The organism is Streptomyces sp. ISL-100 (assembly GCF_018614615.1).
Classification (GTDB): domain Bacteria; phylum Actinomycetota; class Actinomycetes; order Streptomycetales; family Streptomycetaceae; genus Streptomyces.
The window spans coordinates 1-56,449 of record NZ_JAGGOK010000069.1 but is presented as its reverse complement, the minus strand read 5'-3'; the positions used below and the strand labels follow the sequence as shown (position 1 = coordinate 56,449).

At 70.0% G+C, this 56,449-nt stretch carries 56 protein-coding genes (1 of these 56 cut by a window edge); 38 read left to right on the top strand and 18 right to left on the bottom strand.

Translation table 11 applies throughout. The features are described 5' to 3' along the window. From ftsZ to J7E89_RS29155, 6 genes are all read left to right on the top strand, one after another. Nucleotides 1–154 carry the end of a cell division protein FtsZ gene (ftsZ, locus tag J7E89_RS29180; protein WP_214977452.1) on the top strand. It extends 1,079 nt beyond the left edge of the window, so 154 of the gene's 1,233 nt are visible here — the last part of the coding sequence; its start codon lies off the left edge, out of view; it ends in the stop codon at nt 152–154. 23 nt (nt 155–177) lie between these two features. Continuing rightward, entirely contained in the window at nt 178–888 is a 711-nt protein-coding gene (gene pgeF / locus J7E89_RS29175; protein WP_214977590.1) for a peptidoglycan editing factor PgeF, read from the top strand. A 3-nt stretch (nt 889–891) separates the two neighbouring features. Next, on the top strand, nt 892–1,611 hold the full coding sequence (locus J7E89_RS29170; RefSeq protein WP_214977451.1) for a YggS family pyridoxal phosphate-dependent enzyme: 720 nt from the start codon (nt 892–894) through the stop codon (nt 1,609–1,611). A gap of 140 nt (nt 1,612–1,751) precedes the next feature. After that, complete coding sequence (locus tag J7E89_RS29165) at nt 1,752–2,369, top strand: cell division protein SepF (RefSeq protein ID WP_214977450.1); 618 nt, start codon at nt 1,752–1,754, stop codon at nt 2,367–2,369. A 70-nt stretch (nt 2,370–2,439) separates the two neighbouring features. Then, a complete protein-coding gene (locus J7E89_RS29160) occupies nt 2,440–2,724 on the top strand; it encodes a YggT family protein (protein ID WP_214977449.1) in 285 nt (94 codons plus the stop codon). 49 nt (nt 2,725–2,773) lie between these two features. Continuing rightward, the gene (locus J7E89_RS29155; protein WP_214977448.1) at nt 2,774–3,994 is read left to right on the top strand and encodes a DivIVA domain-containing protein; all 1,221 of its coding nucleotides are present in this window, start codon (nt 2,774–2,776) and stop codon (nt 3,992–3,994) included. Between the two features lie 300 nt (nt 3,995–4,294). Here J7E89_RS29155 and ileS read toward each other — a convergent pair whose 3' ends face one another. Further along, nucleotides 4,295–7,432 (bottom strand): isoleucine--tRNA ligase, encoded by a 3,138-nt coding sequence (gene ileS, locus J7E89_RS29150; protein ID WP_214977447.1) that lies wholly within the window; start codon nt 7,430–7,432, stop codon nt 4,295–4,297. Nucleotides 7,433–8,000: 568 nt separating this feature from the next. Between ileS and J7E89_RS29145 the strand changes: the two genes are divergently transcribed. The 6 genes from J7E89_RS29145 (at nt 8,001) to J7E89_RS29120 (ending at nt 13,705) form a co-directional block, all read left to right on the top strand. After that, a complete protein-coding gene (locus J7E89_RS29145; protein WP_214977446.1) occupies nt 8,001–8,765 on the top strand; it encodes a TraR/DksA C4-type zinc finger protein in 765 nt (254 codons plus the stop codon). Between the two features lie 71 nt (nt 8,766–8,836). Continuing rightward, nucleotides 8,837–9,448 (top strand): signal peptidase II, encoded by a 612-nt coding sequence (gene lspA, locus J7E89_RS29140; protein ID WP_214977445.1) that lies wholly within the window; start codon nt 8,837–8,839, stop codon nt 9,446–9,448. Nucleotides 9,449–9,465: 17 nt separating this feature from the next. Further along, a complete protein-coding gene (locus J7E89_RS29135; RefSeq protein ID WP_214977444.1) occupies nt 9,466–10,407 on the top strand; it encodes an RluA family pseudouridine synthase in 942 nt (313 codons plus the stop codon). A 10-nt stretch (nt 10,408–10,417) separates the two neighbouring features. Beyond that, nucleotides 10,418–10,891 carry a GNAT family N-acetyltransferase gene (locus J7E89_RS29130; protein WP_214977443.1) on the top strand — a complete coding sequence of 158 codons (474 nt, stop codon included), beginning with the start codon at nt 10,418–10,420 and terminating at the stop codon, nt 10,889–10,891. A 208-nt stretch (nt 10,892–11,099) separates the two neighbouring features. Beyond that, on the top strand, nt 11,100–12,065 hold the full coding sequence (locus J7E89_RS29125) for a glycoside hydrolase family 5 protein (RefSeq protein ID WP_251061255.1): 966 nt from the start codon (nt 11,100–11,102) through the stop codon (nt 12,063–12,065). Between the two features lie 53 nt (nt 12,066–12,118). Then, the gene (locus J7E89_RS29120; RefSeq protein WP_214977441.1) at nt 12,119–13,705 is read left to right on the top strand and encodes a Na+/H+ antiporter; all 1,587 of its coding nucleotides are present in this window, start codon (nt 12,119–12,121) and stop codon (nt 13,703–13,705) included. A gap of 15 nt (nt 13,706–13,720) precedes the next feature. Here the strand turns inward: J7E89_RS29120 and J7E89_RS29115 are convergent, their stop codons facing one another. Further along, a complete protein-coding gene (locus tag J7E89_RS29115; protein ID WP_214977440.1) occupies nt 13,721–14,848 on the bottom strand; it encodes a mechanosensitive ion channel family protein in 1,128 nt (375 codons plus the stop codon). A gap of 30 nt (nt 14,849–14,878) precedes the next feature. Here J7E89_RS29115 and J7E89_RS29110 point away from each other — a divergent pair, with 30 nt between their 5' ends. Continuing rightward, nucleotides 14,879–15,448, top strand: a complete 570-nt coding sequence (locus J7E89_RS29110) for a dienelactone hydrolase family protein (protein ID WP_214977439.1) — start codon at nt 14,879–14,881, stop codon at nt 15,446–15,448. A 67-nt stretch (nt 15,449–15,515) separates the two neighbouring features. Here J7E89_RS29110 and J7E89_RS29105 read toward each other — a convergent pair whose 3' ends face one another. From J7E89_RS29105 to J7E89_RS29085, 5 genes are all read right to left on the bottom strand, one after another. Then, entirely contained in the window at nt 15,516–16,517 is a 1,002-nt protein-coding gene (locus J7E89_RS29105) for a zinc metalloprotease (protein WP_308315638.1), read from the bottom strand. Nucleotides 16,518–16,804: 287 nt separating this feature from the next. Continuing rightward, a complete protein-coding gene (locus J7E89_RS29100; RefSeq protein WP_214977438.1) occupies nt 16,805–18,457 on the bottom strand; it encodes an alkaline phosphatase in 1,653 nt (550 codons plus the stop codon). Nucleotides 18,458–18,542: 85 nt separating this feature from the next. After that, nucleotides 18,543–19,349: a DsbA family protein gene (locus tag J7E89_RS29095; protein WP_214977437.1), complete on the bottom strand. Its 807-nt coding sequence runs from the start codon at nt 19,347–19,349 to the stop codon at nt 18,543–18,545. A 49-nt stretch (nt 19,350–19,398) separates the two neighbouring features. Then, on the bottom strand, nt 19,399–20,097 hold the full coding sequence (locus tag J7E89_RS29090) for a hypothetical protein (RefSeq protein WP_214977436.1): 699 nt from the start codon (nt 20,095–20,097) through the stop codon (nt 19,399–19,401). 60 nt (nt 20,098–20,157) lie between these two features. Beyond that, nucleotides 20,158–21,483 carry a DUF2252 domain-containing protein gene (locus J7E89_RS29085; RefSeq protein ID WP_214977435.1) on the bottom strand — a complete coding sequence of 442 codons (1,326 nt, stop codon included), beginning with the start codon at nt 21,481–21,483 and terminating at the stop codon, nt 20,158–20,160. Between the two features lie 168 nt (nt 21,484–21,651). Between J7E89_RS29085 and dnaE the strand changes: the two genes are divergently transcribed. Then, the gene (gene dnaE / locus J7E89_RS29080; RefSeq protein WP_214977434.1) at nt 21,652–25,191 is read left to right on the top strand and encodes a DNA polymerase III subunit alpha; all 3,540 of its coding nucleotides are present in this window, start codon (nt 21,652–21,654) and stop codon (nt 25,189–25,191) included. 91 nt (nt 25,192–25,282) lie between these two features. Here dnaE and J7E89_RS29075 read toward each other — a convergent pair whose 3' ends face one another. Next, entirely contained in the window at nt 25,283–25,462 is a 180-nt protein-coding gene (locus J7E89_RS29075; protein WP_214977433.1) for a hypothetical protein, read from the bottom strand. A gap of 273 nt (nt 25,463–25,735) precedes the next feature. Between J7E89_RS29075 and J7E89_RS29070 the strand changes: the two genes are divergently transcribed. The 4 genes from J7E89_RS29070 to J7E89_RS29055 all read left to right on the top strand — a co-directional run bounded on the left by J7E89_RS29070 (nt 25,736) and on the right by J7E89_RS29055 (nt 29,986). Beyond that, nucleotides 25,736–27,115 (top strand): NYN domain-containing protein, encoded by a 1,380-nt coding sequence (locus tag J7E89_RS29070; RefSeq protein ID WP_214977432.1) that lies wholly within the window; start codon nt 25,736–25,738, stop codon nt 27,113–27,115. Between the two features lie 248 nt (nt 27,116–27,363). After that, the gene (locus tag J7E89_RS29065) at nt 27,364–28,344 is read left to right on the top strand and encodes an ABC transporter ATP-binding protein (RefSeq protein WP_308315641.1); all 981 of its coding nucleotides are present in this window, start codon (nt 27,364–27,366) and stop codon (nt 28,342–28,344) included. Between the two features lie 47 nt (nt 28,345–28,391). After that, nucleotides 28,392–29,198 (top strand): ABC transporter permease, encoded by an 807-nt coding sequence (locus J7E89_RS29060; protein WP_308315640.1) that lies wholly within the window; start codon nt 28,392–28,394, stop codon nt 29,196–29,198. A gap of 59 nt (nt 29,199–29,257) precedes the next feature. Continuing rightward, the gene (locus J7E89_RS29055) at nt 29,258–29,986 is read left to right on the top strand and encodes an ABC transporter permease (protein WP_214977429.1); all 729 of its coding nucleotides are present in this window, start codon (nt 29,258–29,260) and stop codon (nt 29,984–29,986) included. 185 nt (nt 29,987–30,171) lie between these two features. Here J7E89_RS29055 and ybaK read toward each other — a convergent pair whose 3' ends face one another. The 4 genes from ybaK to J7E89_RS29035 form a co-directional block, all read right to left on the bottom strand. Then, nucleotides 30,172–30,669, bottom strand: coding sequence for a Cys-tRNA(Pro) deacylase (gene ybaK, locus J7E89_RS29050; protein WP_214977428.1), 498 nt, complete (start codon nt 30,667–30,669; stop codon nt 30,172–30,174). 24 nt (nt 30,670–30,693) lie between these two features. Further along, nucleotides 30,694–31,497: an LON peptidase substrate-binding domain-containing protein gene (locus J7E89_RS29045; protein WP_214977427.1), complete on the bottom strand. Its 804-nt coding sequence runs from the start codon at nt 31,495–31,497 to the stop codon at nt 30,694–30,696. A 5-nt stretch (nt 31,498–31,502) separates the two neighbouring features. After that, complete coding sequence (locus J7E89_RS29040) at nt 31,503–32,534, bottom strand: hypothetical protein (protein WP_214977426.1); 1,032 nt, start codon at nt 32,532–32,534, stop codon at nt 31,503–31,505. Between the two features lie 210 nt (nt 32,535–32,744). Beyond that, the gene (locus J7E89_RS29035; RefSeq protein WP_214977588.1) at nt 32,745–34,352 is read right to left on the bottom strand and encodes an oxidoreductase; all 1,608 of its coding nucleotides are present in this window, start codon (nt 34,350–34,352) and stop codon (nt 32,745–32,747) included. Nucleotides 34,353–34,497: 145 nt separating this feature from the next. On the opposite strand from J7E89_RS29035, the gene hisD reads away from it, so the two are divergent. Genes hisD through hisF form a run of 8 tightly spaced genes read left to right on the top strand, consistent with a single transcriptional unit; the run spans nt 34,498 to nt 40,235 of the window. Next, complete coding sequence (hisD, locus tag J7E89_RS29030) at nt 34,498–35,820, top strand: histidinol dehydrogenase (RefSeq protein ID WP_214977425.1); 1,323 nt, start codon at nt 34,498–34,500, stop codon at nt 35,818–35,820. Beyond that, nucleotides 35,817–36,941: a histidinol-phosphate transaminase gene (locus J7E89_RS29025; RefSeq protein ID WP_214977424.1), complete on the top strand. Its 1,125-nt coding sequence runs from the start codon at nt 35,817–35,819 to the stop codon at nt 36,939–36,941. The genes hisD and J7E89_RS29025 overlap by 4 nt, the downstream gene beginning before the upstream one ends. Continuing rightward, nucleotides 36,938–37,531: an imidazoleglycerol-phosphate dehydratase HisB gene (gene hisB, locus J7E89_RS29020; RefSeq protein WP_214977423.1), complete on the top strand. Its 594-nt coding sequence runs from the start codon at nt 36,938–36,940 to the stop codon at nt 37,529–37,531. Before J7E89_RS29025 ends, hisB begins: the two co-directional genes overlap by 4 nt. Then, complete coding sequence (locus tag J7E89_RS29015; RefSeq protein WP_214977422.1) at nt 37,528–37,695, top strand: hypothetical protein; 168 nt, start codon at nt 37,528–37,530, stop codon at nt 37,693–37,695. The genes hisB and J7E89_RS29015 overlap by 4 nt, the downstream gene beginning before the upstream one ends. Then, entirely contained in the window at nt 37,692–38,336 is a 645-nt protein-coding gene (gene hisH / locus J7E89_RS29010; protein ID WP_214977421.1) for an imidazole glycerol phosphate synthase subunit HisH, read from the top strand. The genes J7E89_RS29015 and hisH overlap by 4 nt, the downstream gene beginning before the upstream one ends. After that, nucleotides 38,336–39,064 (top strand): bifunctional 1-(5-phosphoribosyl)-5-((5-phosphoribosylamino)methylideneamino)imidazole-4-carboxamide isomerase/phosphoribosylanthranilate isomerase PriA, encoded by a 729-nt coding sequence (gene priA, locus J7E89_RS29005; RefSeq protein WP_214977420.1) that lies wholly within the window; start codon nt 38,336–38,338, stop codon nt 39,062–39,064. Before hisH ends, priA begins: the two co-directional genes overlap by 1 nt. After that, nucleotides 39,061–39,483, top strand: a complete 423-nt coding sequence (locus J7E89_RS29000; RefSeq protein ID WP_214977419.1) for a RidA family protein — start codon at nt 39,061–39,063, stop codon at nt 39,481–39,483. Before priA ends, J7E89_RS29000 begins: the two co-directional genes overlap by 4 nt. After that, on the top strand, nt 39,480–40,235 hold the full coding sequence (gene hisF / locus J7E89_RS28995; protein ID WP_214977418.1) for an imidazole glycerol phosphate synthase subunit HisF: 756 nt from the start codon (nt 39,480–39,482) through the stop codon (nt 40,233–40,235). Before J7E89_RS29000 ends, hisF begins: the two co-directional genes overlap by 4 nt. A 373-nt stretch (nt 40,236–40,608) precedes the next feature. Here the strand turns inward: hisF and J7E89_RS28990 are convergent, their stop codons facing one another. Beyond that, nucleotides 40,609–41,247 (bottom strand): TIGR03085 family metal-binding protein, encoded by a 639-nt coding sequence (locus J7E89_RS28990; protein ID WP_214977417.1) that lies wholly within the window; start codon nt 41,245–41,247, stop codon nt 40,609–40,611. A gap of 105 nt (nt 41,248–41,352) precedes the next feature. On the opposite strand from J7E89_RS28990, the gene hisI reads away from it, so the two are divergent. From hisI to lgt, 11 genes are all read left to right on the top strand, one after another. Beyond that, a complete protein-coding gene (hisI, locus tag J7E89_RS28985; RefSeq protein ID WP_214977416.1) occupies nt 41,353–41,721 on the top strand; it encodes a phosphoribosyl-AMP cyclohydrolase in 369 nt (122 codons plus the stop codon). 11 nt (nt 41,722–41,732) lie between these two features. Then, complete coding sequence (locus tag J7E89_RS28980; protein ID WP_214977415.1) at nt 41,733–43,211, top strand: anthranilate synthase component I; 1,479 nt, start codon at nt 41,733–41,735, stop codon at nt 43,209–43,211. 23 nt (nt 43,212–43,234) lie between these two features. Further along, nucleotides 43,235–43,900 carry a TIGR02234 family membrane protein gene (locus J7E89_RS28975; RefSeq protein ID WP_214977414.1) on the top strand — a complete coding sequence of 222 codons (666 nt, stop codon included), beginning with the start codon at nt 43,235–43,237 and terminating at the stop codon, nt 43,898–43,900. A 137-nt stretch (nt 43,901–44,037) separates the two neighbouring features. Continuing rightward, the gene (locus J7E89_RS28970) at nt 44,038–44,304 is read left to right on the top strand and encodes an HGxxPAAW family protein (protein ID WP_214977413.1); all 267 of its coding nucleotides are present in this window, start codon (nt 44,038–44,040) and stop codon (nt 44,302–44,304) included. Between the two features lie 58 nt (nt 44,305–44,362). Continuing rightward, nucleotides 44,363–44,854 carry a DUF2752 domain-containing protein gene (locus tag J7E89_RS28965; protein WP_214977412.1) on the top strand — a complete coding sequence of 164 codons (492 nt, stop codon included), beginning with the start codon at nt 44,363–44,365 and terminating at the stop codon, nt 44,852–44,854. Between the two features lie 115 nt (nt 44,855–44,969). After that, entirely contained in the window at nt 44,970–45,779 is an 810-nt protein-coding gene (gene trpC / locus J7E89_RS28960; RefSeq protein ID WP_214977411.1) for an indole-3-glycerol phosphate synthase TrpC, read from the top strand. An 11-nt stretch (nt 45,780–45,790) separates the two neighbouring features. Next, entirely contained in the window at nt 45,791–46,018 is a 228-nt protein-coding gene (gene trpM / locus J7E89_RS28955; RefSeq protein ID WP_214977410.1) for a tryptophan biosynthesis modulator TrpM, read from the top strand. 144 nt (nt 46,019–46,162) lie between these two features. Then, the gene (gene trpB, locus J7E89_RS28950; protein WP_214977409.1) at nt 46,163–47,461 is read left to right on the top strand and encodes a tryptophan synthase subunit beta; all 1,299 of its coding nucleotides are present in this window, start codon (nt 46,163–46,165) and stop codon (nt 47,459–47,461) included. Further along, on the top strand, nt 47,458–48,282 hold the full coding sequence (trpA, locus tag J7E89_RS28945; protein WP_214977408.1) for a tryptophan synthase subunit alpha: 825 nt from the start codon (nt 47,458–47,460) through the stop codon (nt 48,280–48,282). Before trpB ends, trpA begins: the two co-directional genes overlap by 4 nt. Before the next feature lie 98 nt (nt 48,283–48,380). Continuing rightward, nucleotides 48,381–49,376 carry a thioredoxin domain-containing protein gene (locus tag J7E89_RS28940; RefSeq protein WP_214977407.1) on the top strand — a complete coding sequence of 332 codons (996 nt, stop codon included), beginning with the start codon at nt 48,381–48,383 and terminating at the stop codon, nt 49,374–49,376. A gap of 100 nt (nt 49,377–49,476) precedes the next feature. Beyond that, nucleotides 49,477–50,394, top strand: a complete 918-nt coding sequence (lgt, locus tag J7E89_RS28935; RefSeq protein ID WP_214977406.1) for a prolipoprotein diacylglyceryl transferase — start codon at nt 49,477–49,479, stop codon at nt 50,392–50,394. A gap of 99 nt (nt 50,395–50,493) precedes the next feature. On the opposite strand, the gene J7E89_RS28930 is transcribed toward lgt, so the two are convergent. Continuing rightward, nucleotides 50,494–51,498 carry a MerR family transcriptional regulator gene (locus tag J7E89_RS28930; protein WP_214977405.1) on the bottom strand — a complete coding sequence of 335 codons (1,005 nt, stop codon included), beginning with the start codon at nt 51,496–51,498 and terminating at the stop codon, nt 50,494–50,496. A gap of 3 nt (nt 51,499–51,501) precedes the next feature. Further along, complete coding sequence (locus tag J7E89_RS28925; protein ID WP_214977404.1) at nt 51,502–52,173, bottom strand: HEAT repeat domain-containing protein; 672 nt, start codon at nt 52,171–52,173, stop codon at nt 51,502–51,504. A gap of 388 nt (nt 52,174–52,561) precedes the next feature. Here J7E89_RS28925 and J7E89_RS28920 point away from each other — a divergent pair, with 388 nt between their 5' ends. Next, nucleotides 52,562–53,110 carry a DUF1062 domain-containing protein gene (locus J7E89_RS28920; protein ID WP_214977403.1) on the top strand — a complete coding sequence of 183 codons (549 nt, stop codon included), beginning with the start codon at nt 52,562–52,564 and terminating at the stop codon, nt 53,108–53,110. 65 nt (nt 53,111–53,175) lie between these two features. On the opposite strand, the gene J7E89_RS28915 is transcribed toward J7E89_RS28920, so the two are convergent. The 3 genes from J7E89_RS28915 to J7E89_RS28905 form a co-directional block, all read right to left on the bottom strand. Then, nucleotides 53,176–54,006 (bottom strand): CoA ester lyase, encoded by an 831-nt coding sequence (locus J7E89_RS28915; RefSeq protein ID WP_214977402.1) that lies wholly within the window; start codon nt 54,004–54,006, stop codon nt 53,176–53,178. Next, the gene (locus tag J7E89_RS28910; RefSeq protein ID WP_251061233.1) at nt 54,003–55,229 is read right to left on the bottom strand and encodes a CaiB/BaiF CoA-transferase family protein; all 1,227 of its coding nucleotides are present in this window, start codon (nt 55,227–55,229) and stop codon (nt 54,003–54,005) included. The genes J7E89_RS28915 and J7E89_RS28910 overlap by 4 nt, the downstream gene beginning before the upstream one ends. Next, the coding region (locus J7E89_RS28905) for an ADP-ribosylglycohydrolase family protein (RefSeq protein WP_214977401.1) at nt 55,226–56,449 on the bottom strand (1,224 nt) is incomplete at its 5' end. The genes J7E89_RS28910 and J7E89_RS28905, both read right to left, overlap by 4 nt.

The window sequence follows — 56,449 nt, the reverse complement described above, 5'->3', positions numbered from 1 at the left end:
GCGCGAGGAGCCGGCCCCGGCCCAGGCCGAGGCCGCCCCGGCGCACGAGCTGCCGAGCACGCCGGTCCCGTCGGCGACGCACGTGCCGCCGGCACGTCCGTACCACCAGGACAGCCAGGCCGAAGAGCTGGATGTCCCGGACTTCTTGAAGTGACAGTGCGGCAAGACGCGATACACGTGGGCGGCGCCCACTTCGCCTTCACCGACAGGTGGGGCGGGGTGAGCGCCGTTCCGTACGAGGAGCTCAATCTCGGCGGCGCGGTCGGCGACGACCCCGCCGCCGTGCTCGGCAACCGGGAACTCGCGGCCAAGTCGCTCGGTCTCGACCCGGACCTGGTCGTCTGGATGAATCAGGTGCACGGGCGGGACGTGGCCGTGGTCGAAGGGCCGTGGGGCGACGCGGGAATTCCTCCCGTCGACGCCGTCGTGACCGCCCGGCGCGGACTCGCGCTCGCCGTACTCACCGCGGACTGCACGCCCGTTCTGCTGGCCGACCCGGTCGCCGGTGTCGCGGCCGCCGCACACGCGGGACGCCCCGGCATGGTCGCGGGGGTCGTTCCCGCCGCAGTCGAGGCGATGATCACACTGGGCGCCGATCCTTCCCGTATCACCGCGCGTACGGGGCCCGCCGTCTGCGGGCGCTGCTACGAAGTACCGGAGCGGATGCGAGCCGAGGTCGCGGAAGTCGTGCCCGCGGCCTGGTCGGAGACCAGTTGGGGAAGACCGGCCGTCGATGTGAGCGCCGGAGTGCACGCCCAGCTCGAAGCGCTCGGCGTACGCGACCGGTGGCAGTCGCCGGTCTGCACGCTGGAGTCGCGCGACCACTTCTCGTACCGCCGGGACCGCACCACGGGGCGGCTCGCCGGATATGTCTGGCTGGATGGGTAGGACATGACGGACCGTAAGACTCAACTCGCCGCAAATCTGGCGCAGGTGGAGGAACGTATCTCCGCCGCGTGCGCCGCCGCGGGGCGGGCGCGTGAGGAGGTGACCCTGATCGTGGTCACCAAGACGTACCCGGCGAGCGATGTGCGCCTGCTCGCCGAGCTCGGCGTACGCCATGTCGCGGAGAACAAGGACCAGGAGGCGGCCCCCAAGGCGGCCGAGTCGGCGGACCTGCCGGTCAGCTGGCACTTCGTCGGACAGCTTCAGACCAATAAGGTCCGTTCTGTTGCGAGTTATGCCGATGTTGTTCAGTCCGTCGACCGCGCGAAGCTCGTTACTGCGCTGTCTACGGCGGCGGTACGGGCCGGGCGCGAGCTGGACTGCCTCATTCAGGTCGCACTCGACGCGGAGTCGGGCGAGCGGGGGGAGCGCGGCGGCGTCGCGCCCGACGGTATCGAGGAGTTGGCCGCGAAGGTGGCCGACGCACCGGGCCTGAGGCTCGGCGGGCTGATGACGGTCGTGCCGCTCGCCGGACCGTACGCGGGGCGCGAACAGGCGGCGTTCGAGCGGCTGATGGAATTCTCATCCAGCCTGCGCGCCGCCCATCCGGCTGCGAACATGGTCTCCGCGGGGATGAGTGCGGACCTTGAGCAGGCCGTGGCCGCCGGAGCGACACATGTACGCGTCGGTACTGCGGTGCTCGGAGTCCGCCCCAGGCTCGGGTAACGTCGCGAAGCAAGTCGGACCACAGCAGAAAATATGGTCATTCCCACTGATAGTGGGCGGGCCGAGTGGATCGCGGGCACTTGGTGACGCTGCGAGATTGGCAGCAAGGGCGATCCACCACAGAGCGGAGGACTCAGAGAATGGCCGGCGCGATGCGCAAGATGGCGGTCTACCTCGGCCTCGTGGAGGACGATGGGTACGACGGCCGGGGTTTCGATCCCGATGACGATTTCGAGCCCGAGCCGGAGCCCGAGCGGGAGCACCGCCGGCACCAGCCCCCGCACCAGGAGCGGCACGAAGAACCGGTCCGCGTGGTGCAGCCGCCCGCGCAGCGCGAGCCTGCGCCCCACGTCGCTCCGCTTTCCGCGGAAATCGGACGACCCGCACGTATTGCCCCCGTGGCATCCATCACACCTGAACGTCCGAACCTGGAGAAGAACGCACCGGTGATCATGCCCAAGGTTGTGTCCGAGCGGGAGCCCTACCGCATCACCACGCTGCACCCCCGGACCTACAACGAGGCCCGTACCATCGGGGAACACTTCCGCGAGGGCACGCCGGTGATCATGAACCTGACCGAGATGGACGACACGGACGCGAAGCGACTTGTCGACTTTGCGGCGGGACTCGTCTTCGGCCTGCATGGCAGCATTGAGCGAGTGACGCAGAAGGTGTTCCTGTTGTCGCCTGCTAACGTCGATGTCACGGCGGAGGACAAGGCCCGTATCGCAGAGGGCGGTTTCTTCAACCAGAGCTGAGACATGACAACGGGAACGAACCCGGCCGGCAGGCCGGAGTTGTGAGAGCACGGGGAGAGGGAAGCACGAGATGAGTGTGGCACTGGACGTGATCTACATCGCGCTGATGTGTTTCCTCATCGTGCTGATCTTCCGGCTGGTCATGGATTACGTCTTCCAGTTCGCGCGCTCATGGGAACCCGGCAAGGCGATGGTGGTCGTTCTGGAGGCCACCTACACTGTCACCGATCCACCGCTCAAGCTCCTGCGGCGGTTCATTCCGCCGCTGCGTCTCGGGGGCGTGGCACTCGACCTGTCCTTCTTCGTTCTGATGATCATCGTCTACATCTTGATCACCATCGTGGTCAGGGTGTGAGCGATACGGTCTTGCCGACTGCCGACGACTACGTAGAGGTGAAGAAGAGATGCCGTTGACCCCCGAGGACGTGCGGAACAAGCAGTTCACGACCGTCCGCCTCCGAGAAGGCTATGACGAGGACGAGGTCGATGCCTTCCTCGATGAGGTCGAAGCCGAACTGACGCGCCTGCTGCGCGAGAACGAGGACCTGCGCGCCAAGCTGGCCGCCGCGACGCGTGCCGCCGCGCAGAACCAGCAGCAGCAGGGTATGCGCAAGCCGCCGGAGCAGCAGGATCGTCCCGGCGCGCCCGTGCCTGCGGCCATATCCGGCCCGCCGGTCCAGCAGCAACCGCCGCAGATGGGTCCGCCCCAGCTGCCCGGTGGTGCGCCGCAGCTGCCCGCCGGACCCAGTGGTCACCAGCAGCAGGGCCAGCACGGTCAGGGTCAGATGGGTCAGGGCCAGCTCGGTCCCGGTCAGCACGGTCAGGGCCAGCACGGTCAGGGCCAGCACGGTCCCGGCCCGATGGGGCAGGGCCCGATGGGTCAGGGCCAGATGCAGGGCCAGATGGGCCAGCAGATGGGTCAGGGCCAGATGGGCCAGGGCATGGGTGGCCCGATGGGCGGCCCCATGGGCGGTCACGGTCCGCAGCTCCCGCAGCCCGGTCAGGGCCCCGGCGGCGACAGCGCCGCACGTGTGCTCTCGCTGGCGCAGCAGACCGCCGACCAGGCGATCGCCGAGGCCCGTTCCGAGGCCAACAAGATCGTCGGTGAGGCACGCAGCCGCGCCGAGGGTCTGGAGCGGGACGCCCGTGCGAAGGCGGACGCGCTGGAGCGGGACGCGCAGGAGAAGCACCGCGTGGCGATGGGCTCGCTGGAGTCGGCCCGCGCGACGCTGGAGCGCAAGGTCGAGGACCTGCGTGGCTTCGAGCGCGAGTACCGTACCCGGCTGAAGTCCTACCTGGAGAGCCAGCTGCGTCAGCTGGAGACCCAGTCGGACGACTCGCTGGCTCCGCCGCGGACTCCGGCGACCGCGTCGCTGCCGCCGGCTCCGCAGATGAGCGGTTCCATGGCGCAGGCCGGTGCGGGTTCGATGGGGCACTCCATGGGTGGCAACCCGTCGATGGGCGGCCACGGCCAGTCCTCGAACGGTCCGTCGTACGGTGGCCAGCAGCAGATGTCACCGGCGATGACTCAGCCGATGGCTCCGGTTCGGCCGCAGGCGCCGCAGCCGATGCAGCAGGCGCCCTCGCCGATGCGTGGGTTCCTGATCGACGAGGACGACAACTGACGGGCGCTTGCGCGCGCTGAGCGCGTAGCCGTCGGCAGGCTGAGGGCCGGGCCCCGGGGATTTATCCCCGGGGCCCGGCCCTTTTGCGTACGCACGCAGGGGTGGGTGCGGGTGGGTGGCGCCTGCGGCGGGCTCGGGGGCTCCGCCCCGGACCCGCCCCTCAGACGCCGGAAAGGCTGGAGGGGTGCGGCAGCAGGGGTCTGGGGGCTTGCCCCCGGTTCGGTAAGGGGCGGGTAGGGGCGAGTAGGGGAAACACGAAAGGGCCCGGCCGACTCAGTCGGCCGGGCCCTTCCCCCGGCGTTACGCCTCGGTCTTGCGGAGGCGGAAGGTCAGGGACAGGCCCTCGTCTGTGAAGGGAGTGCCGTACGTGGCGTCCGCTTCCGAGGACGCGAAGTCCAGGGCCAGGACCTCGTCCGCGATCAGGGCCGCGTGTTCGGACAGGGCAGCCGCCGTCTCCTCGGACGTGGTGGTCCAGCGGACCGCGATGCGGTCCGCCACGTCCAGGCCGCTGTTCTTGCGGGCCTCCTGGATCAACCGGATCGCGTCACGGGCCAGGCCCGCCCGCCGCAGCTCCGGGGTGATCTCCAGGTCCAGCGCGACCGTCGCGCCCGAGTCCGAGGCCACCGACCAGCCCTCGCGCGGGGTCTCGGTGATGATCACTTCGTCGGGGGAGAGTGTGACCGATTCGCCCTCCACCGGCACCGTTGCCGTGCCCTCGCGCAGGGCAAGGGAGAGGGCTGCCGCGTCCGCCTCCGCCACCGCCTTGGCCACTGCTTGGACGCCCTTGCCGAAGCGCTTGCCGAGGGCGCGGAAGTTCGCCTTGGCGGTCGTGTCGACGAGGGAGCCGCCGACCTCCGAGAGGGACGCGAGCGAGGAGACGTTCAGCTCCTCCGTGATCTGCGCCTGGAGCTCCGGGGTCAGGGACTCGAAGCCCGAGGCCGCCATCAGGGCCCGGGACAGCGGCTGGCGGGTCTTGACGCCCGACTCCGCCCGCGTCGCCCGCCCCAGCTCGACCAGGCGGCGTACCAGCGCCATCTGCCGGGAGAGCGTGGGGTCGATCGCTGTGAGGTCGGGGTCCGGCCACGTCGAGAGGTGGACCGACTCCGGGGCGTCCGGCGTGACCGGGGCGATCATGTCCTGCCAGACCCGCTCGGTGATGAAGGGGGTGAGCGGGGCCATCAGGCGCGTGATCGTCTCGACTACGTCGTGCAGGGTGCGCAGCGCCGCCTTGTCGCCCTGCCAGAAGCGGCGGCGCGAGCGGCGCACGTACCAGTTCGACAGGTCGTCGACGAAGGAAGAGAGGAGCTTGCCTGCTCGTTGGGTGTCGTACGACTCCATCGACTGCGTGACCTGGTCCGTCAGCGCGTGGAGTTCCGACAGGAGCCAGCGGTCCAGGACCGGGCGGTCGGCCGGGGCCGGGTCCGCGGCGCTGGGCGCCCAGTTCGACGTACGGGCGTACAGGGCCTGGAAGGCGACCGTGTTCCAGTAGGTGAGGAGGGTTTTCCTCACCACCTCCTGGATCGTGCCGTGGCCCACTCGGCGCGCCGCCCACGGCGAGCCGCCGGCCGCCATGAACCAGCGGACCGCGTCGGCGCCGTGCTGGTCCATGAGCGGGATGGGCTGGAGGATGTTGCCCAGGTGCTTCGACATCTTCCGGCCGTCCTCGGCCAGGATGTGACCCAGGCAGACGACGTTCTCGTACGACGACTTGTCGAAGACCAGCGTGCCCACCGCCATGAGCGTGTAGAACCAGCCGCGGGTCTGGTCGATGGCCTCCGAGATGAACTGCGCCGGGTAGCGCTTCTCGAAGAGCTCCTTGTTCTGGTACGGGTAGCCCCACTGCGCGAACGGCATGGAGCCCGAGTCGTACCAGGCGTCGATGACCTCGGGGACGCGCGTCGCGGTCTGCTGACAGGTGGGGCAGGGGAACGTGACCGCGTCGATGTACGGGCGGTGCGGGTCCAGGGACGACTGGTCGGTGCCGGTCAGGTCCGAGAGCTCGGCCAGCGAGCCCACGCACGTGAGGTGGTTGTCCTCGCAGCGCCAGATCGGGAGCGGGGTGCCCCAGTAGCGGTTGCGGGACAGCGCCCAGTCGATGTTGTTGTTCAGCCAGTCGCCGAAGCGGCCCTGCTTCACCGAGTCCGGGAACCAGTTCGTCCGTTCGTTCTCGCGCAGCATCGCGTCCTTGACCGCGGTGGTCCTGATGTACCAGGACGGCTGTGCGTAGTACAGAAGCGCGGTGTGGCAGCGCCAGCAGTGCGGGTAGCTGTGCTCGTACGGGGTGTGGCGGAAGAGCAGGCCGCGCGCGTCCAGGTCCGCGGTGAGGGCCTCGTCGGCCTTCTTGAAGAACTGGCCGCCGACGAGTGTGAGTTCCGGGGCGAAGGTGCCGTCCGGGAGGACCGGGTTGACCACCGGGAGGCCGTACGCCCGGCAGGTCTTCAGGTCGTCCTCACCGAATGCGGGGGCCTGGTGGACCAGACCCGTGCCGTCCTCGGTGGTGACGTAGTCGGCGTTCACCACGAAGTGGGCCGGCTTTTCGAACTCGACCAGGGCGAAGGGGCGCTCGTACGTCCAGCGCTCCATCTCCGCGCCGGTGAAGGTCTGGCCGGTGGACTGCCAGCCTTCGCCCAGGGACTTTTCCAGGAGGGGCTGGGCGACGACGAGGTTCTCTTCGCCGTTCGTGGCCACCACGTAGGTGACGTCCGGGTGGGCCGCCACCGCCGTGTTGGAGACGAGGGTCCAGGGCGTCGTCGTCCAGATCAGCAGCGACGCCTCGCCCGCGAGCGGGCCCGAGGTGAGGGGGAGGCGGACGAAGACCGAGGGGTCGACGACCGTCTCGTAACCCTGCGCCAGCTCGTGGTCGGACAGGCCCGTGCCGCAGCGGGGGCACCAAGGGGCCACGCGGTGGTCCTGGACCAGCAGGTCCTTGTTGAAGATCTCCTTCAGGGACCACCAGACCGACTGGACGTACGACGGGTCCATGGTCCGGTACGCGTTGTCGAGGTCCGTCCAGTACCCCATGCGGGTTGTGAGCTCGGCGAAGGCGTCGGTGTGGCGGGTCACCGACTCGCGGCACTTCGCGTTGAACTCCGCGATGCCGTACGCCTCGATGTCCTTCTTGCCGTTGAAGCCGAGCTCCTTCTCGACGGCGAGCTCGACGGGCAGGCCGTGGCAGTCCCAGCCGGCCTTGCGGGCGACGTGATAGCCCCGCATGGTGCGGAAGCGCGGGAAGACGTCCTTGAAGACGCGGGCCTCGATGTGGTGCGCGCCCGGCATGCCGTTGGCGGTGGGCGGGCCCTCGTAGAACACCCACTCCGGGCGTCCCTCGGACTGTTCGAGACTCTTCGAGAAGACCTTGTTCTCGCGCCAGAATTCGAGCACGGCGTGCTCGAGCGCGGGCAGGTCGACCTGGGCGGGCACCTGGCGGTACATCGACATCGATTCCTCCGGCGGACTGTGACTTCCGTCGGAGGGACGAGAGCGCTGTGCTGCTCCCGCGGTACCACCCTCCTTGGCCCCGGGCGGCGCCCGTGACCCCCTCATTGGGGCAGCGATGCCGGTTCTACTGGCCTTGCGTCCGTGGGCGGAGCCCACTGTTCAAAGCTTTCTTCCGGCGGCTCAGGGGTGATGCTTCACGTCGGGCCTGCCCCCGGGCTCACACCGTCCCCGGGTCGCTCTTGGCTGCGTACGACGCTACTCGTCCCCTTCGAGGCCTTTCGCTGCGCCCAGTGTACGGGCCGGGGGGCCGGGGGGCCGCCCCGTTTTTCGCGCGGCGCCGGAGCGTACGGCGATAACCCGAATGGCCATACGCCGCTCTGCGGACTCCGTCCGCGCCCTCCGAGCGGATTACCGGGCGGAGAGCTGGGCACAACCGATGCAGGCTCACCGTGTCCCGCGTGCGGCGGGGCCGAACCGGCGGCGTGCCCCGTTGCCGCGGGGCTGGGGTCGACTTATCGTCCCAGCACGATGCGCGAGCAAGATCACAATATGTGAAGGGGCCGCGGCCATGGTGGCTAAGAAGACCGCCGCAGAGAGCGCAGACGGGATCGGCACGACGGAGGACGCGGACAACGCAGCCGTCGCGAAGAAGGCCGTCGCGAAAAAGGCCGCCGCCAAGGAGACCGCCGCGAAGAAGAGCGTCGCGAAGAAGGCCGTCGCGAAGAAGGCGGCACCGGCCAAGAAGGCACCTGCCGAGAAGGCGGCTGCGAAGAGGGCCGCTCCTGCGGCCAAGGGGGCGGCTGCGGCCGCGGAAGAGACAGGAGCCAAGACGGTGGTTGCCAAGAAGACCGCGAGCAGGACCACGGCCGCCAAGAAGGCGGCCACGGCTACGACGACAGCACTTCCCACGTCCCGCACGGTCGTCCCGGCGGCCCCCGACGAGCTCGCCGTCAGGCCGGGGGAGGATCCCTGGACCCCGGACGAGGTCGCAGAGGCACGGGCCGCGCTGGAACAGGAGGTCGCCGGTCTCAGGGCCGAGATCATCGCGTCGGAGGCGGCGGTGACCGGGCTGATGCGGGACTCCGGGGACGGTGCGGGCGACGACCAGGCCGACACCGGTACCAAGAACATCTCCCGGGAGTACGAGCTGGCACTGGCGGCCAGCGCCCGCGAGCGTCTGGAACAGACCGAGCGGGCCCTGGAGCGGCTGGACGCCGGGACGTACGGACTCTGTGAGGTCTGCGGCAAGCCGATCGGCAAGGCGCGCATGCAGGCCTTCCCGCGCGCCACGCTGTGCATGGAGGACAAGCAGAAGCAGGAGCGCCGCTACTGACACCACAAGTCTGTCCGTACGTGTGTGCCGTACCCTCGTCCTCAGTCAGGCACCTAGGTTGAGGGACTCACGTGGCAGAGGCGGAGCGCATCATCGGTACGCCGGATACCCCTGATGAGGTTGGGGGAGCTGAGCCGGAGGAGACCTCCGATGCGGCGGCCCCGGACACGGCTGCGGACGAGCAGCCGGCGGGCAGGGGCAAGCGCAGGATCGCTGTGCTGTTCACGGTTGCCCTCATCGCCTATGTGCTCGATCTGAGCACCAAGATGCTCGTGGTGGCCAAGCTGGAGCATCACGAGCCGATCGAGGTCATCGGTGACCTCCTGAGGTTCGAGGCGATCAGGAACGCGGGCGCCGCGTTCGGCATCGGCGAGGCCTTCACCGTCATCTTCACGGCCATCGCGGCCTCCGTGATCGTGGTGATCGCCCGGCTCGCGCGCAAGCTCTACAGCCTGCCCTGGGCCATCGCGCTGGGCCTGCTGCTCGGCGGCGCGCTCGGCAACCTGACCGACCGGATCTTCCGCTCGCCGGGCGTCTTCAAGGGCGCTGTCGTCGACTTCATCGCGCCGGCGAACTTCGCGGTGTTCAACCTCGCGGACTCGGCGATCGTGTGCGGCGGCATTCTGATTGTGATCCTCTCGTTCCGGGGGCTGGACCCCGACGGGACCGTTCACAAGGACTGACAAGGCATACTCGACGGGTGAGTACCATTCCCGAGTTCCGCACCCTGCCCGTACCCGATGGCCTTGAGGGCGAGCGCGTCGACGCCGCCATTTCCCGGATGTTCGGGTTTTCCCGCACGAAGGCGGCCGAGCTTGCCGCCGCCGGGAAGGTTCAGGTCGACGGGGCGGTGGTCGGGAAGTCCGAGCGGGTCCACGGCGGGGCCTGGCTCGAGGTGGAGATGCCGCAGGCCGCAGCCCCCGTACAGATCGTCGCCGAGCCCGTCGAGGGCATGGAGATCGTGCACGACGACGACGACATCGTCGTCATAGACAAGCCGGTCGGCGTCGCCGCCCACCCCAGCCCCGGCTGGACCGGCACCACCGTGATCGGCGGGCTCGCCGCCGCCGGATACCGCATCTCGACCTCGGGCGCCGCTGAGCGCCAGGGCATCGTGCACCGCCTCGACGTGGGTACGTCGGGCCTCATGGTCGTGGCCAAGTCGGAGCGGGCGTACACCCTGCTCAAGGCGCAGTTCCGGGACCGGGTCGTCGTGAAGAAGTACCACGCGCTGGTCCAGGGCCACCCCGACCCGATGAGCGGCACCATCGACGCCCCGATCGGGCGCCACCCCAACCACGACTACAAGTGGGCCGTGACGGCCGAGGGCAAGCCCTCCGTCACGCACTACGACCTGATCGAGGCGTTCCGCGCCGCGTCGCTCCTCGACATCAAGCTGGAGACGGGGCGTACGCACCAGATCCGCGTGCACATGTCCGCTCACCGGCACCCGTGCGTGGGCGACCTGACGTACGGCGCCGACCCGACGATGGGCAAGCGGCTCGGCCTGACGCGGCAGTGGCTGCACGCGATGCGGCTCGGCTTCGAGCACCCGTCGGACGGGCAGTGGGTCGAGTTCGAGAGCTCGTACCCCGCCGACCTGCAGAAGGCGCTTGACGTCATCCGCGCCGAGAGCGAGTGAGCGCGCGGCGATGAGCACGTCTGCTGCGTACGTCGTCCGGATCGCTGAAGGGCCTGCCGACATGGAGGCCTGTTTCGCCGTGCGCAAGCAGGTCTTCGTCGTCGAGCAGCGGGTGCCCGCCGACATCGAGTACGACGCTTACGGCGCCGGCGCGGTGCACGTCCTGGCCGTGACCGGCGAGGGGCTGCCGCTCGGTACGGGACGGCTGCTGTACGGCGCCGCCGCGGCCGGCAAGACCGGCGGGGACGAGTCGGTCGGCTCGCTCGGCCGGCTGGCCGTCAGCCGCGAGGCGCGCGGGCTCGGCGTCGGGGCGGCGCTGGTGCGGGCGATCGAGGACGCGGCGCGGGAGCGCGGTCTGCGCGCGGTGGACCTGCACGCGCAAACGCACGCGCTCGGCTTCTACGAGCGGCTCGGGTACGCCGTGTACGGGCCGGAATTCCCGGACGCGGGGATTCCGCACCAGGCGATGAGGCGCGGGTTGTAGTCGCAGCTCAGAGGCGTTCATGGGGTCACAGCTCACGGCTGTGGCCCCATTTTGCTGCCCGCTAATAGTTAGGAAAGTTTCCCAACATTCTTGACGGGTCATTGGAAAGAACCCTAACTTTCACGCGAACTCCCGTACCGGCCCCACCCGAAGGGAGCACCACCCCATGCGCAAGCCCCTGCTCTTCACCTTGGCGCTCGGAGTTGTGATGGCACTCCAATCGCCTGTCGGCGCCACCGAATCCGCCTCCTCCGCCTCCTCCGCCGTCTCCGCCAACGGACAGCTCAAGGTCTGCGGCCGCCAGCTCTGCAACGAGCAGGGCCAGGCCGTCCAACTGCGCGGAATGAGCACCCACGGCACCCAGTGGTACTCCCAGTGCGTCACCGACGGGTCGCTCGACGCCCTCGCCAGTGACTGGCGCGCCGACGTCCTGCGCGTCTCGACGTACGTCCAGGAGGGCGGCTACGAGAACGACCCGCAGCGCTTCACCGCGCTGGCCCAGAAATTCGTCGACGGCGCCCACCGGCGCGGCATGTACGCCGTGATCGACTGGCACATGCTCGACCCGGGCGACCCCAACTTCAATCTCTCGCGCGCCAAGACCTTCTTCACCGCGATGGCGAAGAAGTACAAGGACAACCCCGGTGTCCTCTACGAGATTGCCAACGAGCCGTCCGGCACGAGCTGGTCGAAGATCAAGTCGTACGCCGAGACGATCATCCCCGTCATCAGGGCGCAGGACCAGGACGCCGTGGTCCTGGTCGGCACGCGCGCGTGGTCGTCGTTCGGCGTCTCGGAGGGCGCCGACGAGCAGGAGGTCGTCCGTAACCCGGTGAACGCCTCCAACATCATGTACACCTTCCACTTCTACGCCGCCTCGCACCAGGGCGAGTACCTGGACGCCCTCAACCGGGCCTCCGACCGGCTCCCGGTGTTCGTCACCGAGTTCGGCACGCAGAACTACGCCGGCGAGGGCGCCAACGACTTCGCCCAGTCCCAGCGCTTCCTCGACCTGATGAAGCGCAAGAAGATCTCCTGGACCAATTGGAACTACTCCGACGACGACCGCTCGGGAGCCGTCTTCAAGACCGGCACCTGTGCCGGAGACACCTGGACCGGCAACGGCGTACTGAAGGAAGCCGGCGTCTGGATCCGGCAGCGAATCCGGGAGTAGTGGCACGCTTGGGGTCTTGATCGTCGAGATTCCGAACCGCCGGATGGTGCACCGTGGATCAATTGGCCCTGCTGTTCCTGCTGTTGCTGGGGGCCGTCGTCACGGTGCCGCTCGGAGAGCGCCTCGGGCTGCCGGCGCCGGTACTGATGACGCTCGCCGGGATCGTTATGGCGCTGCTGCCGTTCGTACCGAACGTCGAGATCGCGCCCGAGTACATCCTGCCGCTGGTCCTGCCGCCGCTGCTGTACGCCGCCGTACAGCGCACCTCCTGGCGGCAGTTCGCCGCGAATATCAGGCCCATCCTGCTGCTCGCTGTGGCGCTCGTCTTCGTGACGATGGCCGCGGTGGCCGCGGTCGCGGGCGCCCTCGTCCCGGGGCTGCCGCTCGCCGCGGCCATCGCGCTGGGCGCGCTCGTCGCCCCGCCCGACCCGGTCGCGGCGACCGCCGTGGCCGGGTCGCTGGGGCTGCCGCGGCGGCTCGTGTCGATCCTGGAGGGCGAAGGGCTGTTCAACGATGTGACGGCCATCGTGCTCTATCACGTGGCGATCGCGGCGGCGGTGAGCGGAACGTTCTCCTGGCCGGTCGCGGTCGGCGAGCTCTTCCTTTCCGCGCTCGTCGCCGTCGTCGTCGGGTTCGGGCTCGGCTGGATGACCGACAAGCTGATGGGCTACCTCGACGACGCGACCCTGCAGATCAGCCTGACGCTGCTGGCGCCCTTCGTCGCCTATGTGCTGGCGGAGGAGTTCAAGGGGTCCGGCGTGCTCGCCGTGCTCGTCATCGCGCTCTATCTGGCGGAGCACGCCGTCGACGCCGACGACGTACTCGGCCGCATCGCCGGACGGACGTTCTGGCAGATCGTCGACACTCTGGTCACCGGTGTCGCCTTCGGGCTGATCGGCCTTGAGCTGCACAACGTCTTCGGTACGGCCGAGGACCGCCTGGGCGCGATGCTCGGCTGGGGTGCGGCGATCGTAGGAGTCGTCGTCGGCGTACGGCTGGCGTGGCTGCTGCCGGCGACCTGGCTGGCCAAGCGGCTGCACACGCTCCGGGACTACGACGAGGACATTCCCGTCAGCTGGCGGGAGACCGTAGTCATGTGGTGGTCGGGGATGCGGGGCGTGGCGTCGGTCGCGCTGGCGCTGGCGATTCCGCTCAGGACGGCCGACGGTTCGCCGTTCCCGGCGCGGGACGAGATCATCTTCATCGCGTTCGCCGTCATCCTGACGACACTCGTCGTTCAGGGGCTCACGCTGCCGTGGCTGGTGCGCAGGCTCGGCGTACGCGCGGACACGGGGGTGGAGCGCGAGCTCGAACATGAGCTCGCGGTGCGGGCAGCCAAGGCCGCCAAGCGCAGGCTGAAGGAGATCCAGGACGTCGAGGAGCTGCCGGAGGACGTCCTGGAGCGGCTCCTGCGCGGTGCGTTCGACATCGGGGCCAGGATCAGTCCGGAGATCGTGGACGAGGAGCGGCGCGAGGCGTACGCGCAGCGCGTCGAGCGGATGAAGTCCGTGCACCGGATCCAGCGCGAGATGATGTCGGCGGCGCGGCACGAGGTGCTGTCCGCGCGGAACGAACCGGGGGCGGACCCGGAGGTTGTGGACCGGGTGCTGCATCACCTTGATGTGCGCAGCCTGAGGTAGGCGCCTCGCGCCGGGTCAGCCGCGGCCCGTGCGCGGGGTCGGGTCGGTCGTGTCGTCCTCGGCGTGCGTGTTCGCCTCCGGCGGGCGGCGGCCGTTGCCGTTCGGCGGGTGGGCCGCCGGGGCTGTGGCGATGCGGGGGAGGGCGTACGGGTGCTTCTCGGTCAGCCAGGCGATCAGTTGTTCACGCACTGTGCACCGCACTGTCCAGACGTCGTCCGCGTCCTTGGCCGTGACGACCGCCCGTAGCTCCATGGTGTTCGGCGTCGTGTCGGTGACCGCCAGGCCCCAGTCGCGGCCGTCCCAGGCCTTGCACGTACCCAGGATCTCCTGGAGCTTCTCCCGCATCAGGTCCACGGGGGCGCTGTGGTCGAGGTGGAGGAAGACCGTGCCGGTCATCTGGGCGCCGCCGCGCGACCAGTTCTCGAACGGCTTGCTGGTGAAGTACGACACCGGCATCGTGATCCGCCGCTCGTCCCAGGTCCGTACGGCCAGGAACGTGAGCGTGACCTCCTCCACCGTGCCCCACTCGCCGTCCACGACCACCGTGTCCCCTATGCGCACCATGTCGCCGAAGGCGATCTGGAAGCCGGCGAAGAGGTTGCCGAGGGTCGACTGGGCCGCGACACCGGCGACGATGCCGATGATTCCGGCCGAGGCGAGCATCGACGTACCGATCGTCCGCATGCCGGGGAAGGTCATCAGCATCGCGCCGGCCGCCACCACCGCCACGACCGCGGTCACGATCCGCATGATCAGCGTGACCTGGGTGCGGACACGCCGTACCCGGGCAGGATCGCGTGTCGAGGACGCGTAGCGGGCGTACGACGATTCCACGACGGCGGAGGCGATCCGCACCACCAGCCACGCGCCGGTGCCGATCAGCACCAGCGAGAGCGTCTGGCCGATTCCGCCCCTGTGGTCCTGGACCATCCTCAGGTCGGTCTTCTCGTACGCCCCTCTCAGGACCGCGGCGAGCAGCAGCACCTGCAGCGGGACGCGGCAGCGGCGCAGCAGGCCCCACAGGGGGGTCTCGTGGTGACGGGCATCGGTCCGGCGCAGAAAGAGATCGGCGGCCCAGCCGACGAGCAGCGTGAGCGTGACCGAGCCACCGATGACGAGCAACGGGCGCAGTACGTTCTCCATGACTCCGACGCTAAATGGGAGGATGACGGGATGGACATCATGCTTTTCCACTCCGTCTGCGGTCTGCGCCCGGCGGTGCACGCCGCAGCAGAGCGGCTACGTGCCGCCGGGCACCAGGTGCACGTGCCCGACCTCTTCGACGGGCAAACCGCCGAAACCGTGGAGGAGGGTATGGCGATCAAGGACGCCATCGGCCGGGACGAGTTGCTGCGGCGTGCCGTTCTGGCCGCTGCCCCGCACTCCGAGAGCGGTCTGGTGTACGCCGGTTTCTCCTTCGGCGGGTCCGTGGCGCAGAATCTGGCGCTCGGTGACGAGAAGGCCCGTGGGCTGCTGCTTCTGCACGGCACCTCGGACATCGCGGACGACGCTTCGGCGCACGATCTGCCCGTACAGCTGCATGTCGCGGACCCGGATCCCTTCGAGTCCGACGACTGGCTGAACGCCTGGTATCTGCGGATACGGCGGGCCGGCGCGGACGTGGAGATCTATCGCTATCCCGGAGCCGGGCACCTCTACACCGACCCGGATCTGCCGGACTACGACGCCGATGCGGCCGCGCAGACGTGGAAGGTCGCGGCCGGGTTCCTGGCGACTCTTTAAAGCGGCGCGAGGCCCCGCGCGTACCCGTTTCCGCGGGACGCGCGAGGCCTCGGCATGAGTGGTTCGGTCAGCCGGCGCGGTACGCCGTCCAGCTGTCGGTCATCCGCGTCACCTGGCCGGCCGTGAACTGGTACATGCAGTTGTCGTACGTGTAGTCCATGAAGTTGTGGACCGGGTCGACGCCGGGCTTGCTGGCGCAGGAGTCACGGCCGGTCGGGCACTGGTACGCGGCGCTCTTCTCGGCCGGGGTGTCGGTGACGTAGTCGCCGTTGCCGTTACAGCCGCCCTGGAAGGTGTGGTAGAGCCCGAGCCAGTGGCCGACCTCGTGGGTGGCGGTGTCGCCCTCGTTGTAGTTGGCGGAGCTGCCGCCCGGGAGCGACTTGTCGAGGACGACGACGCCGTCCATCGTCGGGTTGGACTGGTACGAGCTCGGGAAGGTCGCCCAGCCGAGCAGGCCGCCGCTGAGGTTGGCGGTGTAGAAGTTGAGCGCGCCGGCGCCGCCTTGACGCAGGGCGGCCTTCATCTCCTTCTCGGCGGTCGAGCCGGACGCCAGGTTGTACCAGGAGGCGTTGTCCGTGTAGTCCGTACCGGCCAGCGTGAACTGGAAGTTGGAATTGACGTTTCCGGTGCCCTGGCCGCCGAACGCCGAGTTGAGGACCGCCATCTGGTTGTTGATGTCGGTCGTCGTCAGCTTGCCCGTGGTGCCGCTGTGCACGACGTGGAAGTACACCGGGATGTTCCTCACGGCGGTGGCCGAGAAGTCCCTGGCGGCGCCGCCCGACGTACGCAGCTTGTCGAGTCTCTTGCGCAGGTCCGCGTCCATGGCCTGGGCCTTGGCGGCGGTGACCTCGTTGGGCTCATGGGCGTGCTGGTCACCCGACGGACGCGCCTCGCGGGCGGTGCTCGCGTGCGTCTCCTCGACGCACTTCTCGGCCTTCCCGGCAGGCGCCTTGGCGACGGCCGTACCGGCGGGTGCGGACAGGGTGGACAGGGCCAGGGTTCCGGCCATCACCGCCGTACCGATGAACCGCTTGCGCAGAAGGGGGGATATACGGGCAAGAGCACGCACGTTGACTCCTCGCGGGGGTGGGCGAGGGTGGGTTGTTCCTCGCCGCTGCCCGGAGGTTATGTGTGCATGTCAGATCTTGAAGAGAAGCGATCAAGCCCAATCAATCCGCAGAGCAATTGGGGCATCGGGACGAAAAGTTTCAGCCTGGTCCAGACATTGAGATGTGCAGGTAAGGCCTGGGGCTACCGAGGCGGGTGGTGTGTCCGCATTCGGATGGCGGATTAACACCACCCGCCTCCTGACGTGATCTGCTCGCAACAGGTTGCTTGGTGGCTGAAAATCGCCCGTCAGTGAACCGGCTGGTTCACCCGCTCGACCTTCTGCGTTCCGCTGAGCGTGCGGTACGAGCGCGCCCAGCGCGCGGTCGCGTCCTGCCGCGTCTTGTCGGAGATGACGAAGTAGTCCATCTGCGAGCGCTCGCCCGTGACATCGAGGACGCCGAAGCCGTGAGAGTCCATGTCCAGCCACTTCACATGTCGGTTGGCGGCCTTGACCGCCGTGGCGGCGACCAGCGAGACGGTCTGCGGCGCGACGTTCAGGATGTCGTCGAGGTTGTCCGAGGAGACCGAGGTGACCACGAACTCGGTCGCCGCCGACGGCGAGAGCGGATACGTCGCCGCCCTGACCGGCACGTCGTTGGCCCATGCCATGTGGATGTCACCGGTCAGGAAGACCGTGTTCTTGATCGCCCGGTCCCTGAGGTGGGTGATCAGCTCCTTGCGGTCGTCGGTGTAGCCGTCCCACTGGTCGACATTGACCGCGAGGCCTTCCTTGGGCAGACCGACCAACTCGGCCAGCGGCTCCAGCAGATGGGCCGGAAGGGAGCCGAAGGCAACCGGCGAGATCATCACCGACGTACCCACCAGCTTCCAGGCGGCGTCGGAGGAGGCGAGCCCGGACTTGAGCCAGTCCAGCTGGGCGCGGCCCGTGATCGTACGCTCCGGATCGTCGACCGATCCGTTGCCGATTTTCGCCTGCTGGGAGCGGAACGACCTCAGGTCGAGCAGGTGCAGATCGGCCAGCTTGCCGAAGCGCAGCCGCCGGTAGACGGTGCCCTCCGTGGAGGCGCGGACCGGCATCCACTCGAAGTACGCCTGCTTCGCGGCGGCCACGCGCGCGGCCCACTCGCCCTCCGCGCCCGGCGTGTGGTTCTCCGCGCCGCCCGACCAGGCATCGTTGGCGATTTCGTGGTCGTCCCAGATGGCTATGACCGGGTGCGCGGCGTGCAGGGCCTGGAGATCGGCGTCGGTCTTGTACTTGCCGTGGCGGGTGCGGTAGTCGGCGAGCGTGAGGATCTCGTGGGTGGGCTCGTGCTGCCGTACGACGGATGAGGGCGCGGGGTAGCTGCCGGTCGCGTACTCGTAGACGTAGTCGCCGAGGTGGAGGACCGCGTCCAGGTCGGCGCGGGCGGCGAGATGCCGGTACGCCGAGAAGTAACCCGACTCCCAGTTGGCGCAGGAAACGACGCCGAAGCGCACACCGGGCGTGGCGGCGTCGGCGGCGGGAGCGGTGCGGGTGCGGGCGATGGGGGACACGACCTCGCCCGCGGTGAAGCGGAAGTAATAGGCGGTCGCCTGAGCCAAGCCCCTTACGTCGACCTTGACGGTGTGGTCGGTCGCCGCGCTCGCGGTCGTCGTACCGCGGGCGACGGTCTTCGAGAACCCCTTGTCCTCGGCGACCTCCCAACTCACCGCTACGTCGGGCCCCTTGCCGGAGCCCGGCCCGGCGTCAGGGGTGGGAGTTATGCGGGTCCACAGGAGGACGCCGTCGGGCAACGGGTCGCCGGAAGCGACTCCATGGAGGAACGCGGGTCTCTGTACGGCGTCGGCAGCAGCGGCTCTGGAGCTCGTACCGGCGACGACAGGGGCGGCGACAGCGGTGGCGGCGGCGGCTTTGAGAGCCGTGCGGCGGCTGGGAGATGAAGCGAATCGACTGGTCACGGCCGTACATTACTGATCAGTACGGCTCAAGGGTGGGCAAACGCAAGAATGTTCGCCCACCCTTGGGTGAAGTGTCGTGCCGCCGCTACGCCTTGAGGGCCTTGTCGATCGCGGTCTTGAACTCCGCGGGCGTCATGGGCGGGTTCTCGCCGTCCGAACCGGTGACCTTCTTGCCGTCCATCTTGAGCGTCGGCGTGCCCTTCACGCCGCTCTTGTCGAAGGTGTCCGACATCTTCAGCGCCCAGGCGTCGAAGGTGCCGTCCTGCACGTTCTGCTGGAACTTCTTGTTCCCCTTGAGGGCGTCCACCTCGTCGGCCACCTTGATCAGGTAGTCGTCCTTGGCGAACTTGTCGTCCTGCTCCGCGGGGTGGTTCTTCTGCGAGTACAGCGCGCCCTTGTACTCCAGGAACGCCTCGGGGCTGACGTCCAGCGCGGCGCCCAGCGCGCTCAGCGCGTTCCGCGAGCCCTCGCCGGGGATGGTCGTGTCGATGAAGGTGGCGCCGATGTACTTGACCTTGTACTTGCCCGCGTCGACGTCCTTCTTGATCGTCTCGCCGTTGGCCTGCTCGAACGTCGCACAGACGGGGCAGCGCGAGTCCTCGTACAGCTCCAGCGTCTTCTTGGCGTCCTTCTTGCCGACAACGACGGTCGTGCCCTCGGTGTTCGCCGGAGCGGTGATCTGCTTCTCGTTCTTGGCGGCCTCCCAGGCGGAGGGCTTGTTCGCCTGCATGACGCCGTATCCGACGCCGCCGGCCACCGCCAGGACGCCGACGATCGAAAGGGCGACGATCAGCTGGCGGCGGGTCCTGTCCTTCTTGGCCTGGCGCTCGCGCTCGGCGCGCAGCCGCTCGCGGGCCGCTGCCTTGTTGGCCTGGTTGTTGCGTGCACTCATGGTGGTGTTCTCCGTACGGGGGACTAGGGGGGCTGGAGGGCTGCTGGGCTCAGGCGAAAACGCATGCCGAGCGCGGCGGCCCCCTGCGTCCTACGGAGTGCACGAACAGCCGGCCGGGGGAGACGGTACGGACCCGGCGGGCGGGCCGAGCCGCGCGGCGTACGGGCCAGTGGGCCGCGCCGGTCGCGGCGACTGCGATCAGCAGCGGCCGGAAGGTGAACGCGGCCACGGTCCGCACCAGCCCGGCGAGCGCCGCCTCACCGCGCCGCAGCCAGGCCGCGGCGAGCAGCCCCACCGCGATGTGCGCGGCGAGCAGCAGCCAGGGCAGGGCGGGATCGGGGGAGCTGAGGAGGGCGGCGGCGCTCTCCTGGGGACCCGTGACCCGTACGAGCGGAGCACCGAGCTCGCCCTTCGCACCGCCGCCGCACAGCATGTCGAACCCGACCGAGCGCAATGAGCCCGCGACCGGGCCGCCGGCAGCCCCGTAACAGAGGTGCTGTCCGGTGGTGAAGACCGTGTCGGCGGCCAGCTCCAGTGGTACGAGCAGACCCGCGATGGCGCCGAAGCCGCGCTCCCGGCCCGCCAGTGCGTACGCGACGGCGAACACGGCGGCCGCGATCCCGGCCACCACGGTCAGCGGCAGCGGGACCCGGGAGAGCAGCACATGGGACGCGGCGGAGAGCGTGACGACGAGGGCGGTGAAAAGCGCCGCCCGCACCGCCCTCAGCTGCGTCCCCGATACGTCCATAGCTCGTGAGTTTGCCACGGGTTGCTGTAAGAGAGCCCTAAGGCCGTGCCGGGTGGTCGGTCAGAGCCCCGGGATCCGGCCGTTGCGGAACAGGTCGACGAAGATCTGGTGGTCGGCCCGCGCCCGCGCTCCGTAGGAGTGCGCGAAGTCCACCAGCAGGTCCCCGAAGCTGTCCTCGTCGCCCGCGATCGCCGCGTCGATCGCGCGCTCGGTGGAGAACGGCACCAGTGAGTGGCCGCTCTCGTCGTCCGCCGCCGAGTGCATGGTGGCGGTCGCCCTGCCGAGGTCGGCGACGACCGCCGCGATCTCCTCCAGGTCGTCGATGTCCGACCAGTCCAGGTCCACGGCGTACGGCGAGACCTCCGCGACCAGCTGCCCCGCCCCGTCCAGCTCGGTCCAGCCCAGCCACGGGTCCGCGTGCGCCTGGAGGGCGCGCTGCGAGATCACCGTGCGGTGGCCCTCGTGCTGGAAATACTCGCGGACAGCGCTGTCGGTGATGTGCCGGGAGACCGCCGGGGTCTGCGCCTGCTTCATGTAGATCACGACGTCGTTCTCGAGGGCGTCGCTGTTGCCTTCGAGCAGGATGTTGTACGAGGGCAGCCCGGCGGAGCCGATGCCGATGCCGCGCCGCCCGACGACGTCCTTCACCCGGTAGGACTCGGGGCGGGTCAGGCTGGACTCGGGCAGCGTCTCCAGGTAGCCGTCGAAGGCCGCCAGGACCTTGTAGCGGGTGGCGGCGTCGAGGTCGATCGAGCCGCCGTCGGGGGCGAAGCGGCGCTCGAAGTCGCGGATCTCGGTCATCGATTCGAGCAGCCCGAAGCGGGTCAGCGACCGGGCGGAGCGCAGCGCGCCGAGCAGCGGGCCCTCGGCCGTGTCCAAGGTGAAGGGCGGCACCTCGTCGTTCTTCGCTCCGGTCGCCAGGGCGTGGATGCGCTCGCGGTAGGCGGCGGCGTAGGTCAGCACCAGATCGGTGATCTGGTCGTCGCTGAGGGCCTTGGTGTAGCCGATGAGCGCGACGGAGGCGGCGAAGCGCTTGAGGTCCCAGGTGAAGGGGCCGACGTACGCCTCGTCGAAGTCGTTGACGTTGAAGATCAGCCGGCCCTGGGAGTCCATGTAGGTGCCGAAGTTCTCGGCGTGCAGGTCGCCGTGGATCCACACCCGCCCGGTGCGCTCGTCCAGGTACGGGCCGGCGTTCTGCTCGCGCTCGAGGTCGGCGTAGAACAGGCCGGCCGTGCCCCGGTAGAAGGCGAAGGCGGAGGCGGCCATCTTGCGGAACTTGACCCGGAAGGCGGCTGGGTCGGCGGCCAGAAGCCTGCCGAACGAGGTCTCGAAGACGGCGAGGATCTGCTCGCCGCGCTGAGCGGCGTCTGTCTGCTGGACCGACATCGCCGGTTGCCTCCTGGTGCATGACGTCTTTGACAAAAAGGACAGGGCATTCCCTGTTTCCAACGCCTGACCGTACTCGTGAGTGCCCCCTCGTTGTCAGTCCGCCGAAGTAGACTTCCGAGCTGTCCACCCAACCTGTCACCGACCGTTTTGCCGGAGGCCTTCACCGTGACCAAGCCGCCCTTTACGCACCTCCACGTTCACACCCAGTACTCGCTGCTGGACGGTGCCGCGCGGCTCAAGGACATGTTCGAGGCCTGCAACGAGATGGGCATGTCGCACATCGCGATGACCGACCACGGCAACCTGCACGGGGCGTACGACTTCTTCCATTCGGCGAAGAAGGCGGGTGTGACGCCGATCATCGGCATCGAGGCGTACGTCGCCCCCGAGTCGCGGCGCAACAAGCGGCGCATCCAGTGGGGTCAGCCGCATCAGAAGCGCGACGACGTGTCCGGTTCCGGTGGATATACGCACAAGACGATCTGGGCGGCGAACAAGACTGGCCTGCACAACCTCTTCCGGCTCTCCTCGGACGCGTACGCCGAGGGCTGGCTGACGAAGTGGCCGCGCATGGACAAGGAGACGATCTCCCAGTGGTCGGAGGGCCTGATCGCCTCCACCGGGTGTCCGTCGGGCGAGGTGCAGACGCGGCTGCGGCTCGGGCAGTTCGACGAGGCAGTGCAGGCGGCGTCGGACTACAAAGACATCTTCGGTGAGGGCAAGTACTTCCTGGAGCTGATGGACCACGGCATCGAGATCGAGCGCCGGGTCCGTGACGGCTTGCTGGAGATCGGCAAGAAGCTCAACATCCCGCCGCTCGTCACGAACGACTCGCACTACACCTACGCCAACGAGGCGACCGCGCACGACGCGCTGCTGTGCATCCAGACCGGCAAGAACCTCTCCGACCCGGACCGCTTCCGCTTCGACGGCACCGGCTACTACCTGAAGTCGACCGACGAGATGTACGCCGTCGACTCCTCCGACGCCTGGCAGGAGGGCTGCGCCAACACGCTCCTGGTCGCGCAGCAGATCGACACGGAGGGCTGGTTCCAGGAGCGGAACCTGATGCCCAAGTTCGATGTGCCCGAGGGGTACACCGAGGTGACGTGGTTCCGCGAGGAGACCATGCGCGGCATGGCCCGGCGTTACCCGAACGGCATCCCGGAAGACCGGCTCCAGCAGGTCGAGTACGAGATGAAGATCATCATCGACATGGGCTTCCCGGGGTACTTCCTCGTGGTCGCCGACTTCATCATGTGGGCGAAGAACAACGGCATCGCGGTCGGCCCTGGGCGTGGCTCCGCGGCCGGTTCGATCGTCGCGTACGCCATGGGCATCACCGACCTCGACCCGATCGAGCACGGCCTGATCTTCGAGCGGTTCCTCAACCCTGAGCGCATCTCCATGCCCGACGTCGACATCGACTTCGACGAGCGCAGGCGTGGCGAGGTGATCCGGTATGTGACGGAGAAGTACGGCGCCGACAAGGTCGCCATGATCGGCACGTACGGAAAGATCAAGGCCAAGAACGCGATCAAGGACTCCGCGCGTGTCCTGGGCTACCCGTACGCGATGGGCGACCGGCTCACCAAGGCCATGCCCGCCGACGTACTCGGCAAGGGCATCGACCTCAACGGCATCACCGACCCGAAGCACCCTCGCTACAGCGAGGCGGGCGAGATCCGGGGGATGTACGAGAACGAGCCGGACGTGAAGAAGGTCATCGACACGGCAAAGGGTGTCGAGGGCCTGGTCCGGCAGATGGGTGTGCACGCGGCCGGCGTGATCATGTCCAGCGAGACGATCACGGATCATGTGCCGGTGTGGGTGCGGCACACCGACGGCGTGACGATCACGCAGTGGGACTACCCGAGCTGCGAGTCGCTCGGCCTGCTGAAGATGGACTTCCTCGGCCTGCGCAACCTCACCATCATGGACGACGCCGTCAAGATGGTGAAGTCCAACAAGGGCATCGACCTGGAGCTGCTCAGCCTCCCGCTGGACGACCCCGCGACGTACGAGCTGCTGTGCCGCGGTGACACGCTCGGCGTGTTCCAGTTCGACGGCGGCCCGATGCGGTCCCTGCTGCGGCTGATGAAGCCCGACAACTTCGAGGACATTTCCGCCGTCTCGGCCCTGTACCGGCCGGGCCCGATGGGCATGAACTCGCACACGAACTACGCGCTGCGCAAGAACGGCCAGCAGGAGATCACGCCGATCCACCCGGAGCTGGAGGAGCCTCTCAAGGAGGTCCTCGGCCTCACCCACGGCCTGATCGTGTACCAGGAGCAGGTGCAGAAGGCCGCGCAGATCATCGCCGGTTACTCGCTCGGCGAGGCCGACATCCTGCGCCGCGTGATGGGCAAGAAGAAGCCCGACGAGCTTCAGAAGAACTTCGTCCTCTTCCAGGCGGGCGCGAAGAAGAAGGGGTACTCCGACGCGGCGATCCAGGCGCTGTGGGACGTGCTGGTCCCCTTCGCCGGATACGCGTTCAACAAGGCGCACTCGTCGGCGTACGGGCTGGTCACCTACTGGACGGCGTACCTCAAGGCGAACTATCCCGCCGAGTACATGGCGGCGCTGCTGACCTCCGTCAAGGACGACAAGGACAAGTCGGCCGTCTACCTGAACGAGTGCCGGCGCATGGGCATCAAGGTGCTGCCGCCGAATGTGAACGAGTCGCAGTCGAACTTCGCCGCGCAGGGCGACGACGTGATCCTTTTCGGCCTGACCGCCATTCGTAACGTCGGTCAGAACGTTGTGGACTCGATCATCCGGTGCCGGAAAGCGAAGGGGAAGTACAGCTCCTTCCCCGACTTCCTCGACAAGGTGGAAGCGGTCGTCTGCAACAAGCGGACCGTCGAATCGCTCATCAAGGCCGGTGCCTTCGACGAGATGGGGCACACCCGCAAGGGCCTCGTCGCGCACCACGAGCCGATGATCGACAACGTGGTGCAGGTCAAGCGCAAGGAGGCGGAGGGGCAGTTCGACCTCTTCGGCGGCATGGGCGAGGAGGAGAGCGACGAGCCGGGCTTCGGGCTGGATGTGGAGTTCTCCGACATCGAGTGGGAGAAGTCGTACCTGCTCGCGCAGGAGCGCGAGATGCTCGGCCTGTACGTCTCGGACCACCCCCTCTTCGGCATCGAGCATGTCCTGAGCGACAAGGCCGACGCCGCGATCTCGCAACTCACCGGCGGTGAGCACTCCGACGGCGCGATCGTCACCATCGGCGGCATCATCTCCGGCCTCCAGCGCAAGATGACCAAGCAGGGCAACGCCTGGGCGATCGCGACCGTCGAGGACCTGGCCGGCTCCATCGAGTGCATGTTCTTCCCGGCGACGTACCAGCTGGTCTCGACCCAGCTCGTCGAGGACACCGTGGTCTTCGTCAAGGGCCGGCTCGACAAGCGCGAGGACATTCCGCGGCTGGTCGCGATGGAGCTGATGGTCCCGGACGTCTCTTCGGCCGGGACCAACGCGCCCGTGGTCCTCACCATCCCGACGGTGAAGGTGACGCCGCCGATGGTCACCAAGCTCGGCGAGATCCTCAAGCACCACCGGGGCAACACGGAGGTCCGGATCAAGCTCCAGGGGGCGCGCAAGACGACGGTGCTGCGGCTCGACCGGCACCGCGTGCAGCCGGACCCGGCGCTCTTCGGGGACCTGAAGGTGCTGCTCGGCCCGTCCTGCCTGGCGGGCTGAGGGCCGAGCACGCACTGAGAAGGGGCACACCCGTCGTCACGGGTGTGCCCCTTCTGCGCTACGTACTTCGCTACGTACTTACGCGGCGTGATCAGTTGTGGCCGAAGCGCCGCTGGTGCTTACGGGCAACATCAGCAGGGCTGCCCTGAGCGTGCGTCTGCGGCTGGGCGTGGGACTCGAAGGCACTGTCCTTGGCCTGCTCGGTTCCACGCACCACCGAGGACGCGCGGTCCTGTTGGGCGCCCTGCTTGCGATTCTTGTTCTTGGCCATGGTGCTGCCTCCTGTGGGGGTTCTGGGGGCCAGGGCCGGGACCAGATTCACACAGCGCGACATAGCTCGCATTTTGGATCATTACCGTGCGTAATTGGGGCTGTTGTGAAGCAACTTCGGCATCCGCCACGCCGATGATCGAGTTCCGGCCGTTAACCCTTACGCAGTCGGGCAGACTCGAAGGAAGCCCGAAGCCTGATGCACTCCCAAAGCACTCCTCAAGCACTGCCGAAGCACCTGAGCACCTTTCGATCCCGAGGTTCCCGAAAGAGGGTGGAACGCGTGGACCGCTGCGTCGTCCTGGTGGACGCCGGCTACCTGCTGGGCGCCGCCGCGAGCCTGCTCGCCGGAGAACCGGCCCGCTCCCGCATCACCGTGGATCACGCGGCCCTCATCCAGGGCCTGCGAGAACGGGCCGAAGCGGATACGGAACAGCCGCTGCTTCGCATCTACTGGTTCGACGGCGCGCCCGACCGCGTTCCGCAGCCCGAGCACCGGCGGCTGCGCGTCATGCCGCGCGTGACGGTCAGGCTCGGCGCTCTGACCCGGAGCGACGGGCGGTGGGCGCAGAAGGGCGTCGATGCGGCGATGCACGCGGAGCTGACCGAGCTGGCCAGAAATCGCGCCTGCTCGGACATTGTGCTGGTGACCGGGGACGGGGATCTGCTACCGGGGCTGATGTCCGCGAAGGAGCACGGCGTAGCGGTGCACCTGTGGGCCGTGCAGGCCGCCGACGGGGACTACAACCAGTCCGAGGACCTGGTCGCCGAGGCCGACGAGCGGCGTGTCCTGGACCGCGTCTGGATCACCAAGGCCGTACGGGCGAAGGACCTCACCGGGATCTGCGCTCCGCCACCGGTGCCGCGGCCGGAGATCGCCGCGATTCTGTCGGCGCCGCTGCCGGAGTCGGCGCTCGCAGCTTCGGCGGAGCGAGCGGAGCGGGCCGAGCGGGCGGCGCACACCCAGGCTCAGGCGCGGGCCGAGGCGGAAGCGGCGGGTGCGGGCGCCGCACGGAACGGGTCCGCAGGGGCCGCGGATCCCGCCGCCCCGCCGGCTCCCGCGTCCGCCGGCGCTGCGAACGGTTCCGAGGAGGGGGCGCATCCGGCGCACGGCACCAAGGGCGTGCCGACCCCGAAGGACCTCGCGAGCCTGCGCGGGCCCGGCACGCAGGCGGCGCAGCATCCGCATCCGAACACCGCCCCGGCGGCGGGCGCCGCCACCGGGGCCACCTTGCGCTGGTCGTCCGACAAGGGCTGGGCGGAGCGTCCGGGCAACGGCAGTGCGCTCGGCGAGCCGGCCGAGACCGCCTCGCTGCCGACGCTGGCGCAGCTGACCAGCGCGGAACAGCGCTGGGCGGACCGTGAAGAGGACATCACGACGGTCGGCGGTGACCCGTTCGAGGTCGGCCAGGTCTTCGCCCGACGATGGATGGAACGACTGCCGGACCCCGGCCACACGCAGAAGCTGTCGACGATGTACCCGAGGATTCCGCACCGGATCGACGGTGAACTGCTGCGGTACGCGGCACGGTTCGGGCTGCTCGCGCACAAGGACGACCAGATCGACGAGCACGACCGGTACGCGATCAGGGCGGGCTTCTGGCGAGAGATCGACGTACGGGCCGCGGCGGAGCATGTGACGGCGGGGGAGTAGGGGGCGGGTGGGTGGCCCCGCGATCGTCAGCCCGTCCTGCGTGTGAGGACCGGGTCTGGGGCGGAGCCGCTCACGCGGCGGAGCCGCAAATGGTCACAGCCGGGAAGGGGCGGGTAGGGGAAAGCGCCGCAGGCACCCGCGCCGACACTGCCCGGGGACCGCCCCGGGGACCGCGCCGGGCTGTGAACCCCGTAGGCTCGTCCCTCGTGAGTACGGGCACAGCGCAGGCGGGACGCAGCACGGGAGTCGTGTGTGCGGTGCGGGAGCTGGTCAAGACGTATCCCGCCGCCCGGGGCCGCCGCGGGGTGCCCGCGACACCGGCCGTGCGGGCCACTGACGGGATCTCCCTCGACGTACGCCGCGGTGAGATCTTCGGGCTGCTCGGGCCCAACGGCGCCGGTAAATCGACATTGGTACGTCAGCTGACCGGCCTCATGCGGCCCGACTCCGGGAGTGTTGAGCTGCTCGGGCACGATCTCGTCCGGCATCCCGAGCGCGCCTCACGGCTCGTCGGGTACCTCGGGCAGGAATCGACCGCATTGGACGAGCTGACCGTGTCGCTCGCCGCCGAGACGACCGGGCGGCTGCGCGGGCTCACCGCGAAGGCCGCGCGGGCCGAGCGGGACGACGTACTCGAAGAACTCGGCCTGGGCGACATCGCCGGGCGTCCGCTCAAGAAGCTTTCCGGCGGACAGCGGCGGCTCGCCTGCTTCGCCGCCGTGCTGGTCGGCGAGCGGCCCGTACTCGTACTGGACGAACCGACCACCGGCATGGACCCCGTCGCGCGCCGCGCGGTGTGGGCGGCCGTCGACCGGCGGCGGGCGGAGAACGGCGCGACCGTGCTGCTCGTTACGCACAATGTCATCGAGGCCGAGACGGTGCTGGACCGCGTCGCGGTGCTGGAGAGTGGCCGGGTGATCGCGTGCGACACCCCCGCCGGGCTCAAGGCGCGCGTCGCCGGTGAGGTGCGGCTCGACCTCGTATGGCGGGAACGGGCGCCGCTGGACGTGCCCGAGGTCGCGGTGCTGCGGGAGTTCGCGCAGGAGTCCGGGCGGCGCTGGGTGCTGCGGCTGGCTCCCGACGAGGCGCGGGCGGCCGTCGCCGCCGTGACCGGGGGCAGGGCGTTCGCGGCGCTCGACGACTTCACTCTGGCGACGCCGAGCCTCGAAGACGTCTACCTGGCACTCGGCGGAAGCACGAACGGTACGAAGGGGCTGGTCAAGGCGTGAGTGTCGTGCCCGCGGAGGCGGAGACCGGCTCCGTGCCGATCCGGGGGGTGAGGGTGGACGCGGAAGCGGGTGTGGCCGGTGCGGCCGGTGAGGTGTGGCCCGCGCCGCTCGCGCCCCGCGCGCGGCTGTTGCCGTCTCTCGCCGCCGTCTACCGGGCGCAGCTGTCCCGGGCGCGGGTGGCGCGTATCCCGCTGCTCTGCGTGGCGACGTTCCAGTCCGTCGGGATCATGGTTCTGATGCGCGGGGTCGTCGACGGGGGCCATGAGGCGCGTGCCGTCGTCGCCGGGTCGAGCGTGCTCGTCGTCGCCTTTGTCGCGCTGAACCTGCTCGCCCAGTACTTCGGGCAGCTGCGGGCCAGCGGCGGCCTCGACCACTACGCCACGCTGCCGGTGCCGCCGGCCGCGGTGGTGCTGGGGGCGGCCGCCGCGTACGCCTCCTTCACCGTGCCGGGCACGTTCGTCACGGCCGTCGTCGGGTGCGTGCTCTTCCAGCTGCCGCTCACGCATCTGTGGGTGCTGGCGGCCGTCGTCCCGCTCGCGGGGGCCGCGCTGGCCGGTCTCGGCGCTGCGCTCGGGCTGCTCGCTCCGCGCCAGGAACTCGCGACGCTGCTCGGGCAGCTGGGCATGTCGGCGGCGCTGCTGCTCGGGGTGCTGCCCGCCGAGCGGCTGCCCGTGCCGATCTCGTACGCCCGGGATCTGCTGCCTTCGACGTACGGCGTCGAGGCTTTCGCGCGGACCTTCGACGCGCATCCCGACTGGCCCGCGGTGGCGCTCGATCTGGCCGTGTGCGCGGCCGTCGGCGTCGTGTCGCTGGCGGTCGCGACGTGGGCGTACCGGCGGGCAGCGGTCCGTTAGCCGACCGCCCGCAGCGGTCCGGTGAGGCGGGGGCCCGGGACGCCTGGCACGATGGCAGGGTGATCGCTCCTCTGACGCCGCCTCACCACCAGCCGCCGAACGACCCCTGGCAGAAGTCCGACGCCGGGGGCGCCCCGCAGCCGCCGTCCGAGCCCCACCCCGGCCACGGTGCCGGGGGCGCCGCAGGCGGGGAATCGGACCCCAGCATCTCGACGGAGGTGGTCAGGGCCGCGGTGGTGGTTCTGGCGCTGACGGTCCTGGGTGTCGCGCTCGGGCTGCTGTGGCTGTGGCTGGCGCCGCGCGTCCCGCTGATATCCACCGACAAGGCCGTCTTCCTCAAGGACACCGAGGGCGAGGAAGCGGTCGGGGCGGACGGCACGTTCGTGCTGCTGGCGCTCGCGTTCGGCGCGGTCAGTGCGGCCCTGGTCTTCTGGTTCAACCGGCGTGGCGGTATTCCGCTGGTCATCGGGCTCGCCCTGGGCGGGCTGCTGGGCTCGCTGCTCGCGTGGGGAGTCGGCGTCTGGGTCGGGCCGACGGACGATGTGGTCGAACGGGCGCGGGAGGTCGGGCAGGGCGTGGCGTTCGACGCGCCGCTCAAGCTGGGGGCGAAGGGGGCGTTGCTGGCGTGGCCGATGGCGGCGCTGCTGGTTCACCTGGGGCTGACCGCGCTGTTCGGACCGCGGGATCCGGAGCCGGAGTGGGGGGCGGGGTATGGGGACGCGGCGCCGATGCCCGGGCCGGGGTCTGGTGCGGGTTCCGGTGCGCCGCAGGACGGTACGCCGAGCTGACGCCGGTGGGCGGGTTCATTCCCCTACCCGCCCCTTCCCGAAACTGTGGCTCCGCCCCAGGCCCCGGTCCTCAAACGCCGGACGGGCTGACAAGAGCCGCCGGACGGGCTGGAGGGTGCCGGAGGGGGTGAAGCGGTGCCGGGCGGGGCTGAAGGGTTCTGGGCCTGCCGGCATGTCAGTCGCCGTCAGGTCGTGCGGGCGATTGGGGCTATTACCGCTTCCGACAGTTTCGCCAGGTCCGACGGGGACAGTTCGACCTCCAGGCCGCGGCGGCCCGCCGAGACGCACACCGTGTCGTACGACGACGCCGAGGCGTCCAGCACCGTACGGAGCTTCTTGCGCTGGCCCAGGGGCGAGATGCCGCCCCGGACATAGCCCGTGGTGCGTTCCGCCGCGACCGGGTCCGCCATTGCCGCGCGCTTTCCGCCGACCGCCGCCGCCAGCGCCTTGAGGTCCAGGGAGCCAGCCACCGGTACGACCGCCACCGTCAGCGTGCCGTCGATGTCCGCCACCAGGGTCTTGAAGACGCGGTCCGGCGGAACGCCCAGTGCCTCCGCCGCCTCCTCGCCGTACGACGCGGACGCCGGATCGTGCTCGTACGCGTGGAGCGTGTACGCCGTCCCCGCCTCGGTCAGGGCGACGGTCGCGGGGGTGCCTCCGGCCTGGCGCTTCTTCTTGGCCACTGCGGCTCTGCCTCCGGTCGGTTGTCAGTTCGGGCTAGTGGGTGTCCTGGTCAGCTCCACCGCCGGCAGCGAGGGAAGGTGGCGGATCACGGCCGTCTCGGCGCGCAGCAGCTTCAGCTCTTCGCGCAGGCGGGTCGCCGTGTCGGGCGCCTGCAGCAGGCGCTGCTTCGCCGGGATGTCGAGAACCGTCGCGGCTGCCACCAGGTACGACACGACGGACGGCTCGTCCGGCAGCTCCGCACCGGTGGTCAGCGAGCGCTCACGCGCGCCCGCCAGCCGCTTCTGGTAGCTGCGGAACGCCCGCAGCACGCCCTCGGCCAGCGCACCCGCGTCGTCGCCCGGCTCCTCGGGCAGTTCCTCCACCTCGGCGGTGAGGTACGGGCCGCTCGCGTCGACGGAGAGGATCTTGACGCGGGTCGTCCCGGTGGCCAGCACCTCGTAGCTGCCGTCCTCGCGCTCGCGGATCGTCGCCGCGTCCGCGATGCAGCCCACCCGGTGGAAGGCCTGCACCGGGTCCGGGCCGAAGCCCGCGGCGGGACCCCGCTCGGCCATGGTGGTGGAGTCCGGCATGCCGGGCGCGGTGGTGGCGACCTCGCGGCCGTCGCGGATGGCGACGACCACGAAGCGGCGCGGCTCGTCCTCGGAGAAGTCGGTAGAGGAGGACTGGTCGGGCGAGTGGGCCGAGTCGCCTGAGTCGCCCGACTCCGCGCCCTTCAGCAGGTCGCGCATCATGGCGCGATAACGCTCCTCGAAGATGTTCAGCGGCAGCACCAGGCCGGGGAACAGCACCGAGTTCAGCGGGAAGAGGGGAAGACGAGCGGTGGTCACAGCGGTTAAGCGTAATGGCCGTCGGAGCGGACCCGGCGGGCCGTCCTGCGCAAAGGCATCGTCGAGGCCACCTGGATCCTCGCGGCGTCGCGCAGCTCCAGGAACTCGCCCAGCACGTCGTCGCTGAGAAACGCCCAGGGGAACGAGGTCGCGTACGTCCCGATCAGCCGGAACTGTTCGAGGGCGTCGGCCCACCGCCCCCTGGTGACCAGGACGTACGCCAGCAGGTTGCGCACCTCGGCCGGCCACGGGTCGCCCGCCGCATACTCGGCGGACAGCGCGATCGCCAGATCGGCCGCCGCGTCGACGCGCTCGCCGGGAATCACCGTGGTGGGGCCGGCCGTGCCGTCGCCGCTCAGCAGGTGCGCGAAGGCCGCGCGTACGGGCAACGCCTGCACCAGCGACCCGGGCAGGGCGTCCTCGGCGGCCTGTTCGGCGAAGTCGAAGCACTCGCGGTGCGAGCCGTACCACTGGGCGGAGAGGTACTGGAGGGCGGAGACATGGCACCCGTAGTGGTGCGAGGAGCGGCCCACCGCCTCCCCCCACAGTTCCTCGAAAGCGGAATGCGTGGCGTACGTGCCGCGCGCGTGGTCGAGGGCGATGCGCCACGGCACCGGGTCGCGCGGAGCGGCATCGGCCGCCGCCTCGATCAGCGGGCCGACGTCCCGCAGCCGCTCGGCACGGGCCGGTGACTCCCACGCCCTGCGCACGGACAGCTCGGCCTTCACGAGCAGGGCGTCGGGGTCGTGCGGGGAGGCGGCCAGCCAGTCGCTGAGCCAGTCCTCGCGGCTGTGCGCGAACGTGGCGAGGCGGGTGGCGTACCGGTCACGGTTCTCCCACTCGGCGCCCTCCCGGGTGGCGGCGAGGAGCTTGGCCGCGGGCCCGTGGTCGCCGAGGGCGGCGGCGACGAGGGTCGGCCCCAGGCGCTCGTCGGGTACGTCGAGCAGCACCTCGTCGTCGTCGAGCAGGCCGGCGCCGAGATCCGAGGTGTGGCGGATCATGCGCGCGGCGCTGATCAGAGCGCGAAGGAATGGCATCGTTGAACCATTGAAAACCGCAGGTCGGGGCGGCGCCAGAGGGCGTCTGTGAAGCTTTGGCATCGGCTGGAAAGGTTGTGCTGACGTCAGTCAAGGGACAGTAAAGGAAGCGGGGGTGGCGGGGGTCACCGTGGCGTCCCGGTGACCCCGGAGTCCCGGTAACCCCCGGCGTCCCGGCGCGGTGCCCCCTCTCTCCCCGATCGAAATCGCTCAGCCCCGCCGCAGTAGCCGCGACGCGCCCGCCGCCACCGTCGTCGCCAGGATCCAGCCGAGCAGGATCAGGCCCGCCGCCGCCCATTGCCAGCCGCCTTCCAGTCGCCAGTGCCCGTCCTGCCCCAGGTTGATCACGGGCAGCAGCAGGTCGAGCGCGTAGAGGGACGCGTTCCACTGCGGGTGTTCCTGGGGTTTGATCGCAGGCGGATCGAGCTGCGCGAACGCCACCGCTCCCGCCGCCCACAGCACCGCCATCCACAGCATTGCCCGGCCGGGACGGTAGCCGTACGCCACGGTCCAGTCCTGAAGGAAGCCCCACAGCTTCCCGGCCAGCGGCAGCGTCTCGCGCCGTCTTCGCTGCTTGGCCAGGAGCACTTCGCGAGCGTCGGCGTCCTCCCCGCTGCTGCGCAGGACGGCGGCCAGACGCTCGTACGGCTCGGGGTTGTACTCCGGGGTCGCGGCCGTCACCCAGTCCAGCCGCCGCGAGAGCGGGAACAGCCCGCGAGGCACCAGGGACTCGTAAGTGAAGCCGCCCATGGTGAGGCCGCCGGGGTGCGGCCAGCTGTCCGCCTTGTCCACCAGGTTGCCGACCTTCGCGCCGGACAGCACGACCTTCCCCTCCTCGGGCCGGTCGCAGAGAAACCGCAGCTCGGGGGTCTGCACCCGGCGCATCGACAGCTCCTGCCCGAGCGACATGACGAACCGCGCGCCGTCGAGATCCACCGCGTCGCCGAACCGCCCGTCGTCGAGCCGGAGCCCGCCCTCGCACTCGAACCGCTGCACGCGCGTGCCGCGTACCGGCGTGTTCCCGATGCCGTACGGCGGAGTGGTCCCCGGCGCCGCGCCCCTGGGCCCGATCCCCGCGGGCGTCAGGTAGAGCGTGCGCTCGACGGTCAGCTGCGGGGCGTTGAGGGCACGCCGCCCCTCCACCCCGTACGGCCGTCGCAGCCGGCTGCCGCGCAGGCTCAGCGACACGCCGACCTTCGCGCCGCGCAGGCTGAACTCGCCGTGCGACTCGATCATCTCGGCCTGGAGGTCCTGGGCGACGGACAGACCGTCGGCCGCGATCGAGCGGCCCCTTCGGTCCTGGCGTACGACGATCTGGTTGATCAGCAGATCCGTGCCGATCTGGGCGTCGGTAAGCCGGATGCCGCCGGGGACATGGCAGCGCGGCAGATGCAGGTCGCCCTCGGTGTGCAGCCGGGCAGCCTCCAGACGCGGGATGGCGCACCCCACCATGCGCAGCGTGGTGAAGTGGCACTCGGGCAGCAGTACCTCCTTCTCGAAGCGGCAGTTGTTCATCTCGACGTACGGCTCGACGCGGCCGCCCGAGAGCTTGAGCGTGCCGGTGATTTGTACGCCGCTGAGCTTGAGCGCGGCGACCCGCCCGGGCAGCGCGGACGGCCCACTGAGCAGCAGCAGCGCGACCACGCGCGCGCGGACGCTGCGTTCCGGGGGCCATGGCCGGGTGGACAGCGGGTCGTCCAGGACGGGATTGCGAGTGCGAAGGTCGTACGTACTGCCGTTGCGGAACGCCTGCCACATGCCGAGTTCCGAGGCACTGAGCCAGTCGGGCGCTTCGACGTCTTGCTGCGGCTCGGTCAAGGCCGCCCCTTTCGCCGATTCGTACAGCCGTTCTTCCCTCTGAGTGACGGGCTGAACGCTAGTGGTCATGAATGACTTGTGGGGCGCGTATCAGCCACTGATACAGAGGCTCGGCTGTCGGATGGGGTCTGAGAGAATTGGCAGCGTGATCTCTCGAATCGATCTGCGCGGTGACGCCCTCCCCGAGGGCGCCGACCTGCGCGACCTGCTGCCCCGTGCCGACTTCGACGTACAGGCCGCCCTCGAAAAGGTGCGACCCATCTGCGAGGACGTGCATCATCGGGGCACGGCGGCGCTGATCGAGTACGCGGAGAAATTCGACGGCGTGAAGCTGGAGCGCATAAGGGTTCCGGCCGAAGCGCTGAGTAGCGCCCTGGAGCAGCTCGACCCCAAGGTCAGGGCCGCGCTGGAGGAGTCGATCCGGCGCGCCCGGATCGTCCACCGCGAGCAGCGCCGCAGCGAGCACACCACCCAGGTCGTGCCTGGTGGCACGGTTACCGAGCGGTGGGTGCCCGTCGGGCGGGTGGGTCTGTACGCGCCCGGCGGCCGGTCCGTCTACCCCTCCTCCGTGATCATGAACGTGGTCCCGGCGCAGGAGGCGGGCGTCGAGTCCATCGCGCTCGCGTCCCCCGCGCAGAAGGAGTTCGGCGGCCTGCCGCACCCGACGATCCTGGCGGCCTGCGCGCTGCTCGGCATCGACGAGGTGTACGCCGCGGGCGGCGCCACGGCCGTCGCGATGTTCGCGTACGGGACCGATGAGTGCGCGCCCGTGAACATGGTCACGGGCCCCGGCAACATCTGGGTCGCCGCCGCCAAGCGCTACTTCACCGGCCTCATCGGCATCGACACCGAGGCCGGCCCGACCGAGATCGCCGTCCTCGCCGACGAGAGCGCCGACCCGGCGCACGTCGCCGCCGACCTGATCAGCCAGGCCGAGCACGACCCGCTGGCCGCCGCCGTCCTGGTGACCGACTCCGAGGAGCTCGCGGACGCGGTCGAGAAGGAACTGGGTCCGCAGGTCGCGGCCACCAAGCACAGCGACGACCGGATCATCCCGGCGCTCGGCGGCAAGCAGTCGTCGATCGTCCTGGTCGACTCCATGGAGGAAGGCCTCAAGGTCGTCGACGCGTACGGCGCCGAGCACCTGGAGATCCAGACCGCCGACGCCGCCGCGCTCGCCCGGCGCGTACGCAACGCGGGCGCGATCTTCGTCGGTCCGTACGCCCCGGTGTCGCTCGGCGACTACTGCGCCGGCTCCAACCACGTCCTGCCGACCGGCGGCTGCGCCTGCCACTCGTCGGGCCTGTCGGTCCAGTCCTTCCTGCGCGGCATCCACATCGTGGACTACACGCGCGAGGCGCTGGCCGAGGTCACGCACCACGTGGTGACGCTGGCGGAGGCGGAGGACCTGCCGGCGCACGGCGCTGCCCTGAAGGCGCGCTTCGGGTGGAAGGTGCCGACGCAATGACCCGCAGCACCCGTATTGACGATCTCCCCATCCGAGAAGAGCTGCGCGGCAAGTCCCCGTACGGCGCGCCGCAGCTCGACGTACCCGTACGCCTCAACACCAACGAGAACCCGTACCCGCTGCCCGACGCGCTCGTCGAGCGCATCGCCGAGCGCGTGCGCGACGCCGCCCGCGAGCTCAACCGCTACCCGGACCGGGACGCGGTCGAGCTCCGCACCGAGCTGGCCCGCTACCTCACCCGCACCGCCGGGCACGAGGTCGCCATGGCCAACGTCTGGGCGGCCAACGGCTCCAACGAGGTCATCCAGCAGCTGCTCCAGACCTTCGGCGGGCCGGGGCGTACCGCGATCGGCTTCGAGCCGTCGTACTCGATGCACGGCCTCATCTCGCGGGGCACCGGCACCGGCTGGATCTCCGGGCCGCGCAACGAGGACTTCACCATCGACGTCGCGGCGGCCGAGAAGTCCATCGCCGAGAACCAGCCCGACGTCGTCTTCATCACCTCGCCCAACAACCCCACAGGCACCGCGGTCTCGGCCGACACCGTCCTCGCCCTGTACGAGGCCGCCCAGGCGGCCAAGCCGTCCCTGGTGGTCGTCGACGAGGCGTACGGCGAGTTCAGCCACCACCCGTCCCTCCTGCCGCTGATCGAGGGCCGGCCGAACATGGTGCTCTCCCGCACCATGTCCAAGGCCTTCGGCGCGGCCGGCCTGCGCCTGGGGTATCTCGCCGCCGACCCCGCCGTGGTCGACGCCGTACAGCTGGTGCGCCTGCCGTACCACCTGTCGTCCGTCACGCAGGCCACCGCGCTCGCCGCGCTCGAACACACCGATACGCTGCTGGGGTACGTCGAGCAGCTCAAGACCGAGCGGGACCGCCTGGTCACCGAGCTGCGCGCCATCGGCTTCGAGGTGACGGACTCGGACGCGAACTTCGTCCAGTTCGGCCGGTTCGACGGCGCGGCAGGCTCCCACCACGCGTGGCAGCGGATCCTCGACCAGGGCGTCCTGGTCCGTGACAACGGCGTACCGGGCTGGCTGCGGGTCACGGCCGGCACCCCCGAAGAGAACGACGCGTTCCTGGATGCGGTACGCGAACTCAAGAAGGAGCAGAGCTCATGAGCCGCATAGGGCGAGTCGAGCGCACCACCAAGGAGACGTCCGTCCTCGTCGAGATCAACCTCGACGGCACCGGCAAGGTCGATGTGTCGACAGGCGTCGGCTTCTACGACCACATGCTCGACCAGCTCGGCCGCCACGGCCTCTTCGACCTGACCGTGAAGACCGACGGCGACCTGCACATCGACTCGCACCACACGATCGAGGACACCGCCCTCGCGCTCGGCGCCGCCTTCAAGCAGGCGCTCGGCGACAAGGTCGGCATCTACCGCTTCGGCAACTGCACGGTGCCGCTGGACGAGTCGCTTGCCCAGGTCACCGTCGACCTCTCCGGACGCCCGTACCTCGTACACACCGAGCCGGAGAAGATGGCGCCGATGATCGGCGAGTACGACACGACGATGACCCGGCACATCCTGGAGTCCTTCGTCGCGCAGGCCCAGATCGCCCTGCACGTGCACGTCCCGTACGGGCGCAACGCGCACCACATCGTGGAGTGCCAGTTCAAGGCCCTGGCCCGTGCCCTGCGGTACGCCGCCGAGCACGACCCGCGCGCCGCCGGTATCCTCCCCTCGACCAAGGGCGCACTGTGACAGGCCTGTCGACGATCCTGATCGTCGTCGGGCTCTTCCTCCTGGGCGGCGTGTATTCCTTCTGGAAGCAGGAGCTGCCCAAGGGCGTCATCGTGCTGCTCGGTATCGGCGCCGTGATGTGTCTGGTCGCCGGTGTCATGCGAATTCAAGGAATCTGGGCATGAGCGACGTAAGCAAGAAGGTCGTCGTCTTCGACTACGGCTTCGGCAACGTCCGTTCCGCCGAGCGGGCGCTGGCCCACGTCGGCGCGGACGTCGAGATCACCCGCGACTTCGACAAGGCCATGAACGCGGACGGGCTCCTCGTCCCCGGCGTCGGTGCCTTCTCCGCCTGCATGAAGGGGCTGCGCGAGGCGCGCGGCGACTGGATCGTCGGCCGCCGGCTGTCCGGTGGCCGCCCGGTCATGGGCATCTGCGTGGGCATGCAGATCCTCTTCGAGCGCGGCATCGAGCACGGCGTGGAGACCGAGGGCCTTGACGAGTGGCCCGGCACGGTTGGCCCGCTCAGGGCACCCATCGTTCCGCACATGGGCTGGAACACGGTCGACGCCCCTGCGGACACCGAGCTGTTCGCCGGCCTCGACGCCGACGCGCGCTACTACTTCGTGCACTCGTACGCCGTGCACGACTGGAGCCTGGAAGTCACCAACGCCAAGATCCGTGCGCCCAAGGTCACTTGGAGCACGCACGGCGAGCCCTTCGTGGCGGCCGTCGAGAACGGCGCGCTGTGGGCGACCCAGTTCCACCCCGAGAAGTCCGGCGACGCCGGCGCCCAGCTGCTGACCAACTGGATCGGAACCCTCTGATGTCCCAGAAGCTCGAACTGCTCCCCGCCGTAGATGTCCGCGACGGTCAGGCCGTGCGCCTCGTCCATGGCGAGTCCGGCTCGGAGACGTCGTACGGCGATCCGCTCCAGGCCGCGCTGGCCTGGCAGCAGGCGGGCGCCGAGTGGCTGCACCTCGTCGACCTCGACGCGGCGTTCGGCACCGGTGACAACCGGGCGCAGATCGCCGAGGTCGCCCGCTCCATGGACATCAAGGTCGAGCTGTCCGGCGGCATCCGCGACGACGCCTCGCTCGCCGCGGCCCTCGCCACCGGCTGCAAGCGCGTCAACCTCGGTACGGCGGCCCTGGAGACCCCGGAGTGGGTCGCCAAGGTCATCGCGGAGTACGGCGACAAGATCGCGGTAGGCCTGGACGTACGCGGCACCACCCTGCGCGGCCGCGGCTGGACTCGGGACGGCGGCGACCTCTACGAGACGCTGGCCCGTCTCGACTCCGAGGGCTGCGCGCGGTACGTCGTCACCGACATCGCCAAGGACGGCACGCTCCAGGGCCCCAACCTGGAGCTCCTGAAGAACGTCTGCGCCGCGACCGACAAGCCGGTCGTCGCGTCCGGCGGCGTCTCTTCGCTGGACGACCTGCGCGCGATCGCGTCGCTCGTCCCCGAGGGCGTGGAGGGCGCGATCGTCGGAAAGGCGCTGTACGCGAAGGCGTTCACGCTGGAAGAGGCGCTGGCGGCGGTGTCCGCATGACGGTTTCCTCCACCGGCCCCGTACGAAAGGTCACGACCGGCGCCCCGTGGGAGGAGCAGTTCGGCTACTCCCGCGCGGTGGAGCTGCCGAACGGCCTGGTCCTGGTGTCCGGCTGTACGTCGGTCGTGGACGGCGTCATCGACGCCGGTACGCCGTACCAGCAGACCATCACGGCCTTCGGTGTCGCCTTCGGCGCGTTGGAGCAGCTCGGCCTCGGCCCTGCGGACGTGGTCCGTACCCGGATGTACATCACGCACGCCCGGGACGTCGACGACGTCGGCCGCGCCCACAAGGAACTGTTCAACGACGTCCGCCCGGCGGCGTCGATGATCATCGTCTCGGGCTTCGTGGACCCGAGCCTGGTGGTGGAGATCGAGATCGAGGCCTACCGAGGAGACCGAGGAGGTCGGGAATCATGACCCTCGCGGTCCGAGTAATCCCCTGCCTGGATGTCGACAACGGCAGGGTCGTCAAGGGCGTCAACTTCCAGAACCTGCGCGACGCGGGTGACCCCGTCGAGATGGCCAAGCTGTACGACGCGGAGGGCGCCGACGAGCTGACGTTCCTCGACATCACCGCGTCCTCCGGCAACCGGGAGACGACATACGACGTGGTGCGGCGCACCGCCGAGCAGGTCTTCATCCCGCTGACGGTCGGCGGCGGCGTACGCACCACCGAGGACGTCGACAAGCTGCTGCGGGCCGGCGCGGACAAGGTCGGTGTGAACACCGCCGCCATTGCCCGGCCGGACCTGATCCGCGAGATCGCGGAGCGCTTCGGCCGCCAGGTCCTGGTCCTGTCGGTCGACGCACGCCGTACGGAATCCGGCTCCTTCGAGGTCACGACGCACGGCGGCCGCAAGTCCGCCGGCATCGACGCCGTCGAGTGGGCGCACCGGGCGGCGGAGCTCGGGGCGGGCGAGATCCTGCTCAACTCGATGGACGCGGACGGTACGAAGGACGGCTACGACACGGAGATGATCGCGGCGGTGCGCAAGCACGTCACGGTCCCGGTGATCGCCTCCGGCGGCGCGGGGCGCCTCGCCCACTTCCCCCCGGCGATCGCGGCGGGGGCGGACGCGGTGCTGGCGGCGTCGGTTTTCCACTTCGGCGACCTGCGGATCTCCCAGGTCAAGGACACGCTGCGCGAGGCGGGCCACCCGGTGCGGTAGGGGTGCGGTGCCAGCGGCGCTGTTCCCCTACCCGCCTCTTCCCGAACTGGGGCGCCGCCCCAGACCCGGTCCTCAAACGCCGGACGGGCTGGAGTGGCCGGGGTGGGCTGCTGGGGCTCCGCCCCAGACCCCGGATGCCCTTCGGGCGTGTCCTCAACGCCGGACGGGCTGGATGTGCCTGGCGGAGCTGGATGTGCCGCGCAGCAGACACATCCAGCTCGGCGGAGGCATCCCGCTCAGTGGCACACCCAGCCCGTCCGGCGTTTGAGGACCGGGGTCGGGGCAGCGCCCCCACGCGGCGGAGCCGCAAAATGTCACAGCGGGAAGGGGCGGGTAGGGGAACGGCCCCGCAGGGCCCCGAACCGGCCACCCGCTACATCGCGATGCCGAGCTTCGCCTCGCGCAGGCGCTCGATCGCCTCCTTGTCGCCCTCCATTTCCACCCGCGCCGCGTCCTGCCTCCCGAAGGAGAACAGCACCAGTTCGCCAGGCTCGCCCGTGACCGTCACCACCGGGGTCCCGCGATGGGCCACCGCCGTCTGGCCGTCCGGGCGGCGCAGCACCACGCCCACCGGCGCCTTGCGGCCGAGGACACGGGCCGCCTTTTCGAGCCGGGACCACAGGGCGTTCGCGAAGACCGCGTCGGGTTCGCGCGGTGTCCAGTCGGGCTGGGCGCGCCGGACGTCCTCGGCGTGGACGTAGAACTCGACGGTGTTGGCTGCTTCGTCGAGCTGCTTCAGGGCGTACGGGGACATCCGCGGCGGACCGGTACGGATGAGCTGGATCAGCTCCTCGTACGGCTTGGCGGCGAACTCCGCCTGCACCCTCTCCAGCCGGCTCTTCAGCGCCGCCAGCACTATCCCGCCGGCCGCGTCCGCACGGCGCTCGCGCACCACCACATGGGCGGCGAGTTCACGGGTGTTCCAGCCGTCGCACAGCGTCGGGGCATCGGGTCCGGCCGCCTCCAGCAGGTCGGCGAGGAGCAGGCGTTCGCGCTTGGCATGGGTCGACATGACGGCCAGCGTAGGCCCGGCACCCCCTCCGGGGCCACGGCGCCGCGCGTCCAATGACCGGACGGCGTCGGTGACGAGGCCCCACGGCGCGGCACAATGGCGGACATGACCAGTACGCCCCCTCCCAGCAGCCTCGACCCCGCCATCGCTGCCCGCCTCAAGCGGAGCGCCGACGGCCTGGTCCCGGCCATTGCCCAGCAGTACGACACCGGCGAGGTGCTCATGCTCGGCTGGATGGACGACGAGGCGCTGCACCGGACCCTCACCACGGGGCGCTGCACGTACTGGTCGCGCAGCCGCCAGGAGTACTGGGTCAAGGGCGACACTTCCGGCCACTTCCAGCACGTCAAGTCCGTTGCCCTGGACTGCGACGCCGATACCGTGCTGGTTCAGGTCGACCAGGTCGGCGCCGCCTGCCACACCGGCGACCGCACCTGCTTCGACTCCGACGTCCTCGTCCCGCTCGCGAAGTAAGGCGCCGAATCATGGACATCGAGACCTTTCGCAAGCTGGCCGTCGACCGGCGAGTCGTCCCCGTCAGCCGCCGGCTGCTCGCCGACGGCGACACCCCCGTGGGCCTCTACCGCAAGCTCGCCGCCGAGCGCCCCGGCACGTTCCTCCTGGAGTCCGCCGAGAACGGCCGCTCCTGGTCCCGGTACTCCTTCGTCGGCGTACGCAGCGCCGCGACCCTCACCGCCCGCGACGGGCAGGCGCACTGGCTCGGGACCCCGCCCGTCGGCGTACCGGTGGACGGCGATCCGCTCGACGCGCTGCGCGCCGCCATCGAAGCCCTGCACACCCCGCGCGACCTCGCGGGCAACCTGCCGCCGTTCACCGGCGGCATGGTCGGCTACCTCGGATACGACGTCGTACGCCGCCTGGAGAAGATCGGCGAGCACGGGCGGGACGACCTCAAACTGCCCGAGCTGACCATGCTGCTCACCTCGGACCTCGCCGTACTCGACCACTGGGACGGCTCGGTCCTGCTGATCGCCAACGCGATCAACCACAACGACCTCGACACGGGTGTCGACGAGGCGTACGCGGACGCCGTGGCCCGGCTCGACGCCATGGAGGCCGACCTCGGCCGGGCCGTGCCGACGTCGTACGCGGCTCTGCCGCCGTCCGAGCTTCCGCCGTACACCGCGCTGTGGGGCGGCGAGGCCTACCAGGCCGCCGTCGACGACATCAAGGAGCGCATCCGCGCGGGCGAGGCCTTCCAGGTCGTACCGTCCCAGCGCTTCGAGACGCCCTGCACGGCGAGCGCGCTGGACGTCTACCGGGTGCTGCGCGCCACCAATCCCTCGCCGTACATGTACCTCTTCCGCTTCGACGGCTTCGACGTCGTCGGGTCGAGCCCGGAGGCGCTGGTCAAGGTCGAGGACGGGCGGGCCATGGTGCACCCCATCGCCGGCACCCGGCACCGCGGCGCCACGCCGCAGGAGGACCAGGCGCTCGCCGACGAACTGCTCGCCGACCCCAAGGAGCGCGCCGAGCACCTGATGCTCGTCGACCTCGGCCGCAACGACCTCGGACGGGTCTGCGAGCCGGGCAGCGTCGAAGTCGTCGACTTCATGTCGGTCGAGCGGTACTCGCACGTCATGCACATCGTGTCGACCGTGACCGGGCGGGTCGCGAAGGGCCGCAGCGCCTTCGACGTACTGACCGCATGCTTCCCGGCCGGGACCCTGTCCGGAGCGCCCAAGCCACGCGCCATGCAGATCATCGAGGAGCTGGAGCCGTCGCGGCGCGGACTGTACGGCGGCTGCGTCGGCTACCTCGACTTCGCGGGCGACTCCGACACCGCCATCGCCATCCGCACCGCCCTGCTCCGCGACGGCACGGCATACGTGCAGGCGGGAGCCGGTGTAGTGGCCGACTCGGACCCCGTCGCCGAGGACACCGAGTGCCGCAACAAGGCGGCCGCGGTGCTGCGCGCGGTGCACACGGCGAACCGCCTCTGAGCGCGATCGGGACGTAAGGGATAGTGGGGTACGTGAGTGCCGCAAACCCCGTACCCCTTCCGCTTCCGCGAAGCGAGACACCGGTCGCGGCGGCCGTCTCCACCGGCCGCCGCAGTCTCGCCGCCGCGCTGCTGCTCGGCGCCCTCGGCGCCGCCGTCGTGCTCCTCGCCTCCGGCCGGCCCTGGGCCGAGGGCGCGGCCGTGGTCCCGGGCGGCACGCTGCCGCTCGTGGTCGAGGGCCAGGACGTCACCGGCGCCCCGGCGGCGCTGGCCATCGTCGGTCTCGCCGCCCTCGTCGCCGTCTTCGCCGTCCGCAGGGCGGGCCGGCTGCTGGTCGCCGGGCTGCTCGCTCTCAGCGGCGCGGGCGCCGCTCTCACCGCCCTCCTCGGCGCCTTCGGCAACGCGGCGCTGGACGAGAAGGCCGCGAAGACGACCGGCGACGCCGCCGCTACGGCCACCTCGCTGACGCACACCGCCTGGCCGTACGTGACCGCGGCCGGCGGCCTGCTGATCCTGGTCGCCGGACTGCTGGCGCTGTGGTGCGGCAGAAAGTGGCCCGCGATGTCGGGCCGTTACGAGCGCGACGGCAGCCCGCGGGCCCGCAAGGCGGCCGCCGCCCCGGACCCCGACCGGCCCGAGGACCTCTGGAAGGCCCTCGACCGCGGCGAGGACCCGACGCGCGACGCATGACCCCGAGATCACCTCGCCGGTCCCCGTGCGGGACAATGAGTGGCGAGCGACGAGCGTACGACTCACGGACTCACCGACTCAGCTGACTCAGCCGACTCACCATCTCAATACAGAGCAACAGCAACGAGGAGCAACTCATGGCGGGCACTAGCCACGGACACACCCCGGCCGCCTGGACCGGTGTCACCATCTCCTTCATCGGTTTCTGCATTTCGGGCGCCTTCATGGTGCTGGCCAACCCGCTCGGCTTCTGGGCCGGAGTCGTCGTGATACTGCTCGGTGGTGTCGTCGGAATGGCCATGAAGGCCGCGGGTCTCGGCATGCCGAAGGAGTCCGAGGAGATGGTGCGGGCCCGTAACGAGGCGGGTCGGGCGCAGCCCGGCAGCCAGATCCAGACGCACTGACGACCGCCAAGGATCCTCTGATGTGAGGCGCAGCCCCTGACGGGCTGCGCCTTTCCTCATGAGCGGGGACAATCGGCGGGTGGATACCGTGCCTTCGCCCGACCCGGCCCCTTCGCCGCCGCCCTCACCGGCCCCCGTGCCACCCGCTCCGGTGTCCCTCGCCCGGCGGCTCGCCGCGCCGGCCGTCACGCTGGCGGGAGTCCTCGCGGCCTTCGCGTACGTCGGCACGGTCGACCCCAATGAGCCGGGCCACTACCCCGTCTGCCCGCTCCTCCAGCTCACCGGGATCTACTGCCCCGGCTGCGGCGGACTGCGCAGCGCGCACGGCGTCGCTACTGGCGATCTCGCCGGTGCGTTCGGCGCCAACGCCATGGCCGTCGTCGGGTACGGGGTCTTCGCCGTGCTGTGGACCGTCTGGGTGGTACGCGCCGGCCGGGGAATCCCGATGCGGATCGCCCTCAAGCCCGTCCACTGGTGGAGCATCGGCGCCGTGGCGGCGGTCTTCAGCGTCGTCCGGAACCTTCCGTTCGGCTCGGCGCTCGCGCCGTGAAGTCCCAGGTAGTGGGACTGATCGCCACTCGATGCGAGACCTGAGGGCTCCTGCGGATAGCATTGGTATGGCTGATCCTGGTCCACCATTACCCTCCCGGAAGGGGGCCGCTCGCGTGAGTGTGCTCGACGAGATCATCGAAGGCGTGCTCGCCGACCTTGCGGAGCGGCAGGCAAGCGTAAGTCTCGACGAGCTCAAGGACCGCGCGGCCAAGGCCTCCCCGGCCAAGGACGGGGTTGCGGCACTGCGCGGCGACGGCGTCAAGGTCATCTGCGAAGTCAAGCGCTCCAGCCCCTCCAAGGGCGCGCTCGCAGCGATCGCCGACCCCGCCGGGCTCGCCGCAGACTACGAAGCGGGCGGCGCGGCCGTCATCTCCGTACTGACCGAACAGCGTCGCTTCGGCGGCTCGCTGGCCGACCTCGAGGCCGTACGCGCCAAGGTCGACATCCCGGTGCTGCGCAAGGACTTCATCGTCACGGCCTACCAGTTGTGGGAGGCGCGTGCGTACGGCGCCGACCTGGCGCTGCTGATCGTGGCCGCCCTGGAGCAGGAAGCCCTGGTCTCCCTGATCGAGCGGGCCGAGTCCATCGGGCTCACGCCGCTGGTCGAGGCGCACGACGAGGAAGAGGTCGAGCGCGCGGTCGAGGCCGGCGCGAAGATCATCGGCATCAACGCGCGCAACCTGAAGACGCTCAAGGTCGACCGCGGCACGTTCGAGCGCGTCGCCCCCGAGGTCCCGGCCGGCATCGTCACGGTCGCCGAGTCCGGCGTCCGCGGCCCGCACGACCTCATCGCGTACGCCAACGCGGGCGCCGACGCGGTGCTCGTGGGCGAGTCCCTGGTCACCGGCCGCGACCCGAAGGGCGCCGTCGCCGACCTGGTGGCCGCGGGCGCCCACCCGGCCCTGCGCCACGGCCGGAGCTGACACCGACTGCCATGACCACCGCCATGCGCCGTACCGCTGCACTCACCCGGCCGGGCCTCCGCCCGCTCGCCGGGGTGCGGGCGCGCGACCCGCACGCGCCGCTGGCGCGCGGGTGCCGTCCGCGCGGGTGCCGGGCTCCGGCGCGGCGGGTGCGGGGGCGCCGGGTGCGGTACCACATCGGTTCCGAGCCCGGTCAGATCAACGGCATGCGATGGCGTCGCGCCGAAGGCGCGCTTTAGCGATCCGCGATCCGTCGTACCCGTACGCCCGAATGGTTTGAGGCGTATCGGGGCGTAACGGGGCGGACTCGCGCGCGGCGCATACGGTCAAGTCCACCCGTTGATCTTTCATGGGGCGCGAGCCCCTTCTGAGGAGTACGTCGGATGTCTTCTGACTTCTTCATTCCGGACCCCGAGGGTCAAATCCCCAGCGCCGATGGCTACTTCGGCGCGTACGGCGGCAAGTTCATCCCCGAGGCGCTCGTCGCCGCGGTCGACGAGGTCGCCGTCGAGTACGACAAGGCCAAGTCCGATCCGGCCTTCGTGGCCGAGCTGAACGAGCTGATGGTCAACTACACGGGCCGGCCCAGCTCGCTCACCGAGGTGCCGCGGTTCGCCGAACACGCGGGCGGCGCGCGGATCTTCCTCAAGCGCGAGGACCTCAACCACACCGGCTCGCACAAGATCAACAACGTGCTGGGCCAGGCGCTGCTCACCAAGCGCATGGGCAAGACGCGCGTCATCGCGGAGACCGGCGCCGGCCAGCACGGCGTCGCCACCGCCACCGCGTGCGCCCTCTTCGGCCTCGAATGCACCATCTACATGGGCGAGATCGACACCCAGCGCCAGGCGCTCAACGTCGCCCGGATGCGGATGCTCGGCGCCGAGGTCGTCGCCGTGAAGTCCGGCAGCCGGACGCTGAAGGACGCCATCAACGAGGCCTTCCGCGACTGGGTCGCCAATGTCGACCGTACGCACTACCTCTTCGGCACGGTCGCCGGACCGCACCCCTTCCCCGCCATGGTCCGCGACTTCCACCGGGTCATCGGCGTTGAGGCGCGCCGCCAGATCCTGGAGCGCGCGGGACGACTGCCGGACGCGGCCGTGGCCTGCGTCGGCGGCGGTTCCAACGCCATCGGTCTCTTCCACGCGTTCATCCCGGACACGGACGTACGCCTCGTCGGCTGCGAGCCCGCCGGGCACGGCATCCACACCGGTGAGCACGCGGCCACGCTGTCCGCGGGCGAGCCCGGCATCCTGCACGGTTCGCGGTCGTACGTCCTCCAGGACGAGGAGGGCCAGATCACCGAGCCCTACTCGATCTCGGCGGGCCTCGACTACCCCGGCATCGGCCCGGAGCACGCGTACCTCAAGGACAGCGGGCGCGGCGAGTACCGGGCCGTGACGGACGACGCGGCGATGCAGTCGCTGCTCCTCCTGTCCCGCACCGAGGGCATCATCCCGGCCATCGAGAGCGCGCACGCGCTCGCCGGCGCGCTGGAGCTCGGCAAGGAGCTCGGCAAGGACGGGCTGATCCTGGTCAACCTGTCCGGGCGCGGCGACAAGGACATGGACACGGCCGCCCGCTACTTCGGCCTGTACGACACCGAAGCCGACGCCACGGTCGAGGCCGACGCCTCCGCCGTCAACGGCGCCGCCGAGATCCAGAGGGACACCAAGTGAGCGGGAACATTCAGCTGCTGACCGACACCCTGGAGCGGGCCAAGTCCGAGGACCGGGCGGCTCTTATCGCCTACCTCCCGGCCGGATTCCCGTCCGTGGACGGCGGCATCGACGCGGTCAAGGCGGTCATCGCGGGCGGCGCGGACGTCGTCGAGGTCGGCCTGCCGCACAGCGACCCGGTGCTCGACGGCCCGGTCATCCAGACCGCCGACGACATCGCGCTGCGCGGTGGCGTGAAGATCGCCGACGTGATGCGGACGGTTCGCGAAGCGCATGAGGCGACCGGGGCCCCGGTGCTCGTCATGACGTACTGGAATCCGATCGACCGGTACGGCGTCGAGCGCTTCACGGCGGAGCTGGCCGAGGCGGGCGGCGCGGGCTGCATCCTGCCCGACCTGCCGGTGCAGGAGTCCGCGCTGTGGCGCGAGCACGCGGAGAAGCAGGGCCTGGCCACGGTCTTCGTGGTCGCGCCGAGCAGCAAGGACGAGCGGCTCGCGACGATCACTGCGGCCGGGTCCGGGTTCGTCTACGCGGCCTCCCTGATGGGCGTTACGGGTACGCGTGAGTCGGTGGGCGCACAGGCGCAGGACCTGGTGCGGCGGACGCGGGCGACAACGGAGCTTCCGGTGTGCGTCGGGCTCGGGGTCTCCAACGCCGTACAGGCCAAGGAGGTCGCCGCCTTCGCGGACGGTGTGATCGTCGGCTCGGCCTTCGTGCAGCGGCTGCTGGACGCCCCGGACGCCGCGGCGGGTCTGGAGGCCGTACGGGCGCTGGCCGGGGAGCTGGCGGAAGGCGTGCGCAGGAGCGGCACGAACAACTGACACGAACACCTGACACGGACAACTGAGTGGTGTAGCCCGTACGGGTGGACCTGGACCGGGGAGGCACGCTGGTGCCTCCCCGGTTCGTTGCTGCGGATGTGAGTGACAAGAACCGTGACGGAAAACGAACCGCCCGCGAGCGCCTCATCGAGGAGCGCGAGGCGCAGAAGGCGCGTGACAGGCGCAGGCGGACACTGATCGTGGCCGCCGCCGTGGTCGGCGTGCTGGGCCTGGCCGCCGTGGCGGGCATCCTCGCCGCGAACATGGGCTCGGACGGGGACGGCGACGACAGCGCGAATGCCGTGGTGACGCCCAAGGGCACGGACTCCAAGGGCGATCCGATGATCCCGGTGGGGGCGAAGGACGCACCGTCGACGCTCACGGTGTGGGAGGACTTCCGCTGCCCCGCCTGCGCCCAGTTCGAGAACGCCTTCCGGGAAACGATCCATGAGCTGGAGCGGGCCGGCCAGATCAAGGTCGAGTACCACCTGGCCACGCTCATTGACGGGAACATGGGCGGCTCGGGCTCCCTGAAGGCGGCCAATGCGGCGGCCTGCGCGCAGGACGTGGGCAAGTTCGCGCCGTACCACGACGTGCTGTACCAGAACCAGCCGCCCGAGACCGATGACGCCTTCAGCAAGGACAGCCGTCTGATCGAGCTGGCGGGCAAGGTCGACGGGCTCGTCACCGAATCGTTCAAGCAGTGTGTCGCCGACGGGACGCACAACGGCTGGGTGCGGAAGTCGAATGAGGCGTTCCAGAAGGGCGACTTCCGTGGGACGCCGACCGTGCAGCTCAATGGCGAGTCCATCTTCCCGCAGAAGGGCAATGAGCAGATCTCGCCGGACAACCTGAAGAAGTGGGTCGCCGAGGCGAACAAGGGCAAGAAGGCGGGGACGGCGACCGCCACCCCGCCGGCGTCCGCGTCCGCCACGTCCCCGGCGCCCGCGCCTCCGGCTTCGTCCGCGCCCCAGGCTTCTGTGCCGCCGGGGGCCGCGCCGCAGGCTTCTGTGCCTCCGGCGTCGTCCGTGCCCCAGGTTTCTGTGCCTCCGGCCTCCGAGCCTCAGGCTTCTGTGCCGCCGGTTACGCCGTAGGCGCTGGGCGTGGGGCGTGGGGCGTGGGGTCGCTCGTTATCCAGACGTTGCCGGGTGGGTTGCCGTACCTCCCGCCCGGCAGGGTAGCGTCGACCCTGCCATGGAACTTGCTTATATCCCCAGCCCGTCGACCGGTGTGATCGAGCTCGGACCGATCCCGCTCCGCGGCTACGCGTTCTGCATCATCATTGGCGTTTTTGTGGCCGTCTGGTACGGCAACAAGCGGTGGGTCGCCCGGGGAGGCAAAGCCGGGACGGTGGCCGACATCGCTGTGTGGGCGGTGCCGTTCGGCCTGGTCGGCGGGCGGCTCTACCACGTCATCACTGATTACCAGCTGTACTTCAGCGAGGGTCAGAACTGGGTCGACGCCTTCAAGATCTGGGAGGGCGGTCTCGGTATCTGGGGCGCTGTCGCGCTCGGCGCGGTCGGCGCCTGGATCGGCTGCCGCCGCCGCGGGATCCCGCTCCCGGCCTGGGCCGACGCGATGGCTCCCGGTCTCGCCTTCGCGCAGGCGATCGGCCGCTGGGGCAACTGGTTCAACCAGGAGCTTTACGGGCGGCCGACGGATCTGCCGTGGGCGCTCAAGATCTCGGAAGGCGTGAACCGCGAAGCGGGGACGTACCACCCGACCTTCCTGTACGAGTCGCTGTGGTGCGTCGGCGCGGCGCTGCTGGTTATCTGGGCCGACCGCCGGTTCAAGCTCGGGCACGGGCGGGTCTTCGCGCTGTACGTCGCGCTGTACTGCACCGGCCGCGGCTGGATCGAGTACATGCGGGTCGACGAGGCGCACCACGTGCTGGGGCTGCGGCTCAACGTGTGGACCTCGATCGTCGTGTTCGTGTTCGCCGTCGCGTACTTCGTGATCTCGGCGAAGGTGCGGCCGGGGCGCGAGGAGATCGTCGAGCCGGTTTCCTTGGGGAAGGGCGACGCGGGGGGTGACGACGGTGCCGATGCGGATCCTGGCAGCGATGCCGTGGGCGACGCCGATGCCAAGACCGACGCCGAGGCCAAGGACTAGGCACTGTCCGATGGGTCACGTGACTCTCCATCGGGCGCTTCGCTGATGCCCACGCGGTTCCACGAACCATCGGACACCACCTAGCAACCTGGGATGGCGTCACCGTACGTCGCGTAGCTGAAGAAGGTACGCCGCAGTCAGCGCAACGGCACGGTCCTCGTCATGCGACAGCTCCATGAGGGCACGTGACGCCGTCGTCCCCGGGACGGCCGCCAGCGCCTGGGTCAGCCGTCCGCGTGCAGGCGCTTCAGTGGTGTCGTGGGCGAGGCGGTCGACGAGCCTGGTCGCGATCTGATCCGCCGTCGCGGTGTCGCTCGCCAGCACGCTCAGTGCATCGGCTGCGTCGACGTCGTTCCTTCCTTCCACGATCATGTCGATGAGCGTCGGGACCGCTTCGGCCACTCCACGTGTCCCGAGCGCCAGAGCCGCATACCCGCGGACCACGACGTCGGGGTTCGCGAGAGCGTCCCGCAGGTGCGCGGTAGCCTCACCGCCGGGCATCTCGGCGAGGGACTGAACGGCGCGTTTCCGCACCGCGGCCACCGGTGAGCCGAGGCCCTCCGCCAGCAGTGCCGGGCCGCCGTCGCCTGATCGAGCCAGCGCCCAGCGAAGGGCTCCGGCGACGTTCGGCTCCGTCTCGCTCAGTGCCGCCTCGACCAGGGCCTCCACCGGCACCGGAACCTCGTCGACCGAGGAAAGGGCCGCGCGCTGGCGGGCGTCGGCGCTCTTCGAGCCCAGTGCCTGGAGGAGCGCAACGACCTGGAGGACGTGCTCCCAGCCGACGGGGTCCGCGGCATCGATCCGGCGCAGCCGCGTGAGCAGCTCGGTCTCGGCCGCGATGCGGTCGCGTGTCTGACGGATGAGGTCGCCGACGAGCGCCGAGGGCGTGAAGCCGGGATCGTCGAGCGCGCGCCCGATCTCACGCAGCGACAGCCCCAGCGACCGCAGGCTTTCGATGTGGAAGATCCGCCGGATGTCCTCGCTGGAGTACTCCCGGTACCCGGAGCCCGTACGGCCTGAAGGCCGTACCAGGCCGAGCGATTCGTAATGCCGGAGCATGCGGGCGCTGACCCCGGACCGTCGCGCCACCTCACCGATCAACACGCCCTATCGTCCCTCTCGGCCGGACCCGCCGAGGGCCACGACGCGCTTCGCCTCCTCGATGGCGAACTCGAATCCGGCGTCCGGGTCGCGCAGCAGCCGTTGTGTGGCGAGCGCGTGCGCGCGCACGAGCGGGTCAGGGGCCGTCGTCGCAGCACGCAGAGCCGGCGCAATCACTTCACCCAGCGCGACCAGTGCCCGGCTGAGACTCAGCTGCGTCTCCCGCCCACCGCGCCCGAGCTGCGCTGCCAACTCCGCTGCCAACGCGGACTTCTCGCCTTCCGGTACGAGCACGACCGCGGCCCGCCAGGCGCTCCGCGCCACCTCGTCGTCGGCGTCGGACAACAGCGCCCGTGTGATCGCCGGCCACGCCTGCCGGTCCCCGATCTTGGACAGCGTGTGCAGCGCCTGGCTCCGCGCCTGCGCACGCTCCGAGCGGACTTCGCGGAGCAGCCCGGGGAGCGTCATGGACACCGGGTGGCGGGTGAGCGCCCAGGTCAGCATGTCGCGGACGAGGAACGCGGGTTCGATCGCGCATCGCTCGATGAGCTTGTCGACGAAGCGCGGGTCAGGCGTCGTGCCGACCGCCAGAGCAGCCCGCAGTCGCATGGACGAACGGCCGTCCTCCAACCCCTGGAGCGCTCGTATCGCATCCGTGTCCTGTCTCGTCGTGGTCATCGGGACCACCTCCTCGGCAAGCAGTGAAGGCCCTGTCACCGTGTCAAGGTCAAACCGGGCCCGCTGCGCGATCACCAGTCGCCTGCTGCGTCCCGAGCGTGCCCCATGAGCACTGGCCATCGTGAAGTTGCCGGTCACGGAGCTGGTATGCGCGGTCCGGGCCTTGCCGAGGACCCGCCGGTTCTCCAGGTAGGCGAAGCCGCGCGCTCGAAAACCAGTGGAGCAGCGCCGCTGCTCGCCATTACCGTGCTGCCGAACCAAGTCGCCCAGTCAAGGACGCGCCGTTGTACACCCTGTGAGACCTCCCGAGCGCTGAATCGTCGCGCGTCGCGCATGTGCGCCGCGCTCCTTTTTGCTGCGGACTTCTCACTGAAACCGGTGTACTTCTGTGCTCAAAAACTGGGTGGTCGTGCCCACCTGCCTGCCGCTCGTTCTCCGCCGTTGCCACGCGTGCGCGTCCGAGCGCTTCCGGGCAAGCGGTAAATTTCGCGTCAACGCAAACCACAAGCTCATCGACGCCTGGCTCCTCGCGCTCTGTACCGCTTGCGGGGAAACCACAAAGCTCACGGTCCTGGAGCGGATGAATGTGCGCTCCGTACGACCTGAGCTGCTGAACCAGCTGCATGACAACAACCCTGGCCTGACAGCTGAGTTGCTCCAGGATCCGGTCGTGCGGCGCCGTAATCGCATCGCCCTCGACTGGGACAACGCCTGGCGCCTCGACACCGGCGGATTGGATCACCTGGACCGCGAGGTAATCGACGTCTCGGTCCGCTTTGCGGCGCGGATCCCTGTCCGGCCGGTGCGACTGATCGCTGAAGGTTGCGGCCTTTCGCGGGCCGAGGTCGAGAGACTGATCACGGAGGGGAATCTCGTTTCGGCAGTCCGGCTGAGCGGCAAGCTCTCAGGCGACTTCACCTTCACGCTCAAGCGCTGAGCCCTCCTCGGGGTCGCGGCCTGTCCGGCATGATCCGCCGGACAGGCCGCGACCCCGGCCCACGGTCACCCGGGGCGGGATGCCAGGGACAGGGTTCGGTGGGCTTGTGCTACTACCGCCGCGTCTACGAAGCGGCCGTCGGGGAGGGCCAGTGCGCCTCCCTCTGCTGCTGCCGCTTTGACGATTTGCTCCGCCTCCTCGACCTCCTGGGGTGTGGGCAGAAACGCGCGCTCGATCACCGGCAGCTGGCGGGGGTGCAGTGCCGTGCGGCCCAGGAAGCCCAGCGCGCGGGCTCGGGCGCACGACTCCGCCAGGCCGTGCAGGTCACGGATGTCCGGGTGCACCGACTGGACCGGCGGCTCCAGGCCCGCCGCCCGTGCGGCGACCACCACCCGGCTGCGCGGCCACGCGAGGCCGGCGTCGTCCCGTACGCCCAGATCCGCGCGGAGGTCGGCCTCGCCCAGAGCGATGCCCCGCAGGTAGGGGTGCGCCCCCGCGATGACGTGGGCGTGTTCGATGCCCAGCGCCGATTCGAGCAGGGCGTACAGCGGTACGTCGGGCATCAGGTTCGCGACGTGCCGCACCTCGGCCGGGTCGGTGACCTTGGGGAGGCGGAGAGCCGAGAGGCCAGGCAGTCGGGCCAGGGCGTGCAGATCGGCCTCGGCGAAGAGGCTGCCGAGGGCGTTCACGCGGACGTGGACCGGGGTGGCGGACGGACGCTCGGTGAGTAGCTCGGCGGTGGCTGAGCGGGCGTACTCCTTGCGGTCGGGCGCGACCGCGTCCTCCAGGTCGACGATCACGACGTCGGCGCCGCAGCCCAGCGCCTTGGCCACCGTCTCGGGGCGGTCACCCGGTACGTACAGCCAGGTCAGGGCGGTCAGCGGGGTTGTGGTCATCGTGTGCCGCCGGTGGCGCGGAGGGTGGCGATGTCGGACTCGGAGAGGCCCGCTTCGGTGAGTACGGCTTGGGTGTCGGCGTTGTGCGGGCGGCCGGCCCAGCGGATCGCGCCTGGGGTCTCGGAGAGGCGGAAGAGGACATTCTGTATGCGCAGCGGGCCGAGTTCCGGGTCCTCGACCTTGGTAATCGTGTCCAGGGCGCGGTACTGCGGGTCGGTCATGACGTCCTGTACGTCGTAGATGGGCGCGATCGCTGCTTCCGCCTTCTCGAACGCGGCCAGCGCCTCGTCGCGGGTGCGGCGGGAGATCCAGTGGCCGACCGCCTCGTCGAGTTCGTCGGCGTGCTCGGCGCGGCCACTTCCCGTGGTGAACCAGGGCTCGTCGATCAGGTCGGGGCGGCCCACCAGGCGCATCACGCGCTCGGCCACGGACTGGGCCGACGTGGAGACGGCCACCCAGGCGCCGTCGGCGGTGCGGTAGGTGTTGCGGGGGGCGTTGTTGCGGGAGCGGTTTCCGGTGCGGGGCTGGACGTAGCCGAGCTGGTCGTACCAGAGCGGCTGGGGGCCGAGGATCGTGAGGATGGGTTCGATGATGGCCATGTCGACCACCTGGCCGCGGTGGGTGGTGGCGCGGGCTGTCAGTGCGGTCATCACCGCGTAGGCGGTCGCGAGCGCCGCGATCGAGTCGGCCAGGCCGAACGGCGGGAGCGTGGGCGGGCCTTCTGGCTCACCTGTGATCGCCGCGAAGCCGCTCATCGCCTCCGCGAGTGTGCCGAAGCCCGGGCGGTGGGAGTACGGGCCGAACTGGCCGAAGCCGGTGACGCGGGCCAGGACCAGGCGGGGGTTTGCCGCGCTCAGCTCGGCTGGGCCGAGGCCCCATCTCTCCAGGGTGCCCGGGCGGAAGTTCTCGACGATCACGTCTGTGGTGGCGGCCAGGCGCAGGAGGGCGTCGCGGCCGGTGGGGGCGGAGAGGTCGAGAGTGATCGTGCGCTTGTTGCGGCCGAGGAGTTTCCACCACAGGCCGATGCCGTCCTTGGACGGGCCGTGGCCGCGGGAGGGATCGGGTCTGGTGGGGTGCTCGACCTTGATTACGTCCGCGCCGAAGTCGCCGAGCATCGTGGCAGCCAGCGGGCCGGCGAAGAGGGTGGCCAGGTCCAGGACGCGGAGGCCGGTGAGGGGTGCCGGTGTGGTCGGTTTCATCTTTTGGTCTTCACTCGTGGTCATGGCCGGTGTGCCTCCGTGTGGGTGAGGTGGGCCAGGGTGTCGAAGCCGATGCCGTCGAGGCCGGCGACGGACGTGGCCAGGCGGTTGCGGAGGGGGGTGGTCCAGTGGGCCGGGAGCGCTTCGGGGGAGCCCACGATGAGGCCGGCGATGCTGCCTGTGGTGGCGCCGTTGGAGTCGGTGTCCCAGCCGCCGGACACGGCGCGGCAGATGGAGCCGGCGAAGTCGCCGTCGGCGTGGGTGAGGGCGGCGGCGATGAGAGCGGCGTTCGGGATTACGTGCACCCAGTGGTGGTGGCCGTAGGCGGCGTGGAGGTCGTCCACGACGGTGTCGAAGGCAGTGTGGGCGTGTGTGCGGGCCGTTTCGATGCCGTGGCGGACCGCTTGGGCCAGGCGGGACTTCGGGGGGACGACGGTCAGGCCGGTGCGCAGGCAGTGGTGTACGTCGGTGGTGCCGGCGGCGGCTTCGGCGATGGTCGCGGCGATGAACATCGCCCCGTACACGCCGTTGGCGGTGTGGGTGAGGGTGGCGTCTCGGTGGGCCTGTTCGGCGGCGGCGGCCGGGTTGCCGGGGTGTGTCCAGCCGTGGATGTCTGCTCGGATCAGGGCGCCGATCCACTCGCGGAACGGGTTGTGGTGTGTTGCGGTTTGAGGGGGCGTCAGGCCTAGGAGGAGGTTGCGGTAGGCGATGCGTTCGGCGGTGAATGTGCGGCCGGCCGGGAGTTCGTCCAGCCATAGGTGGGCGAGGTGGGTTGTCGTGAAGGCCTTGGTGTGGCGTTGGAGGAGGAGCAGGTTCAGGAGGGGGTAGTTCAGGTCGTCGTCCTCCGGCATGCCGTTGATGTTCTCGGCCAGGGAGGTGGGGGCGGAGCGGCGGTTCCAGGGGTGCCGGGCCAGGAGGTGGCGGGGGACACCTTGGGCTGTGAACCAGGTGGTCAGGGGCCAGTTGCCGGTGGCGGCGGCGAGTTGGCGGATGGCGGTGAGGGGGAGTTTCTCGACTGGTTTGCCGAGGAGGCAGCCGGCGGCGCGGCCCAGCCAGGCGGCGTGGAGGCGGTTGAGGAGGGCTGCGGTTGGGTTTGCGGGTCGGGTGTGGCCACTGGTTGCGGGGGCTCTGGGGTCGGTGCCGCGCCGTGGCGCCTCCTCGGTCGTCGAACGTTCGGGTACTGCGTTGTTTCGTGTGGGCTCGTTGCGTTCAACGCCCTGCGGGGAGCGCCCCGGCACGTCCCC

What these genes read in the sequence shown, in the direction of transcription:
- J7E89_RS29170 (WP_214977451.1), top strand. Translation starts at nt 892, where the DNA reads ATGACGGACCGTAAGACTCAACTCGCCGCAAATCTGGCGCAGGTGGAG.
- J7E89_RS29165 (WP_214977450.1), top strand. Translation starts at nt 1,752, where the DNA reads ATGGCCGGCGCGATGCGCAAGATGGCGGTCTACCTCGGCCTCGTGGAG.
- J7E89_RS29160 (WP_214977449.1), top strand. Translation starts at nt 2,440, where the DNA reads ATGAGTGTGGCACTGGACGTGATCTACATCGCGCTGATGTGTTTCCTC.
- J7E89_RS29155 (WP_214977448.1), top strand. Translation starts at nt 2,774, where the DNA reads ATGCCGTTGACCCCCGAGGACGTGCGGAACAAGCAGTTCACGACCGTC.
- ileS (WP_214977447.1), bottom strand. Translation starts at nt 7,432, where the DNA reads ATGTCGATGTACCGCCAGGTGCCCGCCCAGGTCGACCTGCCCGCGCTC.
- J7E89_RS29145 (WP_214977446.1), top strand. Translation starts at nt 8,001, where the DNA reads ATGGTGGCTAAGAAGACCGCCGCAGAGAGCGCAGACGGGATCGGCACG.
- J7E89_RS29130 (WP_214977443.1), top strand. Translation starts at nt 10,418, where the DNA reads ATGAGCACGTCTGCTGCGTACGTCGTCCGGATCGCTGAAGGGCCTGCC.
- J7E89_RS29125 (WP_251061255.1), top strand. Translation starts at nt 11,100, where the DNA reads ATGGCACTCCAATCGCCTGTCGGCGCCACCGAATCCGCCTCCTCCGCC.
- J7E89_RS29115 (WP_214977440.1), bottom strand. Translation starts at nt 14,848, where the DNA reads ATGGAGAACGTACTGCGCCCGTTGCTCGTCATCGGTGGCTCGGTCACG.
- J7E89_RS29110 (WP_214977439.1), top strand. Translation starts at nt 14,879, where the DNA reads ATGGACATCATGCTTTTCCACTCCGTCTGCGGTCTGCGCCCGGCGGTG.
- J7E89_RS29095 (WP_214977437.1), bottom strand. Translation starts at nt 19,349, where the DNA reads ATGAGTGCACGCAACAACCAGGCCAACAAGGCAGCGGCCCGCGAGCGG.
- J7E89_RS29090 (WP_214977436.1), bottom strand. Translation starts at nt 20,097, where the DNA reads ATGGACGTATCGGGGACGCAGCTGAGGGCGGTGCGGGCGGCGCTTTTC.
- J7E89_RS29085 (WP_214977435.1), bottom strand. Translation starts at nt 21,483, where the DNA reads ATGTCGGTCCAGCAGACAGACGCCGCTCAGCGCGGCGAGCAGATCCTC.
- J7E89_RS29075 (WP_214977433.1), bottom strand. Translation starts at nt 25,462, where the DNA reads ATGGCCAAGAACAAGAATCGCAAGCAGGGCGCCCAACAGGACCGCGCG.
- J7E89_RS29040 (WP_214977426.1), bottom strand. Translation starts at nt 32,534, where the DNA reads ATGCCATTCCTTCGCGCTCTGATCAGCGCCGCGCGCATGATCCGCCAC.
- J7E89_RS29025 (WP_214977424.1), top strand. Translation starts at nt 35,817, where the DNA reads ATGACCCGCAGCACCCGTATTGACGATCTCCCCATCCGAGAAGAGCTG.
- hisB (WP_214977423.1), top strand. Translation starts at nt 36,938, where the DNA reads ATGAGCCGCATAGGGCGAGTCGAGCGCACCACCAAGGAGACGTCCGTC.
- hisH (WP_214977421.1), top strand. Translation starts at nt 37,692, where the DNA reads ATGAGCGACGTAAGCAAGAAGGTCGTCGTCTTCGACTACGGCTTCGGC.
- priA (WP_214977420.1), top strand. Translation starts at nt 38,336, where the DNA reads ATGTCCCAGAAGCTCGAACTGCTCCCCGCCGTAGATGTCCGCGACGGT.
- J7E89_RS29000 (WP_214977419.1), top strand. Translation starts at nt 39,061, where the DNA reads ATGACGGTTTCCTCCACCGGCCCCGTACGAAAGGTCACGACCGGCGCC.
- hisF (WP_214977418.1), top strand. Translation starts at nt 39,480, where the DNA reads ATGACCCTCGCGGTCCGAGTAATCCCCTGCCTGGATGTCGACAACGGC.
- J7E89_RS28990 (WP_214977417.1), bottom strand. Translation starts at nt 41,247, where the DNA reads ATGTCGACCCATGCCAAGCGCGAACGCCTGCTCCTCGCCGACCTGCTG.
- hisI (WP_214977416.1), top strand. Translation starts at nt 41,353, where the DNA reads ATGACCAGTACGCCCCCTCCCAGCAGCCTCGACCCCGCCATCGCTGCC.
- J7E89_RS28980 (WP_214977415.1), top strand. Translation starts at nt 41,733, where the DNA reads ATGGACATCGAGACCTTTCGCAAGCTGGCCGTCGACCGGCGAGTCGTC.
- J7E89_RS28970 (WP_214977413.1), top strand. Translation starts at nt 44,038, where the DNA reads ATGGCGGGCACTAGCCACGGACACACCCCGGCCGCCTGGACCGGTGTC.
- J7E89_RS28965 (WP_214977412.1), top strand. Translation starts at nt 44,363, where the DNA reads ATGAGCGGGGACAATCGGCGGGTGGATACCGTGCCTTCGCCCGACCCG.
- trpM (WP_214977410.1), top strand. Translation starts at nt 45,791, where the DNA reads ATGACCACCGCCATGCGCCGTACCGCTGCACTCACCCGGCCGGGCCTC.
- trpB (WP_214977409.1), top strand. Translation starts at nt 46,163, where the DNA reads ATGTCTTCTGACTTCTTCATTCCGGACCCCGAGGGTCAAATCCCCAGC.
- lgt (WP_214977406.1), top strand. Translation starts at nt 49,477, where the DNA reads ATGGAACTTGCTTATATCCCCAGCCCGTCGACCGGTGTGATCGAGCTC.
- J7E89_RS28925 (WP_214977404.1), bottom strand. Translation starts at nt 52,173, where the DNA reads ATGACCACGACGAGACAGGACACGGATGCGATACGAGCGCTCCAGGGG.
- J7E89_RS28915 (WP_214977402.1), bottom strand. Translation starts at nt 54,006, where the DNA reads ATGACCACAACCCCGCTGACCGCCCTGACCTGGCTGTACGTACCGGGT.
- J7E89_RS28910 (WP_251061233.1), bottom strand. Translation starts at nt 55,229, where the DNA reads ATGACCACGAGTGAAGACCAAAAGATGAAACCGACCACACCGGCACCC.